General features: G+C 66.6%; 54 protein-coding genes, 2 tRNA genes and 2 pseudogenes (2 of these 58 cut by a window edge). 41 read left to right on the top strand and 17 right to left on the bottom strand.

All coding sequences use genetic code 11. From position 1 onward, the window contains the following. Positions 1-323, bottom strand: partial view of a hypothetical protein gene (locus GC106_RS16615; RefSeq protein ID WP_173130967.1) — the start only. Its footprint begins 445 nt before the window's first position; 323 of the gene's 768 nt are visible here — the first part of the coding sequence; its start codon is at positions 321-323; the stop codon falls past the left edge of the window. On the opposite strand from GC106_RS16615, the gene GC106_RS16610 reads away from it, so the two are divergent. Then, positions 298-525, top strand: a complete 228-nt coding sequence (locus tag GC106_RS16610; RefSeq protein WP_173130965.1) for a hypothetical protein — start codon at positions 298-300, stop codon at positions 523-525. The genes GC106_RS16615 and GC106_RS16610 overlap by 26 nt on opposite strands. Positions 526-594: 69 nt before the next feature. Beyond that, positions 595-3,198, top strand: coding sequence for an ATP-binding protein (locus GC106_RS16605; protein WP_173130962.1), 2,604 nt, complete (start codon positions 595-597; stop codon positions 3,196-3,198). 2 nt (positions 3,199-3,200) lie between these two features. Here the strand turns inward: GC106_RS16605 and GC106_RS16600 are convergent, their stop codons facing one another. The 5 genes from GC106_RS16600 to GC106_RS16580 all read right to left on the bottom strand — a co-directional run bounded on the left by GC106_RS16600 (position 3,201) and on the right by GC106_RS16580 (position 7,238). Continuing rightward, positions 3,201-4,400, bottom strand: coding sequence for a CDP-glycerol glycerophosphotransferase family protein (locus GC106_RS16600; RefSeq protein WP_173130959.1), 1,200 nt, complete (start codon positions 4,398-4,400; stop codon positions 3,201-3,203). Positions 4,401-4,643: 243 nt separating this feature from the next. Next, on the bottom strand, positions 4,644-5,540 hold the full coding sequence (locus tag GC106_RS16595; RefSeq protein WP_281368515.1) for a helix-turn-helix domain-containing protein: 897 nt from the start codon (positions 5,538-5,540) through the stop codon (positions 4,644-4,646). A 235-nt stretch (positions 5,541-5,775) separates the two neighbouring features. After that, positions 5,776-5,952: a DUF397 domain-containing protein gene (locus GC106_RS47805; RefSeq protein WP_173130953.1), complete on the bottom strand. Its 177-nt coding sequence runs from the start codon at positions 5,950-5,952 to the stop codon at positions 5,776-5,778. A gap of 300 nt (positions 5,953-6,252) precedes the next feature. Continuing rightward, entirely contained in the window at positions 6,253-7,080 is an 828-nt protein-coding gene (locus GC106_RS16585) for an NmrA family NAD(P)-binding protein (RefSeq protein WP_173130950.1), read from the bottom strand. An 85-nt stretch (positions 7,081-7,165) separates the two neighbouring features. After that, positions 7,166-7,238 (bottom strand) — tRNA-Lys (locus GC106_RS16580). 186 nt (positions 7,239-7,424) lie between these two features. Here GC106_RS16580 and GC106_RS16575 point away from each other — a divergent pair. From GC106_RS16575 to GC106_RS16565, 3 genes are all read left to right on the top strand, one after another. Continuing rightward, on the top strand, positions 7,425-8,630 hold the full coding sequence (locus GC106_RS16575) for a L,D-transpeptidase (RefSeq protein ID WP_173130947.1): 1,206 nt from the start codon (positions 7,425-7,427) through the stop codon (positions 8,628-8,630). A 1,452-nt stretch (positions 8,631-10,082) separates the two neighbouring features. After that, positions 10,083-13,130, top strand: a complete 3,048-nt coding sequence (locus GC106_RS16570) for an NACHT domain-containing protein (RefSeq protein WP_173130944.1) — start codon at positions 10,083-10,085, stop codon at positions 13,128-13,130. Positions 13,131-13,587: 457 nt separating this feature from the next. Continuing rightward, complete coding sequence (locus tag GC106_RS16565) at positions 13,588-14,418, top strand: hypothetical protein (RefSeq protein ID WP_173130941.1); 831 nt, start codon at positions 13,588-13,590, stop codon at positions 14,416-14,418. Between the two features lie 65 nt (positions 14,419-14,483). Here the strand turns inward: GC106_RS16565 and GC106_RS16560 are convergent, their stop codons facing one another. Beyond that, a complete protein-coding gene (locus GC106_RS16560) occupies positions 14,484-15,182 on the bottom strand; it encodes a GntR family transcriptional regulator (protein WP_217280595.1) in 699 nt (232 codons plus the stop codon). An 810-nt stretch (positions 15,183-15,992) separates the two neighbouring features. On the opposite strand from GC106_RS16560, the gene GC106_RS16555 reads away from it, so the two are divergent. The 24 genes from GC106_RS16555 (at position 15,993) to GC106_RS16440 (ending at position 37,014) form a co-directional block, all read left to right on the top strand. Then, positions 15,993-16,253 (top strand): hypothetical protein, encoded by a 261-nt coding sequence (locus tag GC106_RS16555; protein WP_173130938.1) that lies wholly within the window; start codon positions 15,993-15,995, stop codon positions 16,251-16,253. Beyond that, on the top strand, positions 16,250-16,441 hold the full coding sequence (locus GC106_RS16550; protein WP_173130935.1) for a hypothetical protein: 192 nt from the start codon (positions 16,250-16,252) through the stop codon (positions 16,439-16,441). The genes GC106_RS16555 and GC106_RS16550 overlap by 4 nt, the downstream gene beginning before the upstream one ends. A 73-nt stretch (positions 16,442-16,514) precedes the next feature. Next, entirely contained in the window at positions 16,515-17,078 is a 564-nt protein-coding gene (locus GC106_RS16545) for a hypothetical protein (RefSeq protein WP_173130932.1), read from the top strand. Positions 17,079-17,082: 4 nt separating this feature from the next. After that, positions 17,083-17,565 carry a hypothetical protein gene (locus GC106_RS16540; RefSeq protein ID WP_173130929.1) on the top strand — a complete coding sequence of 161 codons (483 nt, stop codon included), beginning with the start codon at positions 17,083-17,085 and terminating at the stop codon, positions 17,563-17,565. A 177-nt stretch (positions 17,566-17,742) separates the two neighbouring features. Next, positions 17,743-17,961: a hypothetical protein gene (locus GC106_RS16535; protein ID WP_173130926.1), complete on the top strand. Its 219-nt coding sequence runs from the start codon at positions 17,743-17,745 to the stop codon at positions 17,959-17,961. Between the two features lie 34 nt (positions 17,962-17,995). Next, positions 17,996-18,499 carry a hypothetical protein gene (locus tag GC106_RS16530; protein ID WP_173130923.1) on the top strand — a complete coding sequence of 168 codons (504 nt, stop codon included), beginning with the start codon at positions 17,996-17,998 and terminating at the stop codon, positions 18,497-18,499. A gap of 118 nt (positions 18,500-18,617) precedes the next feature. Beyond that, positions 18,618-18,797: a hypothetical protein gene (locus tag GC106_RS16525; RefSeq protein ID WP_173130920.1), complete on the top strand. Its 180-nt coding sequence runs from the start codon at positions 18,618-18,620 to the stop codon at positions 18,795-18,797. 154 nt (positions 18,798-18,951) lie between these two features. Then, positions 18,952-19,365, top strand: coding sequence for a MazG-like family protein (locus tag GC106_RS16520; protein WP_173130917.1), 414 nt, complete (start codon positions 18,952-18,954; stop codon positions 19,363-19,365). Continuing rightward, complete coding sequence (locus GC106_RS16515) at positions 19,365-19,859, top strand: M23 family metallopeptidase (protein WP_173130914.1); 495 nt, start codon at positions 19,365-19,367, stop codon at positions 19,857-19,859. The genes GC106_RS16520 and GC106_RS16515 overlap by 1 nt, the downstream gene beginning before the upstream one ends. Before the next feature lie 93 nt (positions 19,860-19,952). After that, complete coding sequence (locus tag GC106_RS16510; RefSeq protein ID WP_173130911.1) at positions 19,953-20,396, top strand: hypothetical protein; 444 nt, start codon at positions 19,953-19,955, stop codon at positions 20,394-20,396. Positions 20,397-20,702: 306 nt separating this feature from the next. After that, on the top strand, positions 20,703-21,818 hold the full coding sequence (locus GC106_RS16505; RefSeq protein ID WP_173130908.1) for a hypothetical protein: 1,116 nt from the start codon (positions 20,703-20,705) through the stop codon (positions 21,816-21,818). After that, entirely contained in the window at positions 21,818-22,042 is a 225-nt protein-coding gene (locus GC106_RS16500) for a hypothetical protein (protein ID WP_173130905.1), read from the top strand. Before GC106_RS16505 ends, GC106_RS16500 begins: the two co-directional genes overlap by 1 nt. Before the next feature lie 15 nt (positions 22,043-22,057). Next, positions 22,058-22,432 carry a hypothetical protein gene (locus tag GC106_RS16495; RefSeq protein WP_173130902.1) on the top strand — a complete coding sequence of 125 codons (375 nt, stop codon included), beginning with the start codon at positions 22,058-22,060 and terminating at the stop codon, positions 22,430-22,432. Then, the gene (locus GC106_RS16490) at positions 22,425-24,680 is read left to right on the top strand and encodes an FtsK/SpoIIIE domain-containing protein (RefSeq protein ID WP_173130899.1); all 2,256 of its coding nucleotides are present in this window, start codon (positions 22,425-22,427) and stop codon (positions 24,678-24,680) included. The genes GC106_RS16495 and GC106_RS16490 overlap by 8 nt, the downstream gene beginning before the upstream one ends. A 234-nt stretch (positions 24,681-24,914) precedes the next feature. Beyond that, entirely contained in the window at positions 24,915-25,355 is a 441-nt protein-coding gene (locus GC106_RS16485; RefSeq protein ID WP_312872686.1) for an NUDIX domain-containing protein, read from the top strand. Positions 25,356-25,362: 7 nt separating this feature from the next. After that, a complete protein-coding gene (locus GC106_RS16480; protein ID WP_173130896.1) occupies positions 25,363-27,330 on the top strand; it encodes a hypothetical protein in 1,968 nt (655 codons plus the stop codon). Positions 27,331-27,490: 160 nt separating this feature from the next. After that, on the top strand, positions 27,491-28,312 hold the full coding sequence (locus GC106_RS16475) for a hypothetical protein (RefSeq protein WP_173130893.1): 822 nt from the start codon (positions 27,491-27,493) through the stop codon (positions 28,310-28,312). 115 nt (positions 28,313-28,427) lie between these two features. After that, positions 28,428-28,865: a single-stranded DNA-binding protein gene (ssb, locus tag GC106_RS16470; protein WP_173130890.1), complete on the top strand. Its 438-nt coding sequence runs from the start codon at positions 28,428-28,430 to the stop codon at positions 28,863-28,865. 179 nt (positions 28,866-29,044) lie between these two features. Continuing rightward, entirely contained in the window at positions 29,045-30,064 is a 1,020-nt protein-coding gene (locus GC106_RS16465; protein WP_173130887.1) for a bifunctional DNA primase/polymerase, read from the top strand. Beyond that, on the top strand, positions 30,061-30,426 hold the full coding sequence (locus GC106_RS16460) for a hypothetical protein (RefSeq protein WP_173130885.1): 366 nt from the start codon (positions 30,061-30,063) through the stop codon (positions 30,424-30,426). The genes GC106_RS16465 and GC106_RS16460 overlap by 4 nt, the downstream gene beginning before the upstream one ends. A 39-nt stretch (positions 30,427-30,465) precedes the next feature. Beyond that, on the top strand, positions 30,466-32,136 hold the full coding sequence (locus tag GC106_RS16455; protein WP_173130881.1) for a DNA cytosine methyltransferase: 1,671 nt from the start codon (positions 30,466-30,468) through the stop codon (positions 32,134-32,136). A gap of 63 nt (positions 32,137-32,199) precedes the next feature. Further along, positions 32,200-33,804: a hypothetical protein gene (locus GC106_RS16450; protein ID WP_217280594.1), complete on the top strand. Its 1,605-nt coding sequence runs from the start codon at positions 32,200-32,202 to the stop codon at positions 33,802-33,804. Positions 33,805-34,107: 303 nt separating this feature from the next. After that, positions 34,108-34,692: a plasmid transfer protein KilB gene (kilB, locus tag GC106_RS16445; RefSeq protein WP_173130878.1), complete on the top strand. Its 585-nt coding sequence runs from the start codon at positions 34,108-34,110 to the stop codon at positions 34,690-34,692. An 801-nt stretch (positions 34,693-35,493) separates the two neighbouring features. Continuing rightward, the gene (locus GC106_RS16440) at positions 35,494-37,014 is read left to right on the top strand and encodes a LacI family DNA-binding transcriptional regulator (protein WP_173130875.1); all 1,521 of its coding nucleotides are present in this window, start codon (positions 35,494-35,496) and stop codon (positions 37,012-37,014) included. A gap of 151 nt (positions 37,015-37,165) precedes the next feature. Here GC106_RS16440 and GC106_RS16435 read toward each other — a convergent pair. From GC106_RS16435 to GC106_RS16420, 5 genes and pseudogenes are all read right to left on the bottom strand, one after another. Then, positions 37,166-37,238: transfer RNA gene (locus GC106_RS16435), tRNA-His, on the bottom strand. Positions 37,239-37,298: 60 nt separating this feature from the next. After that, positions 37,299-37,904 (bottom strand): oligoribonuclease, encoded by a 606-nt coding sequence (gene orn, locus GC106_RS16430; protein ID WP_173130872.1) that lies wholly within the window; start codon positions 37,902-37,904, stop codon positions 37,299-37,301. Positions 37,905-38,001: 97 nt separating this feature from the next. Beyond that, on the bottom strand, positions 38,002-38,358 hold the full coding sequence (locus tag GC106_RS49320) for an SDR family oxidoreductase (RefSeq protein ID WP_312872711.1): 357 nt from the start codon (positions 38,356-38,358) through the stop codon (positions 38,002-38,004). Next, positions 38,247-38,726, bottom strand: a pseudogene (locus GC106_RS16425) (SDR family NAD(P)-dependent oxidoreductase); the annotation flags it as partial. The gene GC106_RS49320 and the pseudogene GC106_RS16425, both read right to left, overlap by 112 nt. Position 38,727: 1 nt before the next feature. Then, on the bottom strand, positions 38,728-39,081 hold the full coding sequence (locus tag GC106_RS16420; RefSeq protein WP_173130869.1) for a nuclear transport factor 2 family protein: 354 nt from the start codon (positions 39,079-39,081) through the stop codon (positions 38,728-38,730). A gap of 95 nt (positions 39,082-39,176) precedes the next feature. Here GC106_RS16420 and GC106_RS16415 point away from each other — a divergent pair, with 95 nt between their 5' ends. Then, the gene (locus GC106_RS16415; RefSeq protein ID WP_173130866.1) at positions 39,177-40,088 is read left to right on the top strand and encodes an AraC family transcriptional regulator; all 912 of its coding nucleotides are present in this window, start codon (positions 39,177-39,179) and stop codon (positions 40,086-40,088) included. Between the two features lie 10 nt (positions 40,089-40,098). Here the strand turns inward: GC106_RS16415 and GC106_RS16410 are convergent, their stop codons facing one another. After that, the gene (locus tag GC106_RS16410) at positions 40,099-42,045 is read right to left on the bottom strand and encodes an SDR family oxidoreductase (RefSeq protein WP_173130862.1); all 1,947 of its coding nucleotides are present in this window, start codon (positions 42,043-42,045) and stop codon (positions 40,099-40,101) included. 37 nt (positions 42,046-42,082) lie between these two features. Then, complete coding sequence (locus GC106_RS16405) at positions 42,083-42,286, bottom strand: hypothetical protein (protein ID WP_173130859.1); 204 nt, start codon at positions 42,284-42,286, stop codon at positions 42,083-42,085. Positions 42,287-42,654: 368 nt separating this feature from the next. Here GC106_RS16405 and GC106_RS16400 point away from each other — a divergent pair, with 368 nt between their 5' ends. The 3 genes and pseudogenes from GC106_RS16400 to GC106_RS47800 form a co-directional block, all read left to right on the top strand. Beyond that, a complete protein-coding gene (locus GC106_RS16400; RefSeq protein ID WP_173130856.1) occupies positions 42,655-43,356 on the top strand; it encodes a GOLPH3/VPS74 family protein in 702 nt (233 codons plus the stop codon). A 21-nt stretch (positions 43,357-43,377) separates the two neighbouring features. After that, positions 43,378-45,567, top strand: coding sequence for a GNAT family N-acetyltransferase (locus GC106_RS16395; RefSeq protein WP_173130853.1), 2,190 nt, complete (start codon positions 43,378-43,380; stop codon positions 45,565-45,567). Between the two features lie 207 nt (positions 45,568-45,774). Then, positions 45,775-46,308: pseudogene (locus GC106_RS47800) on the top strand (LysE family transporter); the annotation flags it as partial. Here GC106_RS47800 and GC106_RS16390 read toward each other — a convergent pair. Next, entirely contained in the window at positions 46,234-47,529 is a 1,296-nt protein-coding gene (locus GC106_RS16390) for a multidrug effflux MFS transporter (protein WP_173130850.1), read from the bottom strand. The pseudogene GC106_RS47800 and the gene GC106_RS16390 overlap by 75 nt on opposite strands. After that, the gene (locus GC106_RS16385; RefSeq protein ID WP_312872684.1) at positions 47,520-48,014 is read right to left on the bottom strand and encodes a MarR family winged helix-turn-helix transcriptional regulator; all 495 of its coding nucleotides are present in this window, start codon (positions 48,012-48,014) and stop codon (positions 47,520-47,522) included. Before GC106_RS16385 ends, GC106_RS16390 begins: the two co-directional genes overlap by 10 nt. A 76-nt stretch (positions 48,015-48,090) precedes the next feature. Here GC106_RS16385 and GC106_RS16380 point away from each other — a divergent pair, with 76 nt between their 5' ends. From GC106_RS16380 to GC106_RS16345, 8 genes are all read left to right on the top strand, one after another. After that, on the top strand, positions 48,091-48,732 hold the full coding sequence (locus tag GC106_RS16380; RefSeq protein ID WP_173130847.1) for an FMN-dependent NADH-azoreductase: 642 nt from the start codon (positions 48,091-48,093) through the stop codon (positions 48,730-48,732). Positions 48,733-48,831: 99 nt separating this feature from the next. Continuing rightward, positions 48,832-50,199, top strand: coding sequence for a Gfo/Idh/MocA family protein (locus tag GC106_RS16375; protein WP_173130844.1), 1,368 nt, complete (start codon positions 48,832-48,834; stop codon positions 50,197-50,199). Positions 50,200-50,251: 52 nt separating this feature from the next. Further along, the gene (locus GC106_RS16370; RefSeq protein WP_173130841.1) at positions 50,252-51,268 is read left to right on the top strand and encodes a tetratricopeptide repeat protein; all 1,017 of its coding nucleotides are present in this window, start codon (positions 50,252-50,254) and stop codon (positions 51,266-51,268) included. Positions 51,269-51,283: 15 nt separating this feature from the next. Further along, positions 51,284-52,450, top strand: coding sequence for a lactate 2-monooxygenase (locus tag GC106_RS16365; RefSeq protein WP_173130838.1), 1,167 nt, complete (start codon positions 51,284-51,286; stop codon positions 52,448-52,450). Positions 52,451-52,618: 168 nt separating this feature from the next. Continuing rightward, complete coding sequence (locus tag GC106_RS16360) at positions 52,619-52,972, top strand: hypothetical protein (RefSeq protein WP_173130835.1); 354 nt, start codon at positions 52,619-52,621, stop codon at positions 52,970-52,972. Between the two features lie 286 nt (positions 52,973-53,258). Next, positions 53,259-53,441, top strand: a complete 183-nt coding sequence (locus GC106_RS16355) for a hypothetical protein (protein ID WP_173130832.1) — start codon at positions 53,259-53,261, stop codon at positions 53,439-53,441. Positions 53,442-53,821: 380 nt separating this feature from the next. Next, positions 53,822-54,004 carry a hypothetical protein gene (locus tag GC106_RS16350; RefSeq protein WP_173130829.1) on the top strand — a complete coding sequence of 61 codons (183 nt, stop codon included), beginning with the start codon at positions 53,822-53,824 and terminating at the stop codon, positions 54,002-54,004. A gap of 98 nt (positions 54,005-54,102) precedes the next feature. Further along, positions 54,103-56,715, top strand: coding sequence for a CHAT domain-containing protein (locus GC106_RS16345; protein ID WP_173130826.1), 2,613 nt, complete (start codon positions 54,103-54,105; stop codon positions 56,713-56,715). A gap of 9 nt (positions 56,716-56,724) precedes the next feature. On the opposite strand, the gene GC106_RS16340 is transcribed toward GC106_RS16345, so the two are convergent. Then, positions 56,725-57,671, bottom strand: the 3' portion of a protein-coding gene (locus tag GC106_RS16340; protein ID WP_173130823.1) for a bifunctional 3'-5' exonuclease/DNA polymerase. It continues 712 nt past the right edge of the window; 947 of the gene's 1,659 nt are visible here — the last part of the coding sequence; its start codon lies beyond the right edge, outside the window; the stop codon is at positions 56,725-56,727.

The following is a 57,671-nucleotide window of genomic DNA, read 5'->3' as shown; positions in this document are numbered from 1 at the left end:
ATCGCGGCAGGCAACGTGATCACCCAGACGCTGTCGATGGTGATCGTGTCCAGCTCGTTGACCTTCTTGTTCGTCCACCGGGTGTGCACGCTGGTGACGGTCGGGCGCCGGTGGAAGTCGAAGACGGTGAACGGCATGCCCTGGTAGTTGCCCTGCACGACGCCGAACGCCATCCGCTTGTCCCCGCGCTGGTTGAACGGCAGCACCTGCCACCGCTCCAGCAGGCTCGGCACGTCCGCCCAGAACTGCCAGCCGTAGCCGGTCGCCATCTGGTAGCGCTCGTAGTTCGTCGCCTCGATGCGCTTGGCCTCGTTCGTGTCCACCGGTCATGCCCCCAGGTCGATCTTCGCAGGGCATGACCGTAGCTCACGGCGGGAGAACACGCTCAGACGTCTGCGCGAACGGCACAAGCTGGCCCTGACCGGCACGTCGTCGAGCAACGGCCGGCCGATGGCGAAGACCGCGGACGACCACTGCACGACGTTCACGGGCCGGATCGCCACCGACCGGTATGTGTCACGGTGACACGTCCGCCGCCGCGTCCGGTGGTATTCCTAGAGGGCTGGCCCTTCGACCGTAGGGTGACGCCATCAGATGCACCGGTATCCGACCCACCAGTCCGTGATCGCTTTCGATGTCGAGGGTTTCAGCGATCCGTACCGCGACGACAGCGCCCAAGCGGCCATCAGGTCCGCGGTGTACCGGCTGGTGCAGGAGTCGTTCGCGTCGGCGGGCATCCCGTGGGACGCGTGCCTGCACGAGGACCGTGGTGACGGTGCCATCGTGGTCGTCCCGCCCGAGATCTCCAAGGTGCTGTTGCTCGACCCACTGCTCAGTGCGTTGTGCGCGTCGCTGGTCGACTACAACCGGGACACGCGGCTGGCTGAGCGAATCCGGCTGCGGCTCGCGGTGCACGCGGGCGAGATCACGACCGACGAGCACGGTCTTTCCGGCACTGACGTCGTGGTCGTCTGCCGGTTGCTCGACGCGGAGGAGTTGAAGGTCGCGCTCCGCCACTCGCCGGTTCCGCTGGCCGCGATCGTGTCCGACGGCGTCTACGACGGCATTGTCCGTCACCGGTTCAGGAACATCGATCCCGCCGCGTATCACCCGGTGTCCATCAAGGTGAAGCGGACAAGCCTGCACGCGTGGATCCATCTGCCCGCGACCAGCACCCCGCCGGTGATCGAACGCCGGCAGGACCGCCAGGACTCACCCAGCCAGTTGCGCCCCGACGTCCCGACCTTCGTCAACCGTGAACGCGAACTGCGTGCCCTGGACCACGCGGGACGCGACGGCAGGCTCGTGGTGCTGGTCGGGCCGCCAGGTGTCGGCAAGACCGCCTTCGCCCTGCACTGGGCCCACCGCGTGCGGACCAGGTACGACGGCGGCCAGTTCTACGCCGACCTGGGCGGGCCGGGCAGGCCCGTCGCGCTGGCCGAGGTGCTCGGCCGATTCCTGCGGGCGCTGGGAGTCGCCCCGCAACGGGTCCCGGTCGATCCCGACGAACAGGCCACCATGTTCCGGTCGCTCACCGCGGGCCGCAGGCTGCTGGTGCTGCTGGACAACGTCGCGTCCGCGGAGCAGGTCCGTGCTCTGCTGCCCGCTTCGCCGTCCGCCGTGACGCTCGTGACGAGCCGCTCCCGGCTCGGTGGTCTGATCTCGCAGGGAGCGCGGTTCGTCACGCTGGACAGGCTGGGTGTCTGGGCCGGGGTGGAGTTGTTGACCCGCGCGGTCGGCGTCGGCCGGATCAAGGCCGAACCCGGCCCCGCGCGTGAGCTGGTGGTGTTGTGCGGCGGGTTGCCGATCGCGCTGTGCGTCGCGGCGGCCCGGCTGGCCACACGTCCTCAATGGACGGTAGAGAAGGTGGTGGCGGACCTGGTCGACGAACGGCGCAGGCTCGCCCGGCTGAGTCTTGACGACGACCTGTCGGTGAAGGCGGTGTTCGACGTGTCCTATCAGGCGCTTTCCCCCTCCGCGGCCCGGTTGTACCGGTTGCTCGGGCTGCATCCCGGGCCGGACTTCGGCACCGGGGTCGCGGCCGCGGTCCTGGCGACGTCCCGTGCCGAAGCCGACCGCCTGATCGACGAGTTGCTGACGGCCAGCCTGATCGAGGAGGTCGAACCGGACCGTTGCCGGTTCCACGACCTGATCCGGTTGCACGCGCTGTCCGCGGCCCAGGACGAGGAGTCCGAAAGGGACCGCTCGATCGGCACTCGCCGGATGATGGACTGGTATCTGAGCGTCGCGACCGAGGCCGGGCGCTTCGTGACACCGCACCGCAGAGGCCTGCGGCGGGACGTCGAACACGTCCCCGTCGACCAGGTCACGTTCGCGGGCCACACGGAAGCCCTGGAGTGGCTGGACCGCGAACGCCTCAACCTGTTCGCCGCGGCCCGCGCGGCGTACGACCAAGGCATGCCGGCCATGGCGTGGCAGCTCGCCGACGCCATGTGGGGCTTGCACTTGTACCGTACGCACTATCACGACTGGATGCGGTTCGACCTGCTGGCGGTCGAGGCGACGCGGGGCGGGCCGGACCGTGCGGCGGAAGCCGAGGCCGAGGACCGGCTGGGCCTGCTGTTCCACGCACTGGGCCGCAACGAGGAAGCCCTGGAGCACATGGCCAGGGCAGCCGATATCTGGCGTGAACTGGGCGAGCGGCAACGAATCGCCAGTTCGACCGAACGGTTCGGGTTCGCCTACCTCGACCAGGGCAGAGCGGAACTGGCCATCGACCACTTCACCAGGGCCCTGGTCGGCTACCGGGAAGCCGGTGAACAACGAAGCGCGGGCCTCGCCCTGATCAGCATCGGCCGCGCGCTGATCGAATCCGGCCGGTTCAGCGAAGCCGTGGCCCCGCTCCGGGAGGCCCGTGCCGAACTGGGCACGCTGCCGGTCGCCGACCCGTACAACCACGCCCGTGCCCTGCTTGCGCTGGGACGCGCGGAAACCGGGCTCGGCGACTGGAGCGCGGCCAAGGAGCACCTCGACGAAACCCTTGCCCGGATGCGTGAAGTCCGGTCGCCCTTGGGCGAGGCCGACGCGCTGTGGGCACTCGGCGAACTGTTCGAGAAGACCGGCGACCGTGCCGCGGCGCGCGAGTTCTACCAGCGCACCGAGGCGCTGCTGGCCGGCCTCGGCAATCCCGGCGTGGACCGGGTCCGCGCCCAGCTGGCCTCGCTCGGGCCGTCCTGATCTCACCACCCTTCCGGCAACGCGCCGAACGGCACGGCATCGACGCGTGGCGCTGTGTCCGGTTCGGACAGTTTGAGAAGCCGGTACAGGGCTTTGCGGACGACTCTCGCGGACTGCCCGCGTACCGACGAGATCTGTCCCAGTGCGATTCGCTGCTGGGTCTCCCGGACGGCGTAGGCCTCGGCCAGTTGCCCGAGCAGCGGCTTGGCGGCGTCCAGCCTCGGGCTGTGCCGTGCGAGGTCGTTGATCGGGGAGCGGTCGGACATCTCGTCCCTGGCGAAATGGCTGAGCAGTACGGGAATTCCCGCTCCCGCCGCGTACGGGGTGAGGGATGTGTGGTCGCTGACGAGCACATCCGCGGCGGCGAGCACGGCACGCCAATCCACTGCCGGGCCGAGCAGTGTCATGCCCGCCTCAACGGCGTCACGCAGGTACGAGCGGACGGACCGGATACCGTGTTCGGCCCATACCGCCGGGTGCATGGTCATGACCACCCGGTGGTCGGCTGGCAGCTCGTGCGTCAGCCGTTCGGGCAGCGCCGGGAATCGCGACAGCAGGGATTCCGGACCCCAAGTACTGGAGACGGCGACCAGTTTCTGGTTTCGCCCGACCCGGAAGTCGTGACGGTAACGCTCCCGCAGCGGCAGGCTGGCCAGTAACCGGTCGAAGGCGATGTCGCCGCCGACGAGTGCGGCGTGCGCGGCTTCGGGACACTGGCCGGCCAGCACGGTGAACTGATCGATGTGGGACAGGACCAAGGCGGCGAACACGGGTTTGCCGTCCCTGTCGAGCAACGACTGCCGGTCGAGCCCGTAGACCGGCGGGTCGTCGTTGGTTCGCCAGAACCAGGCCGGATACCGCTTGTTGTAGCCGCAGCCGTGCGGTGCGGCGAACCTGTTCTTGGCGTCGAGGAACTCGACCTCGTGCAGGCTGGTGCAGACAGCGAGGTCGTACGAGCGCTTCTTGGCCTCCGGCCAAGGAATCGGCTCGATGCCAAGGCGGTCGAGCATCCTGGTCACACCGCTGCCGAGACGGTCGGGAACGACTGTCCATTCGATACAGATCCGGCGATCGCCCTCCATCAACTCGATGTAGTCGACCAAGCGGTGTGCCGATGCGGCATTGTGGGCGACCGCGCAGACGGTCTTTTCGCTACGGAACGTCCCCCAACCGGGGAGTCGTTGCTCGGAGTCCTCAATCATGGCCGGACACCGGAGGTCCGCTGGCCGTTCGGTACGCGCTGACCCGCACTTGGACGTGAACCGGCCTCGGATCCAGCCGGCAAGGCGCAACCATCAGGTGAAGTTCATGAGGAAGGGCTGCGCACGGGCAGCCCGATGCGCTAGACATGTCGGGCAACCTTCCAATGTTTACCTAATCTGACGCGGATGGTTGTGAAGTGCCGCGGGCGGCCTCTGGTGACGCAGAGGTCGTCCGCACTGGTGTCAGGATCCTGTCGTCGCGGCGGCTCCCTTCTTCGCGGGCTTGCCACCCGGGATCGTCGCGAGGATTTCGTCGAGGATCGAATCGGTCTCCGACTTCGGTGAAGCCAGCGCCTCGAGATCGAAGAACGTCGCGACGAAGCCACTGGCCCGCTCGGGGTTGTTCTGGATCAGTTCGTCGCCGTGCGCGTGTTCCACCAGCACCACGTAGTCCTGGTCCTGCGGGAACTCCAGGACGCCGAAAGAACCCTTCATCCCCAGGTACGCGCCGATGTCGAACCGTGCGATCTGGATGCTCACGTGCGGGTGGTTGTTGAGCTCCTTGAGCTTGAGCAGTTGCTCCCGCATCACTTCGGGGCCGCCGACCCATCGGCGGACGACGGCTTCGTCGAGGATGAAGAACAGTTCGGGCGGGTCGGCCTGGTCAAGCAACTCCTGCCGCTTGAGCCGGACATCGACGTTCAGGCTGATCCGGTCCACCGGGGTGTTGAACGACTCGAGGATCGCTGTCGCATAGGCGCGGGTCTGGAGCACACCGGGGATCGTCAACGCGGCGAACGTCCTGATCAGCTTGGCCGACTGTTCGTAACCGATGAACCTGATGAACTCGGGCGTGAACCGGTCCCGGTACTGGTCCCACCACGCCGACTGCCTGCTGATCCTGGCGACCTCCACGAGTTCGTCGACGCGCTGTTCCTCGACCCCGTAATGGCGAAGCAGGGCGATGAGGTCCGTCTTGGAGATGCCGACGCCGCCCGTCTCAATGCGAATGATCTTGGACGTGGACCATTCCAGGGCATCGGCCACCTCCTTCTGGGTCATCCGCGCGTCATCCCTGATTCGCCGCAGCTCAGCACGCAAACGACGCTGTTGGACTACAGGGTTGTCCCCCTGGGCCATGAATATCCTCACTTCCTCGGGGTCGAGGTGGCGAATCGACGGCTGGCTTGACGCCGACTGTCAATGTGACACACATTACTCCGCATGCTACCGTAATGCCACATGGCAGATTGGGAGGTTGTAACCAGATACCAAGCGCGAAGTTATGAGGCGTCACGCCACCTGCGACCGGATGGTCGGCATGTTTGTGTTGCCCCGCGGCACGATAGCGACGCGAGGCTTGGTCTGCTTGAGCTCAGATCTGCCGCAAAAGCGTTTGCCACGTGGCAAAACGCAGGCGCAGCCGACGGCCGCCGTGATCCTTCGAGTCCCGGACCAGGATTGACGTGTCGTCGTGAGCGACTTCAACGCAGTTTGTGTTGTCGCCGCCGCTCGCCGAGCTTTTCACCCAGACGTGGCCCTTGGAGTCCACCTCAACGACGGTCGGTCGCCTGTCGTGTCCCACTGTGCCCTCCCATGCTTCGGCACCAGCGCCCGGTCGGCGCCTGTGGCATGGACGGGCCGGATGAGCGCACGGCGAGCCCACAGTGCGGCGCAAGAGCGCGCGCAACTCCCGCCCCGGTCCGGTCCTCAGCGTATGCACCGTTCGTGATTCGCAGTACCGCCGAAGAGGGGCAGAGCACTTAACGGGCAAGGCTTTCCGGTAAGCGATCCGCACGCTCCACTGTGGACTGGTCAGGAGCTGGCCAAATCGTGGCCAACGGATTCCGGCTCAGCGGAAGTCGCCGGCGTGGGCCTGGGCCCAGTGCTCGAAGGTCCGCGCGGGCCTGCCGGTGATCCGCGGGACGGTGGGGTGGACGGTGGATTCGTCGAGTGTCCCGTCGACGTAGAAGTTGACGAAGGCCTCGACGTACTCCGCGGGCATCTCGGCTTCCAGTTCGGCCCGGGTCTCCTCGTCCGAGAGTTCCACGGCGCGCAGATCCCGGCCGAGCACCGAGGCGAGCACGGCGACCTGTGCCGAGGGCAGCAACGCCTCCGGACCGGTCAACTCGTAGATCTGACCTTCGTGCCCCGGCTGCACCATGGCGACGGCGGCCACGGCGGCGATGTCGAACGGATCGATGCACGCGGCCCGGACGTGAGGGAACCGCAGCCGGATCGTGTCGCCCGTGCGCAACTGCGGCAGCCAGCGCAGAGCGTTGGACATGAACGCCCTCGGCCGCAGGAATGTCCACGGGACACTGGACCGGCGGACGTCCCGTTCGGACAACGCCAGGTAGCGCGAGACGGCGTTGTCCATGTCCTCCAACGCGGCGGATCCACCGGACAACAACACGATCCGCTGCACGCCGGCCTCGCGTGCCCGGCTGAGCAAGCCCGGCATGTCGGCGTAGCCGGGCATCAGGAACATGCCTTCCACGTCCCGCAGAGCGGTGCCCATGCTGGCCGGGTCGTTCAGGTCGCCGACAACCGGCACCGCGCCTTCCGGTACCACCGCGTCCGGCTTGCGCACCAAGGCCCGTACGGGCGCGCCCGACTCGACCAAGGCTCTGACCAACTCCGTGCCGACGTTGCCGGTCGCGCCGGTGACAAGGAACATCGCATCTCCCCAGATGAAGGACCCCGGAGGAGAAGTTCTATCGTGCACAAAGGCCCAGGTCAACGATCTGACCTGGGCCTTGGAGTGCGCCGCCAGGGACTCGAACCCCGAACCCGCTGGTTAAGAGCCAGCTGCTCTGCCAGTTGAGCTAGCGGCGCTCGCGAGGTCTCCCTTGCGAACGAGGAAAACCTTAGCATGGGCCTGCCGGTGGCCCGAAATCGGACCCCCGGTTGATCGACACCCCCAGCTGGCGGGCAGAATTGGTGCGTTCGGGCCAAGCTGGGGTCGGGGGATTCAGGTCCGGGTATCCGAAGTGTCGACGGGCTGACGGTAGAGGTGTCTTGATGCGACGATCTATTGTGGCGATCGCCACAGCCTTAGCTGTCCTGTCGGTCGCCGGCTGCTCCTCAGGCGATTCCCCTTCGCCGCAGCCGACCGACGGCGCGCCGGCGCCCGCGGGCCAGACGTCCAGCGCTTCGCCCGCGCCGCAGCCGAAACCGATCGCGATGAGCGTCACGCCCGCGGACAAGGCGGCCGGCGTCGCGCCGGGCGACCCGATCACGGTCACCGCCGCCGACGGCAAGCTCACCCAGGTCTCCGTGACCAATCAGGACGGTAAGGCGGTCAGCGGCACACTGAGCCCGGACGGCCTGAAGTGGGAGTCGTCCGAGCCGCTCGGCTACAGCAAGTCGTACACCGTCAACGCGGCGGGAACGGGCACCGACGGCAAGCCGTCGACCATCACCTCGTCGTTCACGACGGTCAAGCCCGGCAAGCAGATCGGCCTCTCGATGATCCCGCAGGACGGCCAGACGGTCGGGGTCGGGCAGCCGCTGGCGTTCTACTTCTCCGGCAACGTGGCGGACAAGGCCGCGGCGGAGAAGGCGCTGAGGATCACCGCCGAACCGGCGACCGAGGGCGCGTTCCACTGGTTCCGGGACAACGAGGTGCACTGGCGTCCCAAGGAGTACTGGAAGTCCGGGACGAAGATCACGGTGAACGCCGCGATCTACGGCAAGGCACTCGGCCCCGGTGTGTTCGGCAAGGAGGACCGCAAGGCCGCGATCACCATCGGCAACAAGGTCGTCGCGGTCGCCGACGGCGCCACGAAGCAGATGACGGTGTCGGTGAACGACCAGGTCGTGAAGACCATCCCGATCTCGCTGGGCAAGCCCAAGCACGAGACGCCGAACGGCATCTACACCGTGATGTCCGAGCAGCAGAACTACACCATGGACTCGGGCACGTACGGCGTCCCGGCCGACTCGCCGGGCGGCTACCGCACGAAGGTGGAGGTGGCGAGCCGGTTATCGAACAGCGGCATCTTCTACCACTCGGCGCCGTGGTCGCTCAAGCAGCAGGGCAACAGCAACGTCAGCCACGGCTGCATCAACATGTCGACCGAGAACGCCCGGTGGATGCAGGAGATCGGCAACAAGGGCGACATCTTCGAGGTCCGCAACTCCGGCGGCAAGCCGTTGCAGGCCTGGGACGGGCTGTCCGACTGGCAGTTGTCCTGGGACGAGTACAAGAAGGGCGGCAAGAAGTAGCTTCTTGTCTTCGAGGCCCCGGGCTTTCTGTCCGGGGCCTTTCTTTGTCCTTGCGCTTGGCGGCGCCGGGCTGGGATTTCTTTGCCCTTCGTTGCGCCGGGGTTGGTGTCTTCGGCTTGCGTTGCGCCGGGGGTTGGTGTCTTCGGCTGGCGTTGAGGGTTGGGCTCTCAAGAAGGTGTCCTCGCCGGACGGGCAGGCCACCAAGAGGAGAGGGGGCCGCACTCCCTTCCTCCCGTCCGGCCTGCCAAAGGCAACCATGGCCGTCAAGGGGATCGGTTTGGCTTCCAGCCTGGTCTTTTCGCGTGGGCCGACCCCTTGACCCCCATGGTTGGACTGCGTCCAGGCCAGACGGGAGGAAGGGAGCACGAAGACCACCCACGCGCTACCGCGCACCTCACGGCGGCGATCCGTATGACTACCGCCCGGGGCCGGTCCGCGTAGCCGGATCACCGCCCCCGCGGCCTCCCCCACCTTCCACTCTTGCCCACCACCCCCGGCACGTGCTTCAGGCGTACCAACCCCAGCCCCAACTCGCCCAAAAGAAAAGGCGCCGGAGGCGCCTCGCGGCAAAGCCGCGCAGCTGGTTCAGCTGAAAGGTAACCAGCGCTGGAAGGTAAGGAGCACGCACGTGGGGGTCTGGGGGCTCGGCCCCCAGAACAAAACCGAACCCCAAAGCGGCGCAGCGTCAGCTGCGCACACTTCGGGGATTGGGGTGAGTGACGGGACTCGAACCCGCGACTTCCTGGACCACAACCAGGTCCACCATCGCTTCCCACCTGCAGTGTTAGGTAAAAGCAAAGGTGAGGGCTGTCGATGCGTGTTGGTCTACGCAGGTGTCCTGGCACGTCGATCGGTAGCTCGTCTCCCAGACTTCTCCCAGCACCTTCGAATCTCGATCACCGTCGTTTCATCAAGTCTTCGTGCGGCGCCGACGTGACCGCCAGAATGAACCTCCGGTTTTGCAGTCGCTTCTGAACATCACGAAGATGATTTCCGCTGGCGAGGGTGTCGGGGCGGACGGGGCCGACGGCGGGTGTCGAGGGTGGGTGGTGCGATGGAGGTTGGCTGCTTCGGTTTCTCCCCCGGTCCCGGCACTGAGCAGGACCGTCCTCGCTCCGGGCTCCAGCAGCGCGGCATGATCTCCAGAACTGCCTCATCAGCCTTGACCAGATTGCATAGCTCCGTAGTCCTCCGGCCTTCTTGCCCTGAAGGTGTAGAAGTCTTGCAGACTGGGCTCGTGTTGTTCTTGCACTCCAGGGTGAGAGTGGATCAGATCGTCGCGCCGCGACGGATCACTCTTAGGTCGGCGTTAGTCTCCGACGTACGCATGTCACTCTTTTGGGTGATTGAACCCAGGTAATAACGATTGATGGTTACGATTCGTCCGCAGGCGCGATACTTCACGACTGATACCCCTCGAACGTGGGGCGAGTGATAGGGAGAGGCAACGTAATGGAAGCTGGACTGGCAATCGTTACGAGGACCGTAGCGTCAGCAGTTGGAAAGCTCCTTGGTGGCGGTGCAAAAACTTTCCTCAAACGCAAGCATATCGCTCGCTCCGTTGCGGAGGTAGGCGATCCCCCGTATAGCGAGCGCTTCACCCACTTTATCACTTCGCTTAACCCAGGTCATGCGTCGGAACTGGCCAAGTTCCTGGCTACCGCCGAGTTTAGTAGTTTGACAATGAGAATGCTGATCTATCATTGCACCAAAGGAGACATAGACAGCGGGCCGGCGAGGCATGCGGTTGAGAAAGAGCTGGCAATGGCTGTCCGGTTGCATATGCCAAGCCTCAATGAGCCAATGTGCCGAGAGACTGCGTCTCTTCTTGTTGACGAATCTGTTCGCATCGCGAGCGAATATTTCGCTCAGGTTAACCTAGACAAAGACTTCATGGTGCGCCCAGGAGAAATTTTTCGGATAGCCGCAGGGCGAATTGTTGGAGATGCAGAGCGGAATTGCTCGATCATCGAGGCGGTTAGGTCGATCGCGCGTATAGAGCAGTTCGAGGAGGAACTCAAAAAGCAAATAGCATTCATAAATGGAAAGATGCGCCTCCCGCATTGGGGAACCACCAAGTACGTTCCCTTCGACTCACTATATGTGCAGCCGTATCTGGTTGGATGGGAGGAGGTAGATTCCGCTAAGAATCTGGGTTTGAAGCCTTCAGCTGTACGGCGGCGCCGCAGACGGTCAGAGGAGTACGCGCACATCTCCGATATTTCGCAGGTATTTGCAACTACTTCTCGTTGTGTTCTTCTAGGAGATCCAGGTGGTGGTAAATCAACTCTATCACTGAAGACAGCAGTTGACATCTGCAATGGCGCCACTTCAATAAAGGCAACAGTACCCTTCGTGGTGGTACTTCGAGAGTTTGCCGTGGAATTCAAAGAGAAGCGAACCACCATGACCGAATACATAAAATCTGTCTGTCGGTCGCCTTATGAAGTTGAGCCACCCGTTGAAGCTGTGGAATATCTTCTGATGAGTGGACGCGCGTTTGTAATCTTCGACGGTCTCGATGAGTTAATAGACACTGCATTGCGCGTCCGTATTGTAGATACTGTCCATGCATTCGCAAGCCGCTATCCTACAACGCAGATACTCGTGACGTCACGGAAGGTAGGATATTCTGAAGCTCCACTTGATCCGGATATGTTCCCCGTAGTTGCACTGAGCCACTTCGGTACAGCGCAAATTGAGGACTACGTCCGTAAGTGGTTCAACCTTGACTCTTCGCTTAGTACCGCAGAACGGGAAAGCTTTCCACGCGCCTTTATGCACGAGAGTGAATTGGTGCGAGATCTGCGCGAGAATCCACTGATGCTGTCTCTGATGTGCGGAATCTACTCCATCGAGGGATATATACCCAGAAACCGTCCCGAGGTATACGAAAAATGTGCAAAGATGTTGTTCGAGCGTTGGGATAAGCAACGAAGTATTGTCATTCCTCTACCATTCGATGCACATGTCAAGTCCGCCCTCTACGCCCTTGCCCTCTGGCTCTACGAGAATCCGGAGAACCAAGAAGGCTTGACACGTGAGCGGCTTGTTGCTTTCATGACGAAGTATCTCCGAGAGAAGAGATTCGACTCAATTGAGGAGTCCGAAAACGCCGCGAATGAGTTTATCGACTTTTGTACTGGCCGCGCTTGGGTGTTGACAGACATCGGCTCAAGTCCCACAGAGCCACTCTTTGGATTTACACACCGAACGTTTCTGGAATATTTCGCTGCTCGCCAAATGGTTCGTACTCAGCATAACGCTGCAGCCCTATACGATCGCCTTATTGCCCTGATCAAAAGAGCAGAATCAGACATGGTAGCGCAGCTCTCGCTTCAGATGTTGAACGATGAATTGGAGGACGGTGCCGACGACTTTTTGCGTAAGGTTATCGCTCACACCGGCGAGGTGTCTTCAAAGGCGAGTCTAGACAATATTGCATCCTTTCTCGCTCGGTCTCTGTCGTATCTTGTGCCGAGGCCAACCACGGTAGAGATGATCGTCAGATTTTGTTTCAATCAACATATGGCAGGCAAGCGCGATGATGGGCGTTATCGCTCGATTTTGTTGTTCGTCGGGAAGGGTCTTCCGGAAATTGCCGGAGCAGTGCCAGAGCTACTAGCCAAAATAGGGAGGATACTACTTAAACTCGTAGAAGAGGCCCAAGATCAAGAGCATGCAGAGCCATCTGCAGTTTTTCTTATGCATGTGAATCGACTAACCAGCGTTGGATATCTACCGCACGAGTGTCAGTCATTCTGGTCACAGTTTCATAGATCAATAGAGTTGGATATTCCGGAGTACCTCCTCAGGGCAAAATGGTTGTGGCTGCAGCGTTATCTTGCTGTCACTGGTAACCTGAGTCCGCTAACTATTTGGCGTAATGCAAAGCGTGATGTAGCCGAAGTTATTTTGCCGGTGCATGAACAGCTAGAATTTGAGCCACCGTTGGCGGGGTTGATCCGGATAGCACTCTCGGATGAAGCTCTCATGTCGGAGGCATTTCCGCAATTTAATAAGGCGAAGTGGGTGGAAAACGGTTACTTTGCAGACCTTCGGCAAGTCCTGCTGGAAGGTCGCCGTCCGTGGGTGATAGCAGATTCAGAGGACGACATCGCAGGCTTTCCTACGGTTATCCCGGAGATCAACCTAAGAGAGAGTCGCCTCAATTCTGAAGAGCTTGACGTTTTGGTCCTTATGACCGTATTTGTTTATGAATGGCAGCGCGTAGATGGCAGTGTTTATGCGTTCGAAGATCCCTCCGATGTGCTAAGTACGGATGAGTCGAGGCGTCGTGATGATGAAGATGAATCTAGGACCAGGGATGAATGGTTCATAGATGTTGCGAGTGGTAGATGGAGTTTGGGGCATTATGGTGCTCCGATTTCGCAGATAATTGAAGATCTCAGCGACTTGGGTATGAGTATGGAAGTCCAGCTGTTGATTACAGCGTGGCTCTACGGTGAGGCAGATTTGATCTCGCATTCTGGAAATTGAGAGGCGTTCCTTTAGGTTGATGATGTGTGCGCGTCGCGTAATACGGGTGAATATATTATTCGTTGCTGTGACGTGAGCGCGGTTTTCACTGGATAAATTTTGAGCGGTACCGATATTACTGATCAACATTCCAATTGACCTGGACCGTGAAAGGCTGTTCAGAACCCTAGGTTGGTCGGAACCTTCGGACCTCGAACACGCGCGCCATCTGGGTGCGGACCTAACCACGTATCTTCTGAGCGGATACCTTCCCTGAGGTTCCTCGGAGGTGGGGCACCGAGTTAGCTGTCACTTCGCTCCCAGGTGACGGACGGCGCTGCTTGCTGAACGTCCGACCGTGGTCGAGTCGAGATCCGACCTGGTATCCCGCGTTCAGCATGGCTCTGCAGATGCGGCTCACTATGTACCCAGGCCGCGCTGTCGCCGGGGGATAGGCATGGGTGCGAGAATGGCATACATGAACGACCTGGTGCTGACCGCTAAACGACGCCATGAGCTGGCCGTACTGCTGGACGACGAGCATCGCCTTAAAGCCACGTATCCCAAGGTCGCCGAGTACTTGGACTTGGCCCCGAACTTGAGCGGTACCGGTGACGATAGGGCAGACGCATCATTCGATTTGAGGTTTGTCCACTACGTTACGGGCGGCCAAGCGCACAGCGAGAACCCGTACTGGGATGTGGTCGCGCCAGCGGTGTCGGAGCGCAGTGGGCGCAGGGTGGTAGACGCCGGTCGACCAAATGGGAGCGCCCGCCTGGCATACGCGCAGATGCTATTGCAAGGTATTTACTCTTATGCCATCCCATCGCCCGAAACCGTCGGGTGGATTATCAAGTTCTGCGACGGAAGTCCAATGGTGGAGCTGGGTGCCGGGAGAGGCTACTGGGCAGCGCTACTGTCGGCAGCTGGGGTGGAGGTCGAGGCGTACGACTCTGAACCACCGGACCAGGGGGACAACGTGTCGTTTCAGGCAGGCGCGGGCCAGGCCGATGTGTGGCACCCCGTCGAAGGTCTGGACAAGCTTTCGGCTGGAGATCGTTCAGGCGACGTCTTGTTCCTCTGCTGGCCACCAGGCTGGGGTAACCGCATGGCCTCGGAGGCTCTTTCGTGGTTCGAGAGGGCAGGCGGAAAGCGCCTTGTGTTCATTGGTGAGCCAAAGGGCGGCAAAACGGCCGATGACACCTTTTTTGACCGGTTGTCGGCCGGATGGGAGCTGCGGTCTAAGGACGCCCACTACGTTTCGTGGTGGAACTTGGATGACGTCGCGCAAGCCTGGGTGAAGCGTTAAAAGCCTGGCTGAAGTATCACTTCAGCCAGGCCCGGGTAAGTGTTGAGTTATATCCCTGGTTTCATTTAGACATCAGACGGGATGGCCATTCGAAAAACGAATGTATCATAGCGATCAATGGGGTACGATACGTCGGAGATCATGACCGCCTGATCGTCTGCCGTAAGGAACCGCTGACGGATCGTCCTGACCTGCTCACCGGGAGGCGTTCCGAGCCATTCTGCGTGGCTTACCGAGGGAACTTGCTGGCTCACCGTCTCCTCCAGAATAGTGGCGCCTGAAATCCCCTCAACTCCGATCAGTTGGTATGTGTCCGATATAGAGATCGGCTGTCCGCCTTCTGACGAGCGGGTGAGGGTGTGGGTTACTTCCTCCCCTGTGGCGATACCGAAGGCTTCGGCGATGTCGGCCGGTGCGGCGACCCGCTCGGTGGTGCGGCGGACTTCGATGGCCTGTTCGGCCTCGCTGTCGAAGGTTGCCTCTGCGCTCTGTAGCTGTCGCTCGGGTGAGATACGGACAGGGCTGGGACGGTCAGCCACGAATGTTCCCACGCCGAATACGCCATACACGTGGCCTCCTGACTTGAGCAGGTTAAGCGCATGCTTGGCCACGCTCATGCTGACCCCGTATTGGTCGCACAGCGTAGCTGCACTAGGCACCTCGTGACCGGGAGGCCACTCACCGGTCTTGATCTTCTTGCGGATTTCTCCGGCAATCTCCATGTACTTGGGGAGCTGTCGCCGAGCCTTGTCGTTAGCTGCCAACGTCTCTCCTTAGTCCGAACGGGTGACGTACCTAGTACGTGTTGACGTACTAGGTACGTATCAGCATACTAGGTATGCGGCTCCGATACAGGCTACCAACCCAAATCGGCATCAAGGAGTGACAATGCGGAGTCCGTCTGTTTGGCATTTCGCTTAACGTTCCTACTTCTTTTTGCAGCATTAACTGAGAACGCTGCTCATGCAGCGATAGGCGGTCGTCCTTAGTGCTGGGACCAGTGTGTCTGGCGTGCCTGAAGTAGCTCGGATTACGGGAGCTGATGGGTAAATCGCCGTGCTGACGCACTCGCCACGTGAGAGAACTCCACAGTGGATTGACGCCATTTAGGGCAGCCTGCGGCGCGTGGTCCTCCCATCGGTGTGAACCAGTCGGGAGTCGGTCACGGAGAAGGCTGCCAACCATCCTTCCGCTGGGATGGGCATCCTCTCGTCCTTCACGATCCGTTGACGTGTCCGGGTTTCCACGTGAAGCACCAGGGGACAGCGGTATTTCACTTGCACCGACTGAGATCCAGTCCAGTCGGTGAACAACCCCAGCAAGAGCCGTTGTTTCCGTTCGCGACAACGGCTCTTGCTTGAGAAGGGTGTCGTCGTGAATCGATCGAAACGCCGCGCTTGCCAGTGGGAGACCGGCCGCTGACAAGCGCTTTGCTTCAACGCCGGTCACTGCATCGCGCCCCGTTGGGTGCCGCCTCTCCACAGCTGCCCGTGGCGTGTTCGGGATCGGGTGTGGAGGGGTCGGGGACCAACGGCCCCATCGCTTTCACCCTTGTGAGGTAAGGAGTTCGTGCCGTGTACGCCGATGACGATGTGTTGCCTGAGGAGTCCGCCGAACTGTTCGAGCAGGAGCGGGTTGACGTGTTGACGCCGTTGGATCCTGAGTTCCACTATGTGATCAGTGATCCCCGGTTGTCTGCTGAATTGGCTGGGTTGCGCGAGTCGTGTGTGGAGCCGACTACGGCTTTCCGTGACGGTTCTGCCCGGGAGCGGCGTGATCGCCGTATCGCCCAGCGCGCCCTTGCGTGCGTGGACGAGACGCCGGAGGCGGCGTGATGCTGGGCAAGGCTGAGTGGGCAGATCGGGGCACGTGGATCACGACGCCCGCCGGTACCCGTGAGCAGGTTGTCGAGAAGCCCCTCACTGAACGTGGGTGGACCTATCTGCAGACGACCGATGGCCAGTACCGGGTTTCGTCCGCCGTGTTGATCGAGTTCTTTTCCTCCGAAGACGGCCCTGTCTGACCGCACGGGCGATGCCCGAGGGCCGGGTTGTGGCTCTGTTGGTGTTGGTGTCAAGTGTTGGGAGACAAGAGGGATGAGTGCTCAGTTGCCGTTCTGGCCGGATGACGGGTATGACACGGTCCAGGCCAGTGATGGTGTTTCGAGGTATGGGGCTTATCTGGCGCAGAAGCGGGGGATGTTCCTGGATTACGGCGAGGATCCGACACCGACGCGGGATCGGTTGGAGTTCGCCGCGGCGGCGTGGGAGATCGCCAGTTCGCCGATCATGGCGCCGCCGTATGTGCGGACGCATCCGCGTATCCAGTCGGCGGGTGTGGCGTGGGACGACCAGGGCAGCATGGCGATCGACGTGGTGATCGCGACCGAGGATCGGCCGGATTTGGGGGATCTGCGGTACAAGGCGGCCGGGTGGGGGCGGGATTCGCTGTCGCCGCGCCGGTGGTTCGATCCGCAGGATTCCAGCCGGTTGACCGTGTTGCCGTCGGTGTTGATCCGGGTGCCGATCACCCCGGGGGATGTGACCGAACCGGCCTATGTCAACGGCAGTCCGGTGACCGTGGTCGCGCAGGACGCGGTCGGCGGCATCTGTGACGTGCTCAACCGGGTTGTGGCGCGTGTGCTGTATGGACTCGGCTAGCCCGGTGACGGTGCCCGACCGGTATGTGGGCACGGTGTATCTGTTGCACTTTGACCGGCCGTATCGGCATGCCCGCCACTACATCGGGTGGGCCAAGAATGTCACGTCCCGTCTGGCGCTGCACGAAGCCGGGCAGGGTGCGCGGCTGCTGCAAGTGGTGCAGGCCGCGGGGATCACGTGGACGCTGGCCCGTACCTGGCGGGGATCCCGGTCGCGGGAGCGGCAGATCAAGCGGATGGGCGGCGCGGCCCGGCGGTGCCCGTTGTGCGGCGTGCGCCCAATGCCCGACCGGTCAGCCACGCTGGACGCGGGCTGGGCGAGGGCGTACCGGTTGCGTGAGCTGATCGATTTGTGGTGGGAGACCACCGATCCCGTGCAGCGTGACCGGATCGATGCGGAGATCACCGCGTTGACCGAGTCCACGCCGTGCACGCCCCTGCCGGGTGTCACGTCCCCGGTAGACAGTCTCGCCGCGTGGGCGGCGTAGCCGCCGCTGCGGCACGGTCGCGACCACCGCGGTGTGGAGCCATGCGGCGCGAATCCTGATCCTCACCACCATTCCGTCCAATGGGAGCCGCCAAACCGGTCATGCTCGCCCGCGCGCCTGCGCTGACCCGGCCTGTCGTGCTGTACCGAGACGGATGTCCAGAAAGGACGCACTGTCATGAACTTTCCCGACCCGGACCAAACGCTGCGCAACTGCGCGTTCGGCTGTGGCTCACTGACGGTCCTGGCCCGGCTGGGCGACGGCCGTCAGGTGCGGGTGCATTGCGGCACCTGGCGTACGACCTGCCCCGGCAGGAGCAGCCAGACACCGCCCGCCCCGGCACCTGCCGTCGCCCATGTCCGGAGCGAGCGGGTCGCGTTGCTGGACGCGGCGTGAAGACCCGCGCCCTACTCCGGGTCAGGTGGTCGTGATGTCGTTGTTGACCAAAGCGGGCGCGGTGCTGGCCGGTGTCGTGGTCGTGGGGTATCTGGCCGGCCCGGACACCGGAACCGCCCGCGGGACGGTGTGCTTGGTGTCCGGGTACGGACCGGACCAGCTGGACAACGCGGCCACGATCGTCGCGGTCGGCCGGGACATGGGCATTCCGGAGCGGGGCAGGGTGGTCGCGGTGGCGACCGCGTTGCAGGAGTCCGGGCTGCGCAACCTGAATCACGGCGACCGGGACTCGCTGGGTTTGTTCCAGCAGCGGCCGAGCATGGGCTGGGGGTCTCCGGTACAGATCATGAGCCCCAGCTACAGCGCCCGGAAGTTCTACGAACGTCTGCGTTCCGTGCCAGGCTGGCAGCAGATGAGCGTCACCACCGCCGCTCAAGCGGTGCAGCGCTCGGGATTTCCCGCCGCGTATGCCCGGCATGAGAACTCTGCCAGGGCGATTGTCGACGCGGTCGACAGTGCTGGCTGTGCCGCGTCCTGATCACGCCACGGCGTGCGGCGATATCGGCACGGCACTCAGGTTCACGCCCCTTGGCCACCAGCTGTGGTCTGCGGGCGGAAGTGTTGAACACCAACGAAAACCACTGTGGAGGTATGTGATGTTGAAGCTGATTCTGGTGATCCTGGCCGTCGTGTTCGGGTACCTGGCGTACACGGCGGGCGGCATGGGCGAACTCGGCATCGCCATCGGCATGGGCCTGATCGCCCTGGCCTGCACCGCGGGGGCGTTGTTCGGTCGCAAGAACAAGGATGAGCACATCGTGCGTACCCGCCGGTGATGTCGCCCGGCCCGGCGGTCCTCCCGCGAAGAAGACCCCGCCGGGCCGGGTCTCCCACCGCATTCTCCGACGCAGTCAGGAGATCACCATGCTAGACAACCCGCACCCGTGTGCTGACCGATCGGCCGGTATTGGGGCACCGGAGCAGGACATCGTGGCCACGACCCGGGCAGTGGCCCGGTGGCTGGATCGGCACAACGGGCACAGCCTGCACGAGACACAGTGCCGCATTCTCAAGCTCAGTGAAGAGGTCGGGGAGGTCTCCCGGGCCTGGATCGGCGCGACTGGACAGAACCCTCGCAAGGGCGTTACCCACTCACTGGCCGATGTCGCTGATGAGCTGTCTGATGTGTGCCTGAGCAGCCTGGTGGCGATGCACAGCATCGGGGTGGACCCGGTTACCGTGCTGGCCCGCGCTGCGACCAGGATCCGCGCCCGGCTTGCCGGCGCGGCCGGGGATCCGTCTGATGGGCTGGCCGGGCCGCACACCGCTCCGTGTCCCGTATGGACCACACCGAACCGGCTCGTGACCGAGGACACCTGCCAGTGCCGGGCAGGTGACGACTGATGGCCCGCAGTGGCCCGGTGATCGTGGTCGCCGTCGTGGTCGCCGCTGTGGCCTACCACCACACCAACAACCCGACCACGGGTGCGGACGCTGTCCCCAGCGGCCGGTACGTCGCGCCTACAGACGGGCGGCTGACCTCCGGCTACGGGCCACGCAGTGGTGGCCCGCATTACGGCATCGACATCGCCGCACCGCAAGGCACCCCAATCCGGGCGGTCACCGACGGCACCGTGATTGAAGCCGGACCCGCATCCGGGTTCGGCCTGTGGATGCGGCTGCGCCACCCGGACGGCACAGTCACCGTCTACGGCCACATGCACACCATCGACCAGCCGCACGGTGCGGACGTGGCCGCCGAGGAGCAGATCGCTACGGTCGGCTCCCGCGGCCAATCCACCGGCCCGCACCTGCATTTCGAGGTCTGGCCCGGCGGCCAGCGCGCCGCCCGGATCGACCCGCTGCCGTGGCTGGCCCGCCACGGGGTGCATCTCTGAGCGTTCCTCTCGCTGCCGCCGCGCGCCTCGCGCTGCGCGGCGGTGGTGTCCACACCGGCTACTGGGGATTCGGTTCTTTCGAGGGAGACCACCATGAACACCACTGCCGCGCTTACCACGGCTGACGTGACCCGGTTGATGACCGAGGTGGCTACGGCGCTCGCGGAATACGACCACCTTCCGCGCATCGACCGGGTTGCCGTGTACGGCAGCGGGATGACCTACCTGTCGTTGCCGTACTCGATCGAGTCGGGATCCACACAACGCCTGATCGACGAGTTGACCCGGTTGTGTGCGTGGGCTGCCGCGTTCAACACCACGGTCACGATCACGTTGTCCTACGGCGGGTCGGGCGATGCCGCTGTCCAGGTGGATCTGGCAGGTCACCCGGCGCGGCTGCTGGTGTCACTGCACAGCGGTCAGGCCTACGAACTGGGCGCCGCGCTGCGCCGGCCGGTCAGCAGCGATCAGCCGACCCTGACCGTCGCCCCCGCTGATCTGCTGGCCGCCTTCACCAGAAGCAACGGCCACGGCTGACCAGACCAAGTATCAGTGGCCGGACGCGACGTGGCCACAGGCCCGATGGGGTGCCGCCAGGGACGAGTCCGACGGCGAAGGCACCGAGTTACACGCATTCGCCGCCCGGGTCGATCCGCTGCTGCTGTGGCTGGTTGGCCACGGTGTCCACCTTTGACCGGTGTCACGTCCCCTGTGGAACGGCGTAGGCGCCTGTTCCTTAACGGCGTTGCCCAATGCGGAACGGCCGTCGTGACTGTCCTATGGGGACAGATTCGATTCGTGTTGTGACTGAGTTCCTGCGCGTGCAGGGGAGGTGAGGGAGTGATGGGATGGCGTGATGAGCGCCGCAAGGACCAGGACGCCGCTGCGGCGCGGAACTTGACGGCGCAGCTGGCGATGCGCGAGCAGGAGCGCGCCGACCGGGCCGTACAGGCGGAGCAAGCACGCAAGGACCGTGCGGAGAAGGCAGCGCGGTGGCAGGCGCGTCGGGCTGCGGTCGCGGGGTGGGTGCGTGCACATGCGATGCATCTGCTGTTCTTGCCGATCATTCTGATTCCGGCGGTGCTGGCGTGGCCGGCGATGGCTGTCTACGGCCGGGAGATCTTCGGTGCGTGGGGGGTGCTGCTGCCGGGGTTCACCGAGGGGTCGATGTGGGCGTTCGCGTTCGCGGTGACCATGGCGCGCGCGGCCGGGCGGCCGGTCGGGTGGCTGGTGGTGGGGGTGTGGGTGTGTTGCGCGGTGGCCGGTGGGTTGAACTTCGCGCACGGCTACACCCAGCCTGGCGGCGGGATCAGCGATGGCGTGGTGATGGCGGCGGTGTCGGTCGGTGGGGTGGTGGTGCATCAACTGATCACCGCCCGGCCCCGCGGTCCGCTGCCGACCCGCGCGGAACGCTACGCGGCCTGGCTGGCGCGGCTGGCTGAGCGCCGCACGGTGGCCGTGCGGGCCGCGGCGGTGCGTCACGCGGTGGCTGACGTGTCGGGTGACGGCACCGCGCGGCTGGTGTTCCAGCCGGGGTTGGTCCGGCTGGGCCGCACGTGGTGGGGCCGGGCGCGGCTTGTTCCGGTGATTGTTCCCGGGTTGCCGCCCGGGCCGCTGCCGGGCATCGACCCGGCCACCGAGACGCTGGTGGACGAGATCACCGCCTACCTGGCCGACACGGCCGCCAGCCAGTCGCGGAACAGGCCGGGAACAGGACAAACCCCGTCCGGTACGGATCAGGTGGTGTTGCCGCCGGACGTTCCGGAACGCGTGGCGCGCCGTGTTCCGGCGCTGCTGGCCCGGGTACGCGAGGGCATCCAGGCGGGCGTGCTTCCGGCCCGCCCGACCCGCACCGAAGTGCAGCGGTTCCTGAAAGTCCGCGCCCAGGTCGCGATCGTGGTGACCTACGCGCTGTACGGCGGCGGTGACGGGAACAGCCCGGCCGGGGCGGTGTCGTGATGTCCGCGACCGAAGTGCTGGAGGAGTTCGGCACGTGGGCGCTGGCGAAGTTCGTGGCCGCGCTGCTGGTGTTTCTGCTGCTGCACCTGGCCCGTTGGCCGCTGCTGGCGGTGGCCAGGGTGCTGGAAGCGGGCATGAGCGGGATCGACCGGCTGATCAGCACCCGCGTTTCCGCAGGTGATGGGTCATGGTCGCGGCGTGAACCGTTGCGGCACAACACATAGGGAGGTGACATCGCAGTGACCACGGACAACGCGAGGAACACCAGCCAGCCCGAGACCGGTCCCGGGCCGGTGGCGGACGTGCCACCGGCCCGCCTTCCGGCGGTGCGGGATCGGGTCACGTCCCCGGGTCTGACGGCGCGGGCGCGGCTGGCGGCGGCGTGGCTGGGCTGGCACGGGCTGGAGCTGGCCGGTGTCGGGATCCCGCTCGCGCTGGCCGTCACGGTCGATGGCACGTGGGCGGTGCCGGCCGGGGTGATCGCCGCCGCCTGGGCCACCCACGAGATCCAGCTGACCCGCCGCCACCGCACACCCGGCGGCGGGACCGCGTCACCGCCTGGGAACAGCGCAAACACCGAGGAACCGTCCGGGAAGGACCGGGACCATGACTGACGGGACCACCCCCGGCGGCGATCGGCCGGAGGAGTTGGCGAACGTGCACTACCTGCCCCACCGTCCCCCGGCCGACCCGGCCGGACAGGTGCTGGACGCCGAACTGATCAGCGAGGAGGAATACCAGCAGCGGCGCCCGAGCCAGAAAGCGTTGGCGTTGCAGCGGATCGAGGCCTACCGACGAGACGTCACGGTGGTAGTGCACGTAGTCCGCACCGTGGCGACCCATCAGCGGACGCTGCGGGTGGTCAAAGCGCTGGCGCGCAACGTGTCCTACCCGGTCGCCGGGGCCGGGATGGTGCTCAGGCACTGGCGCGACACGCATGGATCAGCGCGCTACGAGCGGCTGCTCAACGACGCCGAACAGTCCCGTGACCAGGAAGCCCTGCGGGAGTGGGAAGCCCGTGCGGTCGCAGAAAAACAACGCCGCCACCAGCGCATGATGGACTGGATCGACTCACCGGCCAGGGTGGTCAAAGCCCTGGCCACGGCGGCTTTTTCAGTCGCGGCACTGCTGCTGGCCCTCGGGGTGATCCTCGCGATCTCGCGCGAGGACATCAGCCAGGTGACCGGCCCGATCACCGCGGTGATCGACGCGGTCGCGTTCGTGGTGTGGGTGGCCACCGCCTACGGGATCGTGCTGGTCACCGGTGCCACCACCGGTGTGCTGGTGTACTTGTGGCACAAGGGCCGCCGACACTCCACATGGGAGCCCGAGTGGCTGCACACACCCGAGCAGCGTGCCGAATCCTTCGCAGTGATCGACGAGAGCATGCTCACCCGCGCGTTGACGCACTGCAAGGTCACGTCCCTGACCAAGGCGCTCAAAGAGGGACAGCAACTGGAGTTCGTAGTGCTGCCGCGCCAGCAAGGTGGCGGCACGTATGTGCAGGTCAGGCTGCCGTTCGGGTGCGCGGCCAGCGACTTCCTGGACCCGAAACGGGTCGAGCTGCTCGCCGGGAACCTCGGCCGGCACAAGCACGAGGTCTACCCGCAACGCCAGCCGAAAGCCGACGCGCGGGTGCTGGACCTGTGGGTCGCTGATGCGGGCACGATGGACAAGCCCGCCCCTCCCTGGCCGTTGCAGTTCAACGGCGAGTTCGACGTGTTCCGCGACCGGCTGCCGATCGGCGTAACCATGCGCGGGGAGCAGATCGAGCAGGGCATGCTCAACCGGCACGGCCTGATCGGTGCGGTGTCCAAACAGGGCAAGACCGCGTTCATGCGGCTCAAGGCCCTTGGTCTGGCGCTGGACCCGACCGTGGAGCTGCGCATCGCCGACCTGAAGGGCGACGGCGACTGGTCGATGTTCGAGCCCCGCGCGCACACCCTGATCGAGGGTTCCGCGGTCGAGCAGACCGAAGCGACCTGCGTCATGCTCGAAGACCTGGTTGAAGAGATGCAACGCCGCTACGAGGCCAAACGTGCTGCGGGCATCCGGGGCAACATCACCCGGGAGCTGTCGCGCCAGCCCGGATCGGGTTTCCATCCGATCTACGCGTTCGTCGACGAGGTCCAGGTGCTCTACGCCGAGCAGCACCCGATCGGCGGCACCAAGGCCGACGCCCGTGCCTGGCGGGCCGCCAAGCGGCTGCATGACCAGGCCCGCGCGGTCAACATCCACCTGTACCAGGCCACACAGCGGCCCGACGACCGCACCCTGCCCGTCGCGGTCCGGGAAGGCGCGCACGTGCGGGCCAGCCTGTACGTGCCCAACCACCCGACCGCGAAGCTGGTCCTGGCCGACGCCGCCGACATGGGCGCCCGGCCTCAGGACCTGCGTCCCGGCCGGGACGCCGGCACCGTCGTGCTGACCGGCGAGGTTGACGACATTCCGGACGGCATGGCGTTCGTCATCTCCAAGTCCCACTATGTGTCCACACAGGACGCCTACGGGGTGATCGACCGGGCCATGCAGATCCTCGAACAACACGGCCGCACCATCGGCCACGACGATGCCGACGACGGCGAGCCGCAACGCGACCCGCTGACCGACATCGCCACCGTGATCGGTGACCTGCCCAAGATGCGCACTCAGGAAGTGCTGCAACGGCTTACCGAACTGCACCGCATCACCTACGGCGGCTGGGAACTCGGCGACCTCAAGCAGTACCTGACCGAGTACCACGCCGCGCCGTACAAGACCGACGGCAAAATGCACGTCAGTGCCGACCTCGTCCACACCGCGCTCGCGGAGCGTGACCGTTCTGGCGGTGCCGACGGCGAGCAGGCGGGCGTGGACGCCTAGGGAGGCGGCAGGGAGGCAGGGAGTTTTCCCTACCCGCCTCCCTGCCGCGACTCCCTGAACTCACCTGCGGAAACAGTGATCAGGGAGGCAGGGACGCGGCCAGCGGACACCCGCTGAAACGGTCGAAACCCCGGCACGCGGTGATCTCAAGCCACTCCCTCCCTGGGGGACGTGACGCATTCCATCCTACCCCTTATCGTCACTCTGTGTGATCATTCTGGAGGTTCGACGATCGTGGACTCCATCCGGTACACCGTCGATGTCGTGCTGTTCGCCCGGGACACGGACGGGCTGCTGCGGGTGCTGCTGATCCAGCGCACGCACACCAGTAGCGCCTTCCCCGGCTGCTGGGCCTTGCCCGGCGGCTACGTCGATCCCGGCGAGACGCCCGAGGACGCCGCCCGCCGAGAACTGCGGGAGGAAACCAGCCTTATCGCCCCGGACACCCTGGAATGGGTCGGCCGCTACGACACTCCGGGCCGCGACCCGCGCGGCCACGTCGTGAGTACCGCCTACACCGCCCTGCTCGACCACATGTCCATCCCCCGCGCCGCCGACGACGCCCGCGCGGCCGACTGGATCCCGGTCCCGCTGGCGATCCAGCGCGGGCTGGCGTTCGACCACGAAACCATCGTGCTCGACGCGCTGATCGGCCGTGACAGTGAGGGGACGTGACAGGGCGATGTGTCGAGCCGGTGGGCGCCGCTGCACAGGCGGCGCATCGCGCACCAAGGCCCATCAGGCGGCGCGGCAACGCCTCAGCCGTGCCCGCCGGGCTCTCGCCGCCGCTGAGGCCACCGGCGATCCGGCGAAGATCGCGGCGGCGGAACAGAAACTCACTGCTGCCCAGTCCACCATGGACGCCGTCAAAAAGGCGCACGTCTGCGACAACGGTGAGCAGACAAAGGACGTGACACCACAGTCTCAGTCTCCGTTGGACATCGTCCCGGTCGCCGAACGCGCCGAGGTCGCCGAACGGTTCTGGGACGGCTCGATGACGTCCGTCAAGGCCGACCTCACCCGAGAGGTCAACCAGCGCTTCGCCGACAAAGGTCTCAAGGGTCTGCAGAACCGGTTGCGCTACCTCAAGGGCAAGAAGAACCTCAGCTCGCGTGAGATGGCCGAGCTGCATCTGCTCGCCCAGGGCATCGCCAAAGCCAAAGAGCACAACAAGCAGGCCACGCGGCCAGCACCGCCCATCGCGGCTCAGGACGCCGTGGACATCACAAGGGACGTGACACCTGTGACCACATCGGACAAACCCAGCGGTATGCCGGAAGCGCCAGAGGTGAACGTGCCGGACCAAATCCGAGACGCCGCACGCAGACTCGCCAGCCGACCGGGCCGGTGGGCCAGCAGCGGCTGGGTCAGCTTGACCGCACTGCGCGATCAGCTCCCCCACGTAGACCGCGCTGAATTCGACAAAGCCATAACGGAATTGAGCCTTCACGATCCGGACGCCTCGCTGATCCCCGAAGAGAACCAGAAGACTCTGACCGATCGAGATCGCGACGCAGCCGTCAAGCTAGGTGGCGAGGCCAAGCACCTCATCTCGTTCCTCAGCCACCGCCAGGATGACCCAGACGCCCTTCAGCGGGTCCGGGCTCAAGGCGTTGCCGCGTCCAGTGACGACGATCTGGTCGCCGCCATGCACACCCAGGGCGTTGGTGACGAGCTCTATCGTGAGATCCGCAGGGAAGAACGTCGCCGATCGCAGCAAGCGCCGGTAACGCGCGCTGACACAGCGACAGCCGCGACTGCCGACCAAACGCTATCCCGGACCCCGGCCGACAACCGCCAGTTCGACAAACCACGCACCATCACTTCGAAAGGGGACGTGACTCCGGCCGCAGCAAAGACACCGCCGCGGCGGCGCACCACAAGGGACGCGACATCCACAGCCGACACCAACACCCCGTCGACACCAACACAGAAGCGAGGACAGACCAAGCCGATCAGCGACCCGTTCAACGGTGGCCGGACACCCGCCGACAACCGCGAGGAACACATCCAGGGCCAGATCGTCCAGGCCTACCGGGATCTGCTCACCGTGCGTCCCGGCCGGGATTGGGTCGGGTTGGACGAACTGCGGGCACGCCTCAACCGCGACCTCAGCAAGGAGGAAGTTGACCAGGCGCTCAAGTGTTTGAGCCGCACGAAGACGGCCAACATCGTGCCGGAGTCCAACCGCAAGGCCCTTACGGACGACGACCACGCCGCCGCGGTGCGCATCGGCGGCGAAGACAACCACCTCATCGCCATCGCACCCGAGACCCTCGCCCAACTCGACAACCGCGTGGACGCCGCCGATCGTCCCGTCAACCGCACCAAAAAGGGACGTGACACCCCTGACCTGAACCGGGGGCGTCAGCGTCCAGGAAGCAATCCAGGCTCCGCGCGGCCTTCGACCCCGCAGAGCCTGGCCGTCAACCATGACGAGAACGAGAAACCGAAGCGCCCGGTGACACTGAACGTGAAAGGCGTGACAGGCCAAGGCGAGCGCGTTGTTCAGGCGTATCTCACCGCCACCTGCCCGGTATGCGCCGGCAGCGTATATCTCAGCGGACAAGGCAGGCAGGGGGACACCACACGCCTCACTGGCACCTGCAGTGGAGGGCACCTCCTGCACTTCGACCACACGATCCGCTGACGCCGTGCACCCTGTATCGGCTCACCGACGCACCACGCAACTACGCGTGACCGGACGCCGCGACAGCTAACTCCCAGGTTCCTTACACCCACACGGGACGTGACCAACGGTCGTCCTCAGTGGGCGTTCGCTCCGTTGACGCATTGGATGGAGTTCTGCCATGCCCTTGACGACTTCGCCGCCGGACGGCGGCATCACCACGGTGGACGACACCACCGGGTGGCTGCCTGTCACACCGGTGTACCGCGACCAGCCGGGACTGACCTTCCCCGGCGAACCCTGTCCGGCGCGCGGACTGGCGATCATCCCGTCGGTCGACGCCTGCACCCGCCGCTACACCGGCGGCTGGACGGTCGTCCACACACAGTCCGGTCTGCACATGGCGCTGACTTCGGTCCCGCTGGTCTACGCCCGGGAATACGCCGCGCTGCTGGCCGCCACTGGCGTCGACTGGACCGCGCGGCCTGCCGAACTGACGGACGCCGCCCGGCGCACCGCGAGCATGGTCCTGCGCGTCCGCGACCGCGTGCTTGAGGCGTGGGACGCCGGAGCGCCGGCCTGGTGGTCACGACACAGCTGGCGGCACGTCTGCCCGGCCTGGCTGGTCGACACAAACGAGGCACTGGGCGAGCAGTATCAGTTCGACGCCTGGCCTGAACTGGTCGCCTGGCTGGACATACACCACGGCGACCCGTGGTACCGCGTCGAGGACATCTCCCGCGAACCAGACGCCACCTGGCGGCTGACCTGCGCCGCGCCGCTGTGCGACCACCACGAATGGAAATCCGAACAGCCGGCCGTGCTCGGTGACGCTGACGACGACCGCGCCGGCGGCTGGTACGAGATCCGGCACCCCGACCGGGCAACGACCGCGCAAGCGGCCCGCGACCGTGGCTGGACCCGGCACGACCGCACCCATTGGCTCTGCCCGGACTGCACCCGCCAACACGCGCCCAACCCGAATGCGGACTACGGCTGCTGACCAGCCGCCACCACGGGTGGCGCGGCACGCACCCCGGTGTGACGCGGAGACACCATGCGCCCGCGTCACACCGGACCCCACACCCCCGTCACCTTTGACCAGAGGAGTTCTTGCCATGTCCGGCCTTCCCGACGTCACCGTCGCGGGCACCCTCACCGCCGACCCGGAACTGCGCTACACCGCGACCGGCACCGCGGTCGCCAACTTCACCGTCGCGGCCAACGACCGCCGCTACGACCAGAAAACCAGTTCCTGGATCGACGGGGACGCGACATTCCTGCGCTGCACCGTGTGGCGCCAAGCCGCCGAAAACCTCGCCAACTCACTGTCCAAAGGCGCCCGCGTCCTGGTCACCGGCGCGTTGCGGCAACGCTCGTATGAAACCGGCCAGGGCGAGAAGCGCTACGCGTTCGAGCTGGACGTCGCCGAAGTCGCCGCGTCCATGCGATGGGCCACCGTGACCGTGACCAAGGCCACCCGTGCTGACGGGGACACCAGCGCGCAGTCGGCAACTGCGGACAGCCAGTGGAACAGCGGCGAACCGCCCTTCTGACCCGCATCCGTTCCCTACCGGTCGGACGCGACAGCGCGTCCGACGACCCTCTGTCTGCCCCGGCGGCGCGCCGCACTGCTCTGAGCGGTGCGGCTGCGCCGCTGCCCTTTTTCCCGGGCAGCAACCCGGTTGCCGTCACCGACCGGACAACGCCGTGTTGACCGCGAAAGGACACCCGCATGGACGCCACCCACCGTCAGTTGCTGGCCGCGGCCCTGGCCGCTGCCGAGCGCGGCTGGCATGTCTTCCCGATCCAGCCCGGCCTGAAGAAACCGCCCGCGCTGCACGGTGACACCGCGCGCAAACCCTGCCCCCGTACCGGGCTCTGCCGCGACGGGCATCAGGGCTGGGAACAGCGGGCCACCACCGACCCGGACCGGATCCGGGCGGCCTGGACCCGCGCGCCGTACAACATCGGCGTCGCCACCGGTCCCAGCGGGCTGGTGGTGATCGACCTGGATCATCCGAAGTCCGCCAAGGACACGCCACCGCCCGGCCTTGCAGCGCAGGGCGTGCGGGACGGGCTGGGCCACTTCGCCGCGATCTGCACCGAGCAGGGCCAGCCGTTTCCCCGTACCTGCTGGGGACTGACCGCCCGGGGCGGGATGCACCTGTTCTTCGCCGCGCCGACCGGGGTACGGCTGCGCAACACCGAGGGGGAGCATGGCACCGGCCTGGGCTGGAAGATCGACACCCGCGCCTGGGGCGGCTACATCGTCGCGCCCGGCTCGATCACCCCGGACGGCATGTACGAACTCGCCGTGGACCTGCCCCCGGTGCCGCTTCCCGCATGGCTCACGGCCTTGCTGACGCCCAAACCGGTCGTGCACACCACGGCACCCCCACCGCGCACCTCGACGCGCCTGGCGGCCTACACAGCCGCCGCCGTGTGCGGCGAATGCCAACGCGTCGCCGACGCGCCGGCCGGGGAGCACTCCAAGACGCTCTACAGCGCCGCGGGCAACCTCGGACAGCACGTCGGCGGCGGCAGCCTCGACTGGGCCACCGCGTTCGAGGAGCTGCTCGCCGCCGCACGGCACATGCTCACCGCCGACTGCGACTGCACCGACTACGAACTGCGCCGCACCATCACCAACGGACTACGCGCGGGGGCGAAACGTCCCCGCATCCCACCCACGACAACCCCAGCGCGGCACGGGGACGTGACATCCCAGTGTGGCAACGGGACGGCCGCATGACCGAGTTCGCGTGGGACGACCCGCATAGCGACCTGGTCGCCCTGTCCGGCGGACCACGCGATCACCGCTGGTACTTCTACGGCGACTGGCTGGCCACCCGCCGCGCCAGCCGACGCCTGCGGTGCCCGCTCGATCGCCCCGACGGCGCCAGCCGCTGCTACGCACCCACCACCACCTTCGCCTACCAGACCACCAAATCGGGCACCGACCTGGCAGCCCGCGTCTGGATCTACCTTCCACCGTCCCAATGGGAGACGTGGGGCAGTGAATACCGCACTCCCGAAGAACCAGATGACGATGCCGAAGTCACGAGGCCCGCTAGGGGACGTGACATCCAAACGTGGCAGGGGACGGCCGTATGACCAAGTTCGCGTGACCACACCGGACAGAAAGAGGCAGTCATGATCACGGTCACGGACCTGTTCTGTGGCGCAGGGGGCAGTTCCTCTGGCGCCGAATCCGTCCCGGGTGTGCGGGTGGTGATGGCCGCCAACCACTGGGACCTGGCCATCGAAACACACCAGCACAACTTCCCGCACGTGGACCATGACCGCCAGGACATTGCCACCGTGGACCCTGGGCGGTTTCCGCGCACCGACGTGTTGTGGGCCAGCCCGGCGTGCACCTTCTGGTCCCAGGCCCGCGGGGAACGCCAGGACTTCGCCGACCAGCCGACCGATCCGACCCTGTTCGACTTGGACAGCACCGAGGACACCGACGACGAACCGCTGCCCGACGAGGCCCGGGAACGCAGCCGGGCGTTGATGCACGACGTGCCCCGGTTCGCCGAATACCACCGCTACCGCGCGGTGATCGTGGAGAACACCCCGCCGCTGCTGAAGTGGCGGTACTTTGGCAAGTGGATCGCCCGGATGCGCAACCTCGGCTACGAGCACAAGGTGCTCACCCTCAACTCCGCCTTCGCCCACCAACTGGGCGCGCCGGCACCCCAGCTGCGCGACCGGGTGTATGTGGTGTTCTGGCAGAACCGCTACCAGGCACCGGATTTCGACCGGTGGACCCGGCCGCGGGCGTGGTGCCCGTCGTGCGAGCAGACCGTTACCGCGCTGCACGCACCGAAGAACCCGAAGAAACCGTATGGGGCGTACGGCCGTCAGTACGTCTACCGCTGCCCCTCGGTCGCCTGCCGCGGTACTCAGGTGGCGCCGTTTGCGCTGCCCGCGCTGGCCGCGCTGGATCTGTCGGTGCGCGGCGAGCGGATCGGTGACCGCGCGGAGCCGTTGTCGCCCAAGACCACCGCCCGGATCGAGGCGTGGCTGGCGCGGTTCACCCGCCCGCAGCGGGGACGTGACAGCGGTGAGCGGTTGCGGGTGATGCCTGCGCTGGTTCCCGTGGAAGGCCGGGAGAACAAGCACGCCGCACCGGTCACGTCCCCCGTGCGGACCCAGACCGCACGGCACGAGACCGCGCTGCTGGTCCCGGCCGGCGGGACATGGAACGACGACGCGCAGTCCGCGATCGTGCCGATGCGCACCCGCACCACCCGCGAAAGCGACGCTGTGGTGGTGGTGCCGCTGCGCAACAACAACCGGGTCAAAGAGGTGCTGGATCCGCTGGACACCTTCGCCGCGGGCGGCACCCATCACGCGCTGGCGATGGCGATGCGCAACAACACACCCCGTGGCAACCCGGCGCAGATGTGCACGCCGGTGGGTGAACCGCTGCGCACGCTCACCACCGACGGACATCAGAGCCTGGTGACCTGGGACCCGAACGTACTCTACGCCTACGACACCGGCCGCCTGCGCGGCCTGGACACGCCGTTGCCGACACAGACCACTGTGGAGGGTGACGCGGTCATGCGGGCCGCGCCGTCGATCAAGGACTGTTTGTTTCGGATGCTGCTGGTCGAGGAGATCAAACTCGGGATGGCGTTCCCGGCCGGGTTCGTGCTGTTGGGCACGTCCAAACGCGTCAAGGTCCGGATGTGCGGCAACGCCGTCACCCCACCGGTCTCCCGCGACCTGTGGGCCGCCGTGGTCGAAGCCATCACCCGCGACGATGTCACGTCCCTCAGTGGCGCGACACCGTCAGCGGTGACAGCGGCATGACCATCCGCACCCTCTGCACCCGTCGTTCCATCGCGTCGCACTGACGCAGAAAGGCAGGCTGCCATGACCACCGCCGCTCAGCATCGGCCTGACGACCGGCACCTGCACCCCGTCGACAACACCGGCGACGACACCGACCCGCCGCGGGCGGGAACCCGCCAGCTGATCCGGGTCGGGTCCGACCCGGAAACGATCCGGGAGTTGACCCGGGCGTTGGACGAGCGGGTCATTCCGGACACCTACGTCACCGACGGCGCCCCGGTGGTCATCGAACCGGTGTCCGGAGCGGGGGACGTGACCTCCGGCGATGAGGACGTGCCGATGCCGCTGGCCGTGTCGGTGCTGCGCCCGCCGCTGCTGGCCAGCCTGCTGGCCGAACAGGCCACCGTGGTCGACGACAAAGGCGAAGTCACCCCCCGCCGCGAAGTCCTGGCCGCGGTCCTGGCCCGCCAGTCCTGGCCAGGGTTGCCGCCGTTGCGGCGGGTGATCTCCACACCGGTGCTGCGCCCCGACGGCACGCTGCTGCAAACCCCCGGCTACGACCGCGCCACCGGCTTCTACCTGACCACCGGTTCTCTGGTACTCGATCCGGTCCCGGACAAACCGACCCCGCAGCAGGTCAACGAGGCCTGCGAGTTCCTGCTCGACCGGTTTTTGGTGGACTTCCCGTGGCGCACGCCGGCCGACCGCGCCAACTACCTCGGGTTGCTGGTCACGCCGATCATCCGGCCGTTCACCCGGACGCTCTCGCCGTTCGGGATCGTGGACGCCACCATGCCCGGCTCCGGCAAAACCATCCTGACCAGCTGTGTCGGGCTGCTGGTCGGCCAACGGGTGCTGACCTGGACCGACAGCGAGGACGAACTGCGCAAGTCCATCACCACCGTGCTGGCCGACTCGGTCGGCGCGGTGGTGTTCGACAACCTCGAAGAGGGCACCGTCATCAACTCCGCCAACCTGGCCCGGCTGGTCACCGAACGCACCTGGACCGACCGCAAACTCGGCACCAACTCCGCCGCCGTGTACGACAACGACCGGCTCTGGCTGGCCACCGGCAACAACCTGCGCACCGGCGGCGACATGGCCTCACGCACCATCTGGGTCCGGCTCGACCCGGACTGCCCGCGGCCGGAAGCCCGCACCGGGTTCTCCATCCCTGATCTGGACTCGTGGATCCTCGACCCGGCCAACCGGGCCACCGTCCTGCGGCACGTGCTGACCCTGATCCTGGACTGGACCGCGCACGGCGCACCCGTCTCAAACACCGTGCCGGAGATGCGGCAGTTCACCCGCTGGGCACGCTGGGTCGGCGGGTTCCTGGAACACCACGGCGTCCCGTCGTTCCTGGCCAACACCGAAAGCGCCCGGGAACTGGACGACGACGCCGCCGAATGGCAAGCGTTTCTGCTGCGCTGGCACCAACTGCACGGCGAGACCGCACTGTCAGCCAACGATGTCCGCCGCAGCGCCGAACCCGACATCGGCGGCGACCCCTGGAACGGACTGTTCCCGACCACCCCGGCAGGGAAGCTGCTGTCGGTGAAATCGCTCGGCCGCCGGCTCACCGGTCAGGTCGGCCGCTGGCGCGGTGACATGGTGCTCCGGTCGGCTACCGACCCGGCCACCAACGCCCGCATCTACTGGGTCAAACGATCAAGCTCGGACTGACCCCCCGAAATCAAACCCGGAAACCCGGAAACCCGGAAAACACCACCTGACCAGCACATGCAACCGCCGGGTTTCTCCTCGCCTCGTCCGGTTCAAACCCGGAAACCCGGCACTTCCGGGTTTGCAAACCCGGAGATCAACTCAAACCCGGCACCTGTTTTCCCAGGTCAACACACGTGCGCCGGGTTTCCGGGTTTAAAACCCCTACAACCCGCCCCCTCGGTTACAGCCACACCAGACAGGCTGAAACCGAGGGGGCAGACGTAGGGGACGTGACACCCCGCACACACCATGCCAGGCGGCATGACCACTTCGGACAGAACAGCGCGCTTGACAGGGCCTATCCCTTTTCCCTCCCTCAAAGATTCAAGAGAGGTCACTATGGCCATGCCGATTTGGCAAACCGTGATCACGGTCGTATCCACGCTGGTGGCCACTGTCACCGGTGCTGTGGTGGGCAGTGTCCTGAAAAGCCGGGCAGACTCCGCTGGCAGAGTGCACGAGTGGCAGGTGACTGTGGTGGAGATCTACGGCGACCTGATGACCGCGCTCTCGAACCACTACGCGGCCATGTGGGATCTGGAAGCGGCACGTATCAGGAACAACGCCATGCAGATCGAATCCACACTGGCCGCGACACTGGCGACCCGTAGCGCGGTCACCCGACCGCACACCCAACTTGCCGTGCTGGCTCCCCTGCTACGACCGCACGTCGATCGCGCCGTTCAGGCGGTGTACGCGATGGACACTGCGCTTGAGGATCAGGCCAGCCGCACAGAGGAACGCCTGACAGCCAGTCGCCACGCAGCGAAAGCCGCGATGAAGGCCCTCGAAACCGAGATGGCCGCTGTCATGGCCGGCCTGGGCGCGGGCCTGCCCGGCCGCTGACCCACCACCGCAACGCACTGCCAGCGCCACCCCGGTACACCGCAACGCCCGGGGCGGCGCCCCGGGGCAGCCTGGCTCGGGCAACTGTGGAGACGGCCCACCGAAGAACATCCCGTGTCCGAAACGGAATGGCAGGCCAGCCGTGGCGCCGGACACGCCCGCAACAGGCGCATGGTCGCACTCGTGCCGACGTGTGCCTGGCGTTCATCCGCGACAACTCGCCCGGCGCGTCCGGCCGCGCACGTGAAGCACGCAACGCCGCCGGAATACCGGGGGAGACGCAGGGGGACGTGACACCTCACTACGGCCGTCCCAGCGCGCCCAGGACGCCAACCGCCCCATCGGGACAGCCCACTGGCGCCCACACGCGTTGATGCACGGTCAGAACGGGAGAACCATCACGATGACCACCGTCGGTACCCAGCCCACCGGCGAACCGCTGTATTACCTGCCGAGTGAAGTGGCCACCATGCTCCGCTGTTCGGAGTGGTGGGTGAAGGAACAAGCCCGGAAGCGCCGAATCCCCTTCAGCTGGATAGGCGGCGGTTACCGGTTCACGGCCGAGCACATCGAACAGATCGTGGCCCTGTTCGAGCGCCGCCCAACTGACGAACCGGCCACCTCAGCGTCTGCGCAGACGCACTCACGTCGCCCCCATGCCTCGACAGGCGCGCAAGTGACGCGGCTTACCGCGCGCAGACCGCGGCGGGCACGCCGGGCAGCCAGCTAGTTCAGAACCACAACGAGTGCCCGCCATCCGCACCGGAATGGCGGGCACTCGTCGAGCAAGGGCAGGTCAAGTTGGGATACGCCGAAAACCGCGGGACCTACTACCGCGGGCGGTACAAAATCGCTCCGGGCAAGTACGGCACAGTCAGCGATGCCACTGGCGCCACCATCAAGTTCCGGACCAAACGCGAAGCTGAGCAGGCTGCGGATGACGAAGAGGCCAAGGTGCGGGCTGGCAGATGGCGGAACCGATCGGTCGGCCAGGTGCCCTTCGGCATGTACGTGTCCGAGTGGTACGCCCGGCAGGATCTCGCCGCGTCCACTATGGAGACCTACCGGGCGGACATCGAGAACCATCTACTACCGGAGTTCGAGGATAAGCCGCTCGCCGACATCCTCGGCCCGGCCATCACCCAATGGGAGAAGCAGGAGACGGCGGCTGGCTACGCGCCCAAGAGCATCAAGAACTGGCGGGCGTTGCTCCACCTCATCTTGCAGGACGCTTACGACGAAGATTTGATCGACACAAACCCCGCAGCTAGGCGGCGGGGCAGGGGCAAACGCGCCGGACGAGCCAGCCACCGTGGACCAGAAAAGATCATCACCGATCCATTGGGCGCCCTTCTTATTGCTGAGCGGGCTGCTCTGCTCGCGGGCAGGGACGACGAATTCGTGGCCTGTGTGCTCGCGACGTACACCGGCATGCGCTGGGGTGAGGTTGTTGGGCTGGAAACAGAATTCGTGCGCCCCGGGTCGATTCGGATTGAGTGGCAGCTGTACCAACTGGATACAGGCGAGTTCGTTCGCTGCCCACCCAAGGACGACAGCTATCGCACCGTCGACTCGCCGCGTTTCCTCAGTGATCTGCTGGGCGACCATATTAGACGGACCGAGCTGCGGCCGTGCCCATGTCACGGCCGGACGTACGTCTTCCGAGGGCTGGGCGCCGCGAATGGTGCAGTCCGGAGAGTAGGCGCGACGTTGGTCGACGTTGCCCGGCGAGCGGGTGTCTCACCCGCCACGGTGTCGGCGTTCCTCAACCGCCCGGGTGCGGTAGCCGCCCAGACACGGACGAGGATCGAAGCGGCCGTCACCGATCTCGGGTACGTCCGTGGCGGTTCGTCGGGCGAGTCGGCACCGCATTGGCGCCGGAATGGTTTCGCAACGTGGGTGTTCCACCCGGCGGTGACGGGCTGGTATCAGAGGAAAGGGCGGTTCGAGGCGCGGCCCGTGCCGGTGCGCGGCGAACCGTGGCCGGGCGTTCCGGTTCGAGGGCGGAGCGCTTCCAGTCGAGCGGATGCGTGCTGGCTGCCCATCGCCCAGGGCCTGACGCCGCACGGGCTGCGTCACACGCACAAGACACGGATGCGGGGACTGCGCACGCCGCCGAAATTGATGGATGACCGGCTCGGACACCTGGACGGCACGGTCCAGGCCAACTACGACCACGTCACACGCGAGATGCGACAGGAGTTGATGGCCGGGCTGACGGCTGAGTGGGAGGCGGCTCTCGACGCACGACTGGCGATGTGGCCAACCTCACCGGTGGCTGTGCTCAACGATCTGCTGCAGGCGCGGGCACGGGGGGCTTAGACGACGGACGGTGTACATGCCGGAAAACCGTTCGGGCGCTGTGGGTTCCAAGGTCGCGCAGCAACCGTCAGACCAAGATCGTCTCCCAAATTTCTCCCAAACGCGAAGATGCCCTTTCCTCCGGAGTGGAAGAAAGGGCATCTGACCTGCGGGTGAGTGACGGGACTTGAACCCGCGACTTCCTGGACCACAACCAGGTGCTCTACCAACTGAGCTACACCCACCATGCTTCTTGCTGAAGCGACAGTATCGTAGCGCGCCCTCGGCAGCAGCTGAAATTCGGGTCAGGTGTCGGCGTTGAGCACGCGTTCCGCGGCTGCCCGGGCCTCTTCGCTCGTCGGGCCTGGTTGGGGGACGAAGGCCGTGCTGCGGTAGTAGGCGAGCTCCTTGATCGACTCGCGGATGTCCGCCAGGGCTCGGTGCGCCAGGCCTTTGCCTGGCTGTGCGTAGTAGATCCGGGGGTACCAGCGGCGGCACAGCTCTTTGATCGAGGAGACGTCCACCATCCGGTAGTGCAGGTGGGCGTCGAGTGCCTTCATGTCCCTGGCGATGAAGCCTCGGTCGGTCGCGATCGAGTTGCCCGCCAGCGGCGCGCTGCGGGCTTCGGGCACGTGGGTGCGCACGTAGTCGAGGACCATCCGTTCCGCGTCGGCCAGTGTCACGGTCGAGCGGCGGACTTCTTCGGTGAGGCCGGACTTGGCGTGCATCTCCCTGACCACCTCGGGCATGTTCGCCAGCACGTCGTCCGAGGCGTGGATCACCACGTCCACTCCTTCGCCGAGGATGTTCAGCTCGGCGTCGGTCACCAGCGCCGCGATCTCGATCAGGGCGTCGTTCACCAGATCGAGTCCGGTCATCTCGCAGTCGATCCACACCAGATGGTCGCTCACCTGGTCGAGCCTATCCCGAGAGCCCGGCCGGGGCCTCCGACCTGCGGTACGCGTGTCCCGGTCGCCCCGGGTCACGTGATCGAAGGCACACGGCCGCTCAGACGGACGGGACGTTCCCGCCGTCGATGCGGTACTCCTCGCCGGTGATCCACGAGGCCCGGCCGGACACCAGGAAGGCGACCAGGTCGGCGACCTCCTGGGCCGTCCCGGGCGGCCGAGCGGCACGCCGCCGAGTGCTTTCAGCAGCTCGGCGCGGGCGGTGTCCGGGTCGTCGGAGAACTTGGCCAGGACCTTGCGTGCCCCTTCGGTCTCGATGAACCCGGGCAGCACGGCGTTGACCCTGATCCCGCGCGGCCCGAGTTCGGCCGCGAGGCCCTTGCTGTACGCGGTCAGCGCGGCTTTGGCGCTGGCGTAAGGCAACGGGCCGGTCGTCGGGATCACCCGCGCGATCGATGTGACGTGCACGATCGCGCCGGAGTCCATGTGCGGGATCAGTGCCCGGTCGATTCGTACCGGGGCCAGGAGGTTCAGGTCGAGCACGCTCTGCCAGTCCTGATCGCGGTACGACTCGGCGGTGCCCGGCTCGAACTGGAACCCGCCCGCGTTGTGCACCACGATGTCGATGCCACCGAACGCTTCCAGCACTTCCCCGGCCACCTCGGTGGCCTGCGAGGCCACGTCCGCCTTGATGAACAGTTCGACGGGGGAGTCGGCGGCCGAGCGTGCGGTCGTGGCCACTCGCATGCCGTCCTCGGTCAGGCGCTCGACGATCGCCGCGCCGATGCCCTTGGTCCCGCCGGTCACCAGTGCGCGCTTGGTCATGTCAGTACCCCGGCTTCGTCGAGAGGATCATCAGCGTCGTGATCTTGTCGCCGGTGACGGTGAAGTGGTAGCTGAGCACGAGCGGGTCCGGCAGGCCGGTCTTGTCGTACGTGCCGTCCAGTTCGGCGTCGACGATCCACGTGTCGTAGTGCCGCCGGACGTTCACGACGTCCATGGTCACCTTCGCGCCGACGATCTCCTTGTCGACGAAGCGCCCGATGGACTCCTTGCCCCAGAAAGTCCGCTGGTCGTCGATGACCAGGGCGTCGTCGGGGAACGTCGCGAGCATGCCGTCGGCGTCGTGGGCGTTCCCGGCGTTGATGAAGTCGTTCACCACGGTTGGCAGTTCTGTCATGCCATCGACGTTAGGAGCATCCGTTGAGACGATCCATGTTCATGACCCGCTCGTTCATGTCTGATCGTCTGACGAAGCGCTGGTACGCTGGTGTGATGGACATCATCGGTGAGGCGATCGCCGCGATGCGCGCAGGCCGGCCGACGTCTGCGCGATGCAGCCTGCGAGCGCCCTGGGGCATGCGGTTCCCCGCGATGGGCGGCGCCGGTTTCCACGTGATCCTGGAGGGCGCGGCCTGGATGCTGCCGCCCGGCGACGCGTCCCCGATCCGCCTGAACGTCGGCGACGTGGTCTTCGTGTCACACGGCCGCAGCCACGCGCTGGTCGACGATCCCGCGTCACCGCAGTTCCCGATGGGCGGCGTCGCGGCCGAGGACATCCCCGACGGCGACGGCCCGCGGACCTCGATGCTGTGTGGTTCGTATTACCTCGACCAGGTCCGCCCGCACCCGCTGTTCGCGGCACTGCCGGAGGTCATCCACCTGCCCGCCCGCGCGGCGCCCGAGCCCGGTGTCCGCTCCATTGTGGAACTCCTCGGCACCGAGATGGACTCCCGCCAGCCGGGGACAAGCGCGGCCGTCCCCGCGTTGCTGGACCTGTTGCTCCTATACGTCGTGCGAACCTGGTACCGGAAGCAGTCCGGCGGCTGGGCGTCCGCGTTGGACGATCCGGCGATCTTGGCGGCACTGACCCGGATCCAGCGCGAACCGGCGGCACAGTGGACAGTCGCAGGCCTGGCCGAGCACGCCGGGCTGTCCCGGGCGACGTTCGCCCGCCGGTTCACCGAGCTGGTGGGCGAACCGCCGCTGACCTACCTCACGTGGTGGCGGATGACCAAGGCGGGCCAGCTGCTGACCCGAGGTGACCAGCCTCTGTCCGCGATCGCCCGGCAGGTCGGATATCGGTCGGAGTTCGCGTTCAGCAAGGCGTTCAAGCGGGAGTTCTCCTTGTCCCCCACGGACTATCGCCGCCGGCGCCGGGCCGAAGTCCAAATGGTCGACGCGTGACGAACCATGCTCAGAGCTTGCGCCAGACCAGTCGGGTGAGGGTCGCCGCGACCGTCGCCAAAGGCGGCTGAGGACGGGACCGCGCCTCCGGTGCCGTTTCGGGCATCATGCGGTACAGGAGGTTCGCGACCCGGCGGGAAGTCCGGGGCGCGATCATCCGGGTGACCTCCAAAGCCACGCCCTCAGGGCGGTTGGCCACCTCCGGCCGGCGGACCAGGGCGTTGATCACCATCTCGGCCGCGCGTCGCGGGGACAGGGCGGGCATCGCCCGGTAAGCGGCCGTGGAGATCATGGGCGTCCGGACCAAAGGCATCCGGACCGAGGTGAAAGTGATGCCGTCGGCCAGCGTCTCGCGTCCCGCCACCCGGCCGAACTCCTCGATCGCCGCCTTGGAGGCCAGGTACGCCGCGAACCGGGGCGTGTCGCTCTGCAACCCCATCGTCGTCACGGTGACCACGTGACCGAAACGGCGTTCCCGCATGTGCGGCAACAAGCCCAGAGTGAGTCGCAGGGGCGCGTAGTAGTTCAGGGCCATGGTCCGCTCGAAGTCGTGCATCCGGTCGACCGACAGGTACACCGACCGGCGGATCGAGCGGCCCGCGTTGTTCACCAGCATGTCGACCGCGGAGTGTTCGGTCAGCACCTGTTTGATCAACGCGTCCACGGCCGCACCGTCGGTCAGGTCGCAGGGATATGCCCAGGCCGAACCGCCGAACGACGAGATCTCCGCTCGCACCGAGTCCAGTTCGGAGGCACGGCGGGCGACCAGGAAGACCTGCGCGCCACGGCGAGCCGCCGCCAGCGCGGTCGCGCGGCCGATGCCGGAGGACGCGCCGGTGATCAGGATTCGCCGTCCTGCCAACGGGTCCGACCGGTCGGCCCGGCGGGCGCGGTACGGATCCAGGTGATCGGACCAATACCGCAGCAACCGGGGCGCGTAAGAAGCCAACGGCGGCACCGAGAGACCGCTTCCGGCCAGCGCCGCGACCGTCGCGGACGTGGTGAACTCGGCTCGCAAAGCCATGTGCGGCACGATCTCCGGCGGAACTCCCAGTTCCGTCAGGACCGCCGAGCGGGCCTCCCGGCCACCGGGAAGCCGGTCGACCGCAAGCGCGCCAACGGATCCCAGAGCGCGGAGACCGGACACGCGGGGACTGGCGACGATCCGGGGAGCGCCGGCGGGCTTCGCGAAGGCGTTGTACACCTCGGCCAGGGTCTGGTTGCGCGGAGCCACAAGGTGATATGTCGACCCTGACGGTGCCGGGGAGTGCATGAGGTGCACCAGCGCGTCGACGACGTAGTCGACGGGCACGATGTTGGTCGAGCCGAGGTCCGGCACGACGAGGGGCAGCCGGGCAGGCAGCCGGGACAGCCGGGTGATCGCGGGCAGGAAGTAGTACGGGCCGTCGATCTTGTCCATCTCACCGGTCCGGGAATCACCCACCACCGCCGAGGGCCGATAAACCTTCCAAGGCACCGCGTTCTGGTCGCGGACCAGCTTTTCCGCTTCGAACTTCGTCGCGTGATAGGGCGAGGGCAGGTGCTGGCCGAGATCAAAATCCCGCTCGGTGAAACGCCCGCGATGATCTCCCGCCACCGCGACCGAGGAAACGTGGTGCAACCATTTGGCGCCCACCCGTCCGGCGAATTCGATCACGTTCCGGGTGCCGTCCACATTCGTGACCTGATTGGCTTCGGCAGCGGCGGTGAAATCGTAGATCGCGCCGAGGTGCACCACGTGATCCACGCCGGCCACATCGGGCAACGGTGCCGTCAGGTCGCCGACGACCGGGACGACCCGCCCGGCCGGCCATGTCCGGGCGAGCGCGTCGAACCGGCCGAGCGAACCGGGGCGCACGAGCACGTGCACCGCGGTGCAGTCCGGCAGGGTGAGCAGCCGCGACACCACTCTGCTGCCCAGGAACCCGGTCCCGCCCGTCACGAAGTATCCGGTCATGGCGGAACCCTATCTACTGGCGAGTAGGAATCAAACCCTACTGGTCGTGGATCGCCGACGCGTCCACTACCGCGTCGCGCAGTGCCGCACGCAGTCTGCCCACGTCAAGCGGGGTCAGCACGGCCGTCTCGCCTGGTGGGGAGACGAGCACCACGCGCCCACCGCTGACGAACACCGTCAGGTCACGCCGCCGTCCCGCGATGTCACGGCAGCTCACGGACCATTCCTTGCGGGTGTTCACCTCTGTCTGACCTCCACGGTCGTATGGCCAACGCTTCTGCTACCCGTGGGTGAGACGGCTGAGGTGCGGCGCCGTGACGCGTGCGCGAAGGTTTTTCCCACTATTGTTTCCCGAACCCGTTCCGTAGTTGTCGATCTTGAAGCTGACTGAGCCTACAAGGTGATACGTCACCGGAACGGCCACAGTTTGGTATATCCGCGATTTCGACTCGACCGATCGGGTGACGCCCGGTCATCGATCGTGGAGAGCGGAGATCGTCGGTGGCATCCTGTTGCGGTGCTTGACCCTCCCCGGCAGGTGACCTCGACAGTTGACATGACAACTATCACATTTTCACCCCGCCGGGTGAGAACCGCGGAAGCGCACCGGTGACCGGTCGCGCGCCGAGCTCGTCGTCACACCTCCGGCTGGCTGACGAGTACTTCCTGGTGGCCCACAACCACGACACGGACACGATCGTGCCGCGCCTGCACGACACCGGGATCGATCTCGGCCTGGCCGGGGCACTGCTGGCCGAGCTGGTGCTGGAACGCAGGCTGCGGGTCGTGGACGGGCGCGTCATCGTCTTCGACCCGACACCACCGAACGACCAGCTGGCCGCGAGCGTGCTGCGGGACATCGTGATGGAGCCGCCGCTGAGCATCCGCGTCTGGCTGGAGTACCTCAGTCAGGACGCCCGGGACAAGGTCGGCAGCAGGCTGCACGTCGCCGGGCACCTCGCCCAGACCCGCCAGCGCAAATGGTGGGGCGGCACCGCCGTGCAGTACCGGACGGTCAACGCCGAGCAGGCACTGATCCCCGAGGTACGGCTGCACGAACTGCTGGCCCGGCCGCACCCCGACATCCAGTTCGCCAGGATCAGCAAGGACCACAAGCTGATGCGGGACGTCACGCTGGCCGCGCTGGCGCACTCGACGGGCCTGCTGAGCGCCTTGCTCTGGTACCACGGCCCGCACCGGGCGCGCTCCCAGCTGGACGAGATGCGCCGCGCGCTGCCGGACCCGTTGCTCGAACTCGCCAAGCAGACTGAGGCCGCGGTCGGCGACGCGGTGCTTGGCCGCCGCCGTTGACCTTCGCGAAGGAGCTTTGCTTTGGTAGACAACAACTTAGCTTCTCCCAGCACGGCGCTCGTCCGGGTTGGACGCAGCCGTGTGTCGTCCGCGCTCGCCCGCAACCGGCTCGGGGTCGCGTCGATCGTGTTCTTCATCGTGTCCGCGGCGGCGCCGCTGACGGTGATCGGCAGCGGCGCCGTGCTGACGTTCGCCAACACGAAGACCATCGGGATTCCCATCGCGTACGCGGTGATCGCGGTCGTGCTGGCCCTGTTCGCGGTCGGCTACGTCGCCATGTCGCGGCACATCACCAACGCGGGCGCGTTCTACACCTATGTGGCGCAGGGCCTTGGCCGCGTGCCCGGCGTCGGTGCCTCGTTCGTCGCCGTGCTGGCGTACAACGCGATGCAGGTCGGCCTGTACGGCGGTTTCGGCGCGATCCTGGCCAGTCACCTGAACACCTGGTTCGGCTGGAGTGTCCCGTGGTGGGCGCTGGCTCTGCTGGCGTGGCTGGTGATCGCGGTCCTCGGCGTGCTGAGGATCGACTTCAACAGTCGCGTGCTCGCGGTCCTGCTGACGGCCGAGTGCCTGATCATGTTGGTGTTCAACGTGGTCGAGCTGGGCAATCCGGCCGACGGCACGATCACGTTCGACTCGTTGTCGCCGTCGAACCTGGTGACCGCCGGGGTCGGCGCGTTGCTGGTGACGGCGGTGACCGGGTTCGTGGGCTTCGAGGGCGGAGCGGTGTACGCCGAGGAGAGCCGTGACCCGAGACGTACGGTCGCACGAGCGACGTACATCGCCGTGGCGTTCGTCGGCGTGCTGTACGCGGTGTCCGCGTGGGCGCTGACGGTGGCGATCGGGCCGGACAGGATCGTGGACGCGGCGACACAGCAACAGGCCGACCTGATCTTCACGTTCAACGCGGGCTTCCTCGGCGGCTGGATCGTCGACACCGGCCGGATCCTGATCGTGACGAGCCTCTTCGCGGCGCTGGTGAGCTTCCACAACACCGTCGCGCGGTACCTGTTCGCCCTGGGGCGCGAGAAGGTCCTGCCCGCCGGCCTGGGGTCGACCAATCGCCGGACCGGCTCGCCCTACGTCGGATCGTTGACGCAGACGGTGCTGGCGTTCGGGGTGATCGTCGTGTTCGCCGCGGCGGGGCTGGATCCGTTGATCGACCTGATGTACATCGGCACGACGTTCGGCGGCCTCGGCGTGGTCATCCTGATGGCGCTGACGTCCATCTCGGTCATCGGGTACTTCGGCAGGCGCGGGGACACCGGCGAGAACGCGTGGCGCAAGTTCGTCTCCCCGGCCATCGCGGCGATCCTGCTGCTGGTCGTGCTCTGGTTGACCCTCGACCAGTACTCCACGTTGCTCGGCCTGCCGGCCGGCCATCCCGCCGTGTGGATACTGCCGTTGACGTTCGCCGTGTTCGGCGTCGCGGGGATCTGCTGGGGCGCGTACCTGAAGTCGGCGAGGCCGTCGGTCTACGCGGCGATCGGCCTGGGCGCCAACAGTGTCATCGGCCGGGCCAGCCAGGACCTGCCCGCCCGCACGGACTCCTCCGGGGTGATCCCGGCGATCACGAGCCCGGGCCTGGCGATGGGCCCGATCCGGCACGAGGTCTTCCGGATCGGCGCGGACCACCCGATCGGCCCGGTCAGCCGCGTGCTGAGCGAGGCGTTCGTGACCGGCGAGGTCGCCGAGTGGCTCGTGCCGGACCCCGAGGACCGCCGCCGGATCTACCCGGCGTACTGGGCCATGGCGGTCGAACACGCGTTGGGCGTGGGAGAGGTGTTCGCCGGAGGCGAGCTGTCGGGTGTTTCGGTGTGGTACCCGGCGGTTTTCGGGCCGCCGCACGCTTCGCCGCGCGACTGGGACCAACGTATCGACGTGATGTGCGGGCCGTACGCGCCGCGGTTCCACGCGCTGCACCACGCGATGGACGCCGCGCATCCCAAGGCGCCTCATCATTACCTCGCGTACGTCGCGGTGCTTCCGGAGTTGCAAAGCCGGGGGATCGGCACGGCGTTGGTGCAGCACCGGTTGCGCGAGCTGGACATCGCCTCGATGCCCGCGTATCTCGAAGCCACGAACCGCAGGAACCTCGCCCTGTACGTCCATCTGGGATTCCAGCCGACCGGCGGCCCGATCGCTCTGCCGGACAACGGGCCGAAGCTGTACCCCATGTGGCGGCCACCCTCAGTCCACAGAGGACTCTGACCGGTAAACCCCCAGTACCCCCTCGTGAGTGTTTATCCGTGTTCTAACCCTGATAAACACTCACGAGGGGTTTTATGGGTAAAGGGGTTGCGGGCGGGGGTATGTTCGTGCCATGGAGAAGAAGCTGACTCGGAAGTGTCCTGTCGCCGCGGCGACGGGAGCACGCCGACAGCAGCGCGTGACCCGGAGGTGCGACGCGGCCGCGTCATGAGCGGCGCGTTCCTCGCGGGGGTAGTGGCTGGTTACGGCGTCGCGATCCCCGTCGGGGCGATCGGTGCCTTGCTGATCAGTCTGACCGCGAGAACCTCGTTGCGGGTCGGCGCCGCCGCGGCCCTCGGTGTCGCCACGGCGGACGGGGTGTACGCCCTGGTCGCCGTCCTTGGTGGCGCAGCGATCGCCAACCTGATCGGACCCATCGCGGGCCCGATGCGTTGGGCCGCTGCGGTCGTGCTGATCGCGTTGGCGGTCAAGACGGTCGTCGACGCACGCAAACGGGGTCGTGAAAAGGAAGTCACGGCCCGGAGTGCCTACTTCGGACTGCTGGGACTGACCATCCTGAACCCCGCGACGATCATCTACTTCGGAGCGCTCGTGCTCGGCATGCGGGCCGATGTCGTGCCCGATCTGGTGCACGGCATGGTGTTCGTGCTCGGCGCGCTGCTGGCGTCAGCGAGTTGGCAACTCCTGCTCGCCGGTGGTGGCAGCGTCGTCGGTCGCGTGCTCACCGGGCAACGAGGCCGCATGATCACGGCCATCGTCTCCAGCGCCGTGATCACTGTCCTCGCGGTTCGGCTTGTGACGGGTTAGCGTGACGTACGCCAGCGCCGACCCGACGGCGACCGAGCCCATCAGCACGGCCATGGCCAGCGCGCCGTGCCCGGCCAAGGGCGCGAGGCCGCCGCCGATGATGAACTGCGAGATGCCGATCAGCGCGGACGCCGCGCCCGCGTTGTCCGCCTGATCGGCCAAGGCGAGCGCGGAGGCGTTCGGCATCACGATGCCGACACTCGACACGATCAGGAACATCGGCGCCAAGACCACGAACAGTCCCGCCCCGGCGGCGACCGCGACGATCAGTCCGGCGCCGCCGGCCAACCCGGCACCCAGACCGGCCACGACAAGCCGGCGCGGCGGAACACGGCCGACCAGCCAGCCGCCGATCTGGCCGGCGAGCACGATCCCGACCGAGTTGACCCCGAACACCCAGCTGTACTGCTGGGGCGAGAGGCCGTAGACGTCCTGCAGGACGAACGGCGAACCGGAGATGTACGCGAAGATCGCCGCGAACAGCAAAGCGGAAGTCAAGGCGTAACCGAGGAAAACCCGATCCCGCAGCAGTCCGCCGTAGGAGCGGAGCACCGCGCCGACCCGTGCGGGCCTGCGTCGCGACGACGGCAACGTCTCCGGCAAGGCGAAAACAGTCGACAGCAGCAGGACCACGCCGAACGCCGCCAGGACGACGAAGACCCCGCGCCACGACGTGACCTGCAGCAGCTGTCCGCCGATCACCGGCGCCAGGATCGGTGCCAGCCCGGTGACCAGCATCATCGTCGAGAAGAACCGGGCGAGCGCGACCCCGGAGAACAGGTCACGGACCGCGGCGCGGGCGATCACGATCCCGGTCGCGGCCCCGAGCCCTTGGACGAACCGGAACGCGACAAGCGCGTACGCCGACGGAGCGAAGGCGCACGCGACGGACGCGATGGCGTACAACACCAAGCCGAAGACGAGCGGTCGTCGCCGTCCGTAAGCATCGGACAGTGGCCCGGCGACGGCCTGGCCGAGTGCGAGACTGATCACGAACGCCGTCAGGGTCAGCTGGATCTCGGACGCCGAAGCGTGCAGCTGATCGGTCATCGCCGGAAAACCCGGCAGATACATGTCAATCGACAACGGCGCGAAAGCGGACAAAGCCCCCAGGATGAGCGTGAACCGCAGCCTGCCTGGCACGCTCACATGCACGAGCCCTCGACCGGCTGGACGGGGATGATCCGGCGCAGTAGTCCCCGTAAGACGTCGCGTTCCTCGGTCGTGAGGTCGCCGAGCACCTGGTCTTCGACCAGCTGGAGACGCTGGTAGAGCTTCGCCTGCAACTCCCGGCCGGCCTCGGTCGGCACCGGGATGCGGGCGCGGCGGTCGTTGGGGTCGGGCGTGCGGACCACGAGTCCTTGCCGCTCCAGCTTGTCGAGCAGCGCGGTCATCGTCGTCTTGTCCACGCCCAACGCGTGCCCCAGCGCGAGCTGGCTGTATGGGCGGGCGTCAGGGTGTGAGTTCTGGACGAGCGCGGTCAGCACGATGTGGCCGCGGATGGTCGTGCCGTGGGCGTTGGCCTCGGCGTCCATGGCCTCGCGCAGCCCGTGTGCGGCTCGGTTGAGCAGCCAGTTCACGTCGAAGTGCTGCAGGCACCGCTGGTCGACCACACCGGTCGCCATGACGTTCTCGTCCACGCTGGCAGTTTACGGGAGACCGGTGTGACCGGAGATATTCTTGACTCAGAACATCTTGATTCGTATCTTCTCGGTTATGACGAACTTGCTGCACATCGACTCGAGCATCCAGGGCGCCCACTCGCACTCGCGGCCGGTGAGCGCCGCGTTCGCCGAGTCGTGGCGCACGGCCAACCCGGACGGCGGGTACACGTACCGTGACTTCGCGGTTGATCCGGTCGGGCACGTGACCGGCCTGTACATGACGGCTGCGAACGTGCCCGCCGACGAGCGCACGCCGGAGATGCGGGCGGAGTACGACAAGGTCAAACCGTTGCGCGACGAGCTGCTCGCGGCGGACGTGATCCTGCTGGGCGTGCCGATGTACAACTTCACGATCCCGTCGACCATCAAGACCTGGTTCGACCACGTGCTCGTGCCCGAGCTGCGGGCCGACCCGGAGACCGGGCGGGGGCCGCTCAACGGCAAGAAGGTGTTCGTGGTGACCGCGCGCGGCGGTTCGTACGGGCCGGGCACCCCGAAGGAGAGCTGGGATCACCAGGAGCCGCTGCTGCGGCTGTACTTCAACGGGCTCGGGCTCGACGAGGACCTGACGTTCGTGCACACCGAGATGACACTGGCCTACGTCGTGGAGCACCTCAAGCAGTTCCAGCACATCGCGGACACCTCCAAGGAGAACGCGTACAAGGCCGTCCAGGAGCTGGCCGCGATGGCCTGAGTGCGGGCTTTTAGTCCGAAAGTAGGCTGACACCTCCGGCCGACTGTGTGAATCTGCTTGCTATCGAGCTCGAATGTGCAGATTTGAGCAGGAGGTGTCATGAGCGATCAGGTCTCCCGTCGGTCGTTGCTCGCGGCCGGTGCGGCGCTCGGCCTGGGTTCGGGGGCCCAGGCCGAGGCGCAGGCCCAGGAGGATCAGCAGGACTGGCCCCGTCAGCAGGGGCGCAGCATGATCGGCGTGCCGTTCGAGCGGCATGACACGGTCCGCGTCGCGATCATCGGCCTGGGCAACCGGGGCGGCGGGATGATCGGGTCGTTCCTGGCCGTCCCCGGCGTCAAGGTCACCGCGTTGTGCGACGTCAACGCGGATGCGGCGGCACGCGCGGCGAAGGCCGTCACCGACGCGGGCCAGCCCGCGCCCGCCCTGTACACCAAGGGCGAGCACGACTACGAGAACATGCTCCGGCGCGACGACATCGACCTCGTCTACGTCGCCACGCCGTGGGAATGGCACGTGCCGATGGCGTTGGCCTCGGTCCGTGAAGGCAAGCACGTCGGTGTGGAAACACCGTTCGCGACGTCAATCGACGAGCTCTGGCAGCTGGTGGACGCGTCCGAGCGCTACCAGCGGCACTGTATGCAACTGGAGAACTGCTGTTACGGGCGCAACGAGATGCGCGTTCTGCGGATGGTTCACGCAGGTTTGTTCGGTGAGTTGCTGCACGGTGCGGGCGCGTACAACCACGACCTGCGGGAGTTGCTGTTCTCCGACACGTACTACGCGGGGGAGTGGCGGCGCGCGTGGCACACCAAGAACCGCCTCAAGGGTGACCTGTACCCGACGCACGGCCTCGGGCCGGTCGCCGGGTACATGGACATCAACCGCGGCGACCGGATCGTGCGCATGTCGTCGTACGGCACACCCGCGCTCGGCCTCGCGGAGTACCGCAAGGCACACGAGGAGCCGGGCGATTCGTCATGGCGGGAGCGGTATGTCGAGTCCGACATGACCATCAGCCTGCTGCAGACGGCCAAAGGCAGGGTCATCCGCCTGGAACACGACGTGTCCACACCGCACCCGTACAGCAGGCTCAACCACATCGCCGGAACCAAGGGCGTTTTCGAGGACTATCCACCCCGGATCTACCTCGAACCGCACAACACCGGCCACCAGTGGGCGGATTTCGAGGAGTACAAGTCGTACGACCATTGGTTGTGGACAGACGTCCCACCCGGACCGGGCGGGCACGGCGGGATGGACTACTACATGGTGTACCGGACCATCCAGACGATGCGGCTCGGCCTGGTCCCGGACATGGACGTGTACGACGGCGCGGTGTGGAGCGCACCCGTCCCGCTGAGTTCGAAGTCCATCGACCAAGGCGGCGCGCCGCAACAGATTCCCGACTTCACCAGGGGAAGGTGGCGGCAGAGCCGCCCGGGAGTGGACTCGCCGAAACCGGCCTGACGCGGACAGTGCAAGACTGTCGCCATCCGAAACCCCAAGCCAGGGAGTCAGGATGGCCGACGAGCCGATCGCGGTCGCGCTACGTCGCGCGGCCGACCTCACCGCCGCGGGCAATTCCGACGCGGCGATCCACGTCGTGCGTGGGGTGCTGGACGAGCACCCCACGCACTCCGAGGCGTGGTGTCATCTGGGCGCCGCGTACCTCGACGCCGGTGACGCCGAGGCGTCGCTCGACGCCGCGAAGAACGCGATCCGCAACGGCGAACGGTCCTGGGGTTACCGGCTCGCCAGCGTCGCGTTGCTGGAGCTCGGCAGGCGCGACGAAGCCGTCGTGTCGGCGCGTGAAGCCGTACGGCGTGACTCCCAGGACTGGCGTTGCCACGTGGCTCTCGCCGAGGCGCTGGGCACGGACCATCCACAAGAGTCGTTCGCCGCGGCGTGCCGCGGGATCCAGCTGGCCAACAACGAGCCCCGGCCGTTCGAAGTCCTCGGCGACGCGGCGTTGCGCGTGCACGACAAGGAAACCGCGCGACGCGCCTACTACGAGGCGATCAAAATCGATCCAGCCAACCAGCACGCCCGCACGAACCTGATCCGGCTCGGCCGTCCGCAGCTGGACACGACCACCACGCCCGCCACGGCGGAGCCCGTCGTGCAGCGGCCGCACCTCGGCCGGATCGAGGAGCTCGGCGTGTGGCTGGCCCTCAGACGCGCGTCCGCCGGGCTGGCGGCCGGCAGCCTGGTGCTCATGCTCATCGGGCTGGACGACACGTTCAGCGTGCTGGGCTGGTTCGGGCTGGTGCTCGTGCTGTTCGTGGCGTACGTGCTGGGTACCGCGTGGATGAAGTTCGCCCGCGGCGTGCCGGTGAAGCAGACGATGCGGGAGCACCGGATGCTGGCCGTGGCGACCGGCCTGTTGGCGTTGTCGTCGGTGTTGCTGGTGTTGTGGACCGTGTTGGTCGCGCTCGGTGCGCGCACCCTGAGTCCGTTGTCGATCGTTCTCGTGGCCAGTGTGGCCAGTGTTGTCGTCTCCGTCATGGCCATCTGGCGGCGCAGCCATCCCAGGTAAGTAAGTTGTCGGGGTATGACGCAACACCTCGGCGGATACCAGTACGAGCTGTACCTCCAGGGCATGGCCGACCAGGTGCCCCCGTTCACCACCGACCCGACCAGGCTGGCCGAGTCGGCGCGCGAGATCCTCGCGGCCGGGCCGTTCTGGTACGTCGAGGGCGGCGCCGGCTCCGGCGCGACCATGCGTGCCAACCGCGACGCGTTCGACAAGTGGCGGATCGTGCCGCGCATGCTCCGTGACGCCACCGCACGCGACGTCTCCACGACGGTGTTAGGGACGCGGATGCCCGCGCCCGTGTTGCTGGCGCCGGTCGGTGTGCAGTCGATCGTGCACGAGGACGGCGAGTTGGCGACCGCACGAGCGGCGAACGCCCTGGGCGTGCCGATGGTGCTGTCGACCGCGTCGTCCAACACGATCGAGGACGTCGCCGTCGCGAACGGTACCGGACCCCGGTGGTTCCAGCTGTACTGGCCGAACGACCCGGACCTGTGCGTGAGCATCCTCAGCCGTGCGGCCAAAGCCGGGTTCTCCACGCTCGTGGTCACGTTGGACACTTGGACACTGGCGTGGCGGCCCAACGATCTGGACAACGCGTATCTGCCGTTCATCCGTGGAACCGGTACCGCGATCCCGTTCTCCGACCCGGTGTTCCGCGACGGCCTGGCCCAGCCGCCGGAGGACGACATCCCGTCCGCGGTGCTGAAGTGGATCCCGATGTTCACCGGCACCGACCGGAACTGGGAGGCGTTGCCGTTCCTGCGTGAGCACTGGGAGGGACCGATTGTGCTCAAAGGGATCCAGCACGTCGACGACGCCAGGCGCGCGGCCGACGCGGGAATGGACGGGATCGTCGTCTCCAACCACGGCGGCCGTCAGGTCGACGGCGCGATCGCGTCGCTCGACGCGTTGCCTCCGATTGTCAACGCCGTCGGCGACCGGCTCGAAGTCCTGTTCGACTCGGGGGTCCGGACGGGCGCGGACGTCTTCAAGGCCCTCGCACTGGGGGCGAAGGCCGTGCTGCTCGGCCGTCCGTACGTCTGGGGACTCGCGCATGCCGGGGAAGCCGGTGTGCGGCACGTGGTCCGGAGCATTCTCGCCGATTTCGACCTCACTGTCGCGTTGTCGGGGCATCGATCCGTCGCGGAGCTGACCGCCGGCTCACTGTCCCGCGTTTCGTAGAGATCGATCCGGCACGGGGCCGGCCGGTGAGGATGGCGTCGCGAGCCGTGGACTCACGAACGAACGACCACACTTCGTAGCGGGTGCGGGCGAACCAGGAAGATCAGCGGCGGTCGTTGTAGTCTTCCGGTGAGTGATCACCCTCGCCCTGGTGGGAGCGCCGTGCAAGTGAGTCCCGAACAGCTGCGCAGCTGGGTCGAGTCATGGTCGTGGCGCATACCGCGGGGCCCGCAACACGGCGGGATGTCAGGGGACGTGCGCGAGTGGTGGAGCCTGACCATCTGGCGCCGCAAGGATCACGCCGAGCTCCAGCTGGACGTCAACCGGCTGCGGCCGACCAGGGGTTCGGAGGTCCAGACCTTCACGAGGATCGTGCCGCACGACAGGTTGCGGCCGGTCCCGGACTACCGGATGCTGGTCGGCAGGCTGAACCTGGAGCTCGGCGAGTTGTTCACGCAGGCGGGGATCAAGCCGCCCCGGCTGCCGGACGGCTCGCTGTCCGGTGACGCGTACGGACTCTAGGGGTTCACATTCCGTTCGGCCGGAGTTCGCTTTGCGGAAATGGTTTCCGGCCGTGTCGCCGAGCGGACGTCTTTTCCCGGTGAACGCCGGGTTGCAGACCCGGCCCCCGCATCTCTTCGATACATTGTGGACAGTGGCTTCGGGCGGTCCTCAGTGGTCCGCCGGGCATCGCTTGGCGCGGCCGGGCACGGCAGCGGATCGACAATTCTCTCTCCGGGCGGATCGGAAATGTCCGGGTGGCCGGCGCCCGCTTATGGTGCGGGAGTTCATGGTGCCATCATGAGGGATGCGCAAATGGCTTCCGATCGTGCTGGGTGCCCTGCTGATCCTGGTCGGCGGTGTCTGGACCGGCCAAGGACTCGGCTACATCACCGGTAGCTTCATGACCGGCGAACGGTTGTGGACCAGCATCGGCCTGGTGTGCGTGGCAGCCGGGCTGGTGCTGATCGTCTGGGCCGTGCGCCGCTGAACCTGACGCCGTACGCCTGCCGAAGTGTCCACTTAAGACTGGCTCGGCACCGTGTTCGCGCGGGGACCACGCACCGTGACGATCCACAGTGGCGTGCCGCCGGTCGCGCCGTGTCGCAGATGCCAGAACACCAAAGGGCCGTCCAATTGGACGGCCTTTTGGGTACACCGGGAACCGTCCGGGCACTGGGCCCGTCGGATGGGAGATTCACGGCACACTCCATCCAGTGAGGAAATTCTTCCCGATCATTGCTCCGTTGTGTCAGTATTGGGCCGTTCGCGGCGCGAGGGGCGTGCGAACAGGGGACACAAAGGTCACTTCCAGTGATTCCGGTGTTCACGTCTGGCCTAAGCCAAGATCGATAGGGGAGGTAGATCAGCATGACCAGCAGCACCAAAGAAAACGTTCTCCCGGGCGAGGACGGCGCCGTGCGGACCATCGCCGGCACCACCATCCTGCCTGCTCCGGTCGAGCAGCCGCAGGAGGAGCGGGAGCAGGTCGAGACCCAGGAGCACATCCACACCCCGGACTGCTCAGGCGGCTGCATCCACAAGGGCGCGTAGGTAGCGTGCCACACCCGGCGTGACCGCCCTCCGGCCCGGTTCTCCCGGACCGGAGGGCTTCCTTTCGCTACGTTCTGTGTTGTCATAGTGGTGTGCCTGTGACGAAGACGCCGCCAGCCGACCCGCAAGTGATCCTTCGGGCACGTGAGCTTCACCGTGCGGCCGTCGACGCGCACTGCGTCGGCAGGCAGGGCGAGGCCGTGCGGCTGGCGCGGCAGGGCATGCGGGTGCTCGGCACCGTCGAGCCCGTTGATCCTGGGGACAGGGAAGACTGGCTGCGCGCCAGGATCCGGCTGTCGTGCAGCCTCGCCGCACTGCTTGCCGAGTCCCAGGGGCTGGCCGTGGGCCTGGCCCGGCTGGACGAGGTCAGATCCCTGATCGCCGCGGTCGCCGACCCGCTGGACCGGGCGGAACTGACCGGCAACGTCGACAACAACTACGGCGTCCTGTTGCTGGGGGCCGGGCGCAACGAGGAGAGTCTCGACTGGTTCGAGTCCTCCGTGGCGCACCAGGAACTGTGCATGGCGGGCACCGCGGACCCGCGGCCGATGGTCGACCCGTTCGTCAAGACGTTGGCCTCGGTGGGCCTGGTCTGCACCCGCATCGGCTTGCTCCAGCGTGCTCGTGACGCGCTGACCAGGGCCATCGACCTGGCCATGGAGTACGACCTGCCCGCGCGGGCCGCAGATCTGGAGCGCATGCTGGGCACGTTGGAGCTGCGCAGCGGCGACGTTCCGGCCGCGCTGCGCCGCTATGAGGAGTGCGACCGTGTCTACCGAGGCATCGGCGAGAACACTGTCGCGCTGCTCCGGATGAGTCAGGCGCAGGCGCTGCTGACCGCCGGCCTGGCCGACGAGGCGGGTAACCATCTCGACGAGGCCTTGCCGGTGATGCGGGAACAGCACAGCACGTCCCGTGATCTCGCCGACGCCGAGCTGTACCGCGCCGCCGCCGCGCTGCTGACCGGCGACCTGGACCTGGCGCGGACCATGGCGCGCTCGGCGCACCAGCGGATGAAGCAGTGGGGCTGCGAGACCTGCGTGGCCAACGCCAATCTGATCAGCCTGCGCGTGGACACGCTGCTGGCGCTGCGGTCCGCAACGATCCCCGGCGCACTGCCGGCGAAGGCTGTCCGGTTCGCCGACAGCCTGCCGGTGCCGAAGCTGACCGAACAGGCCGCGACCGCACGGATGCTCGCGGTCCGGCTGGAGATCCGCCGCGGCCGCCTGGACAGGGCGACCGAGCTGATGGACAGGGTCGCCCGGCCCGGCCGGCTGACCGCGATCGATCACCGGATGCTGCGCCGGCTCTGCCGGGCCGAACTGGCCGTCGCGCACGACGACGCGCCCCGGGCGCTGCGGGAGATCAAGGCCGGGCTGGCGGAACTGGACCAGGTCCGGGACCGGATGGGCGGGCTGGAACTGTTGTCGGGGACCGCGCTGCACGGCCGGGACCTCGGCGAACTGGCGATCCGGCTGGTGATGCGCGGCGCCCGGCCAGGCAGGCTCTTCGACTGGCTGGAACGCACCCGGGCGCAGACGTATCGCTACGAACCACTCGCAGGACTGGACAATCCGGCGTTGGCCGAACGGATCGCGGAGGTCCGCAGCCTCACCCAGTCGGTGCACCAGGCCAGGCACGACGGGCTGCCCACAGCCGCGTTGCAGGCGCGCCGGACCGAACGGCTGCGCGAGGCCAACCGGCTCGGCTGGCACTCCGGACGGTGGGGAAGGCCACGGCCGGTCACCCGGGCGGAGGAGGTCGCCGAAGCGTTGGGCGACCGGGCGCTGATGAGCTTCGTCGCATCCGAGGATTCACTCGCGGTTGTGGTGCTGATGGACGGCGAGGTCCGCACGGTGAACCTCGGGTCGGCCACCGAGGCCGCGAAGCACGCGCGAATGCTCAACGTCGACCTCAACGCGTTGGCACCGGACCAACTGCCCACGCCGATGGTGAAGGTGGTGTCCGCCTCCGCGCGCAAACAAGCCGAACGGATAGATGGTCTGATCGGGCGGCCGTTGGTGCAGGTGATCGGTGACCGTGACCTTGTGGTCGTGCCGACTGGCGCACTTTACGGTGTGCCGTGGAATGTGTTGCCGTCCATGCACGGACGGCCGACGGTCGTCGCGCCTTCGGCGACGGCATGGTTGGCCGCGGAACGTGCGACGCGCCGAGACGGCCGCGCGGTTCTGGTCCGGGGACTCGGATTGCCCGCCGCCATCGGCGAAATCGACAAACTCGCGGCGCACCACCACACGGTGGAGCTGCTGTCGGGCGACCAGGCCACCGTTTCGGTCGTGCTCAAGGCACTCGACGGCGCACTGCTGGCCCACATCGCCGCGCACGGCGTGCACGAGCCGGAGAACGCCTTGTTCTCCAGGCTCGACCTGGCCGACGGCGCACTGTTCGCGCACGAGATCGCCGGGTTGGCGCGTCCTCCGCAGCAGGTCGTGCTCGCCGCGTGCGAACTGGCGTTGAACCGGGTCAGGCCGGGCGACGAGGCGTTGGGTTTCGCGAGCGCGTTGCTGGCCAGCGGATCGCAGACGGTCGTCGCGCCGTTGAGCAAGGTCGGCGACCAGGCCGCGGCGGCGGCGATGGACGACTACCACCGCCGCCTGGCCGCGGGCGCGCAACCCGCTGTGGCACTGGCGGACGCGATCGCCGCCGACCCGTACCGCAGGCCGTTCGTGTGCTTGGGCAGCTCGCGCTGACGGCCGGCCTCACTTGGCGTCCGCGTAACTGTCCACAGTGGCGATCTCCAGCGGGAACTGGACCGGGGTGTCGCCGAAGACGAGTCCGGTGGCCTCCGCGGCGGAGGCCAGCAGTTCGCCCGCGACCAGGTCCGCGGTGTCGGCCGGGCAGTGCACCATGAACTCGTCGTGCTGGTAGAAGACGATCTCCGCCTTGGGCGCGAGCGCGGCGAGCCGGCGCCGGAGCACCACGAGCAGGACCAGCGCCCAGTCCGCCGCGCTGGCCTGCACCACGAAGTTGCGGGTGAACCGGCCCCAGTCCCTGGCCGCCTGCCGCGACTTGCGCATCTCCTCCTCGGTGCCGTCGCTGCGCTCCATCAGCGAGCGCCACCGCTCGGACGGGTACGGCGAGGTCCGGCCGAGCCGGGACCGCACCATCCGGCCCTGTTCACCGGCCTGCGCGGCCTGCTCGACGTGCCCGACCGCCTGGGGAAAGCGTTTGCGCAGGACGGCGAGCAGGGGACCGGCGCCGCCCGACGTGCCGCCGTACATGGCCGACAACATGGCGATCTTCGCCTTGCCGCGGTCGCCGTCGAAGGAGTCCTCGGCCAGACCGGCGTACAGGTCGACGTCCGTGGAGAACGCCGCCAGCTCGCGGTCCTCGGACAGGGCCGCGAGCACTCTCGGCTCCAGCTGTGCCGCGTCGGCCACCACCAGCGACCAGCCGGGCAGCGCCCGGACCGACTTGCGCAGGGCCTTGGGCAGTTGCAGGGCCGCGCCGCCGCGCGTGGCCCAGCGGCCCGAGACCACGCCGCCGACCACCCACTCGGGCCGGAACCGGCCGTCGTGCACCCAGGACTCCAGCCAGCTCCAGCCGTGCGCGGTCCACACCCTGGCCAGTTCCTTGTACTCCAGCAGCGGCTCGACGGCCGGGTGATCGACCTCCTTGAGCACCCACGCCCGGGTGTTCGGGATGT

The organism is Kibdelosporangium persicum, assembly GCF_013280595.1.
GTDB lineage: Bacteria > Actinomycetota > Actinomycetes > Mycobacteriales > Pseudonocardiaceae > Kibdelosporangium > Kibdelosporangium persicum.
Note: the sequence above shows the minus strand (reverse complement) of the source record. Positions and strands in the feature narration are given on the sequence as shown.

Excerpts from the sequence above, each read along its gene's own strand:
- GC106_RS16415 (WP_173130866.1), top strand. The coding sequence starts at position 39,177 with ATGGACATCATCGGTGAGGCGATCGCCGCGATGCGCGCAGGCCGGCCG.
- kilB (WP_173130878.1), top strand. The coding sequence starts at position 34,108 with ATGACCACTTCGGACAGAACAGCGCGCTTGACAGGGCCTATCCCTTTT.
- GC106_RS16610 (WP_173130965.1), top strand. The coding sequence starts at position 298 with ATGCGCTTGGCCTCGTTCGTGTCCACCGGTCATGCCCCCAGGTCGATC.
- GC106_RS16595 (WP_281368515.1), bottom strand. The coding sequence starts at position 5,540 with ATGGCCCAGGGGGACAACCCTGTAGTCCAACAGCGTCGTTTGCGTGCT.
- GC106_RS16585 (WP_173130950.1), bottom strand. The coding sequence starts at position 7,080 with ATGTTCCTTGTCACCGGCGCGACCGGCAACGTCGGCACGGAGTTGGTC.
- GC106_RS16535 (WP_173130926.1), top strand. The coding sequence starts at position 17,743 with ATGAACTTTCCCGACCCGGACCAAACGCTGCGCAACTGCGCGTTCGGC.
- GC106_RS16545 (WP_173130932.1), top strand. The coding sequence starts at position 16,515 with ATGAGTGCTCAGTTGCCGTTCTGGCCGGATGACGGGTATGACACGGTC.
- GC106_RS16375 (WP_173130844.1), top strand. The coding sequence starts at position 48,832 with ATGAGCGATCAGGTCTCCCGTCGGTCGTTGCTCGCGGCCGGTGCGGCG.
- ssb (WP_173130890.1), top strand. The coding sequence starts at position 28,428 with ATGTCCGGCCTTCCCGACGTCACCGTCGCGGGCACCCTCACCGCCGAC.
- GC106_RS16525 (WP_173130920.1), top strand. The coding sequence starts at position 18,618 with ATGTTGAAGCTGATTCTGGTGATCCTGGCCGTCGTGTTCGGGTACCTG.
- GC106_RS16600 (WP_173130959.1), bottom strand. The coding sequence starts at position 4,400 with ATGATTGAGGACTCCGAGCAACGACTCCCCGGTTGGGGGACGTTCCGT.
- GC106_RS16605 (WP_173130962.1), top strand. The coding sequence starts at position 595 with ATGCACCGGTATCCGACCCACCAGTCCGTGATCGCTTTCGATGTCGAG.
- GC106_RS16575 (WP_173130947.1), top strand. The coding sequence starts at position 7,425 with ATGCGACGATCTATTGTGGCGATCGCCACAGCCTTAGCTGTCCTGTCG.
- GC106_RS16505 (WP_173130908.1), top strand. The coding sequence starts at position 20,703 with ATGGGATGGCGTGATGAGCGCCGCAAGGACCAGGACGCCGCTGCGGCG.
- GC106_RS16460 (WP_173130885.1), top strand. The coding sequence starts at position 30,061 with ATGACCGAGTTCGCGTGGGACGACCCGCATAGCGACCTGGTCGCCCTG.
- GC106_RS16350 (WP_173130829.1), top strand. The coding sequence starts at position 53,822 with ATGACCAGCAGCACCAAAGAAAACGTTCTCCCGGGCGAGGACGGCGCC.
- GC106_RS16500 (WP_173130905.1), top strand. The coding sequence starts at position 21,818 with ATGTCCGCGACCGAAGTGCTGGAGGAGTTCGGCACGTGGGCGCTGGCG.
- GC106_RS16490 (WP_173130899.1), top strand. The coding sequence starts at position 22,425 with ATGACTGACGGGACCACCCCCGGCGGCGATCGGCCGGAGGAGTTGGCG.
- GC106_RS16365 (WP_173130838.1), top strand. The coding sequence starts at position 51,284 with ATGACGCAACACCTCGGCGGATACCAGTACGAGCTGTACCTCCAGGGC.
- GC106_RS16380 (WP_173130847.1), top strand. The coding sequence starts at position 48,091 with ATGACGAACTTGCTGCACATCGACTCGAGCATCCAGGGCGCCCACTCG.
- GC106_RS16565 (WP_173130941.1), top strand. The coding sequence starts at position 13,588 with ATGAACGACCTGGTGCTGACCGCTAAACGACGCCATGAGCTGGCCGTA.
- GC106_RS16510 (WP_173130911.1), top strand. The coding sequence starts at position 19,953 with ATGAACACCACTGCCGCGCTTACCACGGCTGACGTGACCCGGTTGATG.
- GC106_RS16450 (WP_217280594.1), top strand. The coding sequence starts at position 32,200 with ATGACCACCGCCGCTCAGCATCGGCCTGACGACCGGCACCTGCACCCC.
- GC106_RS16410 (WP_173130862.1), bottom strand. The coding sequence starts at position 42,045 with ATGACCGGATACTTCGTGACGGGCGGGACCGGGTTCCTGGGCAGCAGA.
- GC106_RS16355 (WP_173130832.1), top strand. The coding sequence starts at position 53,259 with ATGCGCAAATGGCTTCCGATCGTGCTGGGTGCCCTGCTGATCCTGGTC.
- GC106_RS16370 (WP_173130841.1), top strand. The coding sequence starts at position 50,252 with ATGGCCGACGAGCCGATCGCGGTCGCGCTACGTCGCGCGGCCGACCTC.
- GC106_RS16480 (WP_173130896.1), top strand. The coding sequence starts at position 25,363 with ATGTGTCGAGCCGGTGGGCGCCGCTGCACAGGCGGCGCATCGCGCACC.
- GC106_RS16570 (WP_173130944.1), top strand. The coding sequence starts at position 10,083 with ATGGAAGCTGGACTGGCAATCGTTACGAGGACCGTAGCGTCAGCAGTT.
- GC106_RS16515 (WP_173130914.1), top strand. The coding sequence starts at position 19,365 with ATGGCCCGCAGTGGCCCGGTGATCGTGGTCGCCGTCGTGGTCGCCGCT.
- GC106_RS16530 (WP_173130923.1), top strand. The coding sequence starts at position 17,996 with ATGTCGTTGTTGACCAAAGCGGGCGCGGTGCTGGCCGGTGTCGTGGTC.
- GC106_RS16420 (WP_173130869.1), bottom strand. The coding sequence starts at position 39,081 with ATGACAGAACTGCCAACCGTGGTGAACGACTTCATCAACGCCGGGAAC.
- GC106_RS16455 (WP_173130881.1), top strand. The coding sequence starts at position 30,466 with ATGATCACGGTCACGGACCTGTTCTGTGGCGCAGGGGGCAGTTCCTCT.
- GC106_RS16465 (WP_173130887.1), top strand. The coding sequence starts at position 29,045 with ATGGACGCCACCCACCGTCAGTTGCTGGCCGCGGCCCTGGCCGCTGCC.
- GC106_RS16475 (WP_173130893.1), top strand. The coding sequence starts at position 27,491 with ATGCCCTTGACGACTTCGCCGCCGGACGGCGGCATCACCACGGTGGAC.